General features: G+C 51.0%; 59 protein-coding genes and 1 tRNA gene (1 of these 60 cut by a window edge). 32 read left to right on the forward strand and 28 right to left on the reverse strand.

Annotated features, from left to right (window positions below):
- The 5 genes from O0S10_RS07020 to O0S10_RS07040 form a co-directional block, all read left to right on the forward strand.
- On the forward strand, nt 1-505 hold a 505-nt coding region (locus O0S10_RS07020), incomplete at its 5' end, for an HNH endonuclease (protein WP_268925175.1).
- Nucleotides 498-737 carry a hypothetical protein gene (locus tag O0S10_RS07025; RefSeq protein WP_268925176.1) on the forward strand — a complete coding sequence of 80 codons (240 nt, stop codon included), beginning with the start codon at nt 498-500 and terminating at the stop codon, nt 735-737. The genes O0S10_RS07020 and O0S10_RS07025, both read left to right, overlap by 8 nt.
- Nucleotides 734-1237 (forward strand): hypothetical protein, encoded by a 504-nt coding sequence (locus O0S10_RS07030; protein ID WP_268925177.1) that lies wholly within the window; start codon nt 734-736, stop codon nt 1235-1237. Before O0S10_RS07025 ends, O0S10_RS07030 begins: the two co-directional genes overlap by 4 nt.
- Nucleotides 1234-1419: a helix-turn-helix domain-containing protein gene (locus O0S10_RS07035; protein ID WP_268925178.1), complete on the forward strand. Its 186-nt coding sequence runs from the start codon at nt 1234-1236 to the stop codon at nt 1417-1419. Before O0S10_RS07030 ends, O0S10_RS07035 begins: the two co-directional genes overlap by 4 nt.
- A 222-nt stretch (nt 1420-1641) precedes the next feature.
- Entirely contained in the window at nt 1642-1959 is a 318-nt protein-coding gene (locus tag O0S10_RS07040; protein WP_268925179.1) for a hypothetical protein, read from the forward strand.
- A gap of 698 nt (nt 1960-2657) precedes the next feature.
- Here O0S10_RS07040 and O0S10_RS07045 read toward each other — a convergent pair.
- Complete coding sequence (locus tag O0S10_RS07045; RefSeq protein ID WP_277612752.1) at nt 2658-3683, reverse strand: Fic family protein; 1026 nt, start codon at nt 3681-3683, stop codon at nt 2658-2660.
- A gap of 261 nt (nt 3684-3944) precedes the next feature.
- On the reverse strand, nt 3945-5696 hold the full coding sequence (locus O0S10_RS07050) for a dicarboxylate/amino acid:cation symporter (protein ID WP_268925180.1): 1752 nt from the start codon (nt 5694-5696) through the stop codon (nt 3945-3947).
- Nucleotides 5697-5916: 220 nt separating this feature from the next.
- Here O0S10_RS07050 and O0S10_RS07055 point away from each other — a divergent pair, with 220 nt between their 5' ends.
- Nucleotides 5917-6123, forward strand: coding sequence for a hypothetical protein (locus O0S10_RS07055; RefSeq protein WP_268925181.1), 207 nt, complete (start codon nt 5917-5919; stop codon nt 6121-6123).
- On the forward strand, nt 6123-7070 hold the full coding sequence (locus tag O0S10_RS07060; protein ID WP_268925182.1) for an asparagine synthase C-terminal domain-containing protein: 948 nt from the start codon (nt 6123-6125) through the stop codon (nt 7068-7070). Before O0S10_RS07055 ends, O0S10_RS07060 begins: the two co-directional genes overlap by 1 nt.
- A 1-nt stretch (nt 7071) precedes the next feature.
- Here O0S10_RS07060 and O0S10_RS07065 read toward each other — a convergent pair whose 3' ends face one another.
- Both O0S10_RS07065 and O0S10_RS07070 read right to left on the reverse strand, forming a co-directional pair.
- Nucleotides 7072-7440: a hypothetical protein gene (locus O0S10_RS07065; RefSeq protein ID WP_268925183.1), complete on the reverse strand. Its 369-nt coding sequence runs from the start codon at nt 7438-7440 to the stop codon at nt 7072-7074.
- Nucleotides 7412-8581 (reverse strand): aminotransferase class V-fold PLP-dependent enzyme, encoded by a 1170-nt coding sequence (locus O0S10_RS07070; RefSeq protein WP_268925184.1) that lies wholly within the window; start codon nt 8579-8581, stop codon nt 7412-7414. Before O0S10_RS07070 ends, O0S10_RS07065 begins: the two co-directional genes overlap by 29 nt.
- 148 nt (nt 8582-8729) lie before the next feature.
- On the opposite strand from O0S10_RS07070, the gene hxlB reads away from it, so the two are divergent.
- From hxlB to O0S10_RS07095, 5 genes are all read left to right on the forward strand, one after another.
- Complete coding sequence (gene hxlB / locus O0S10_RS07075) at nt 8730-9332, forward strand: 6-phospho-3-hexuloisomerase (RefSeq protein ID WP_268925235.1); 603 nt, start codon at nt 8730-8732, stop codon at nt 9330-9332.
- Between the two features lies 1 nt (nt 9333).
- Entirely contained in the window at nt 9334-10443 is a 1110-nt protein-coding gene (locus O0S10_RS07080) for a pyridoxal phosphate-dependent aminotransferase (RefSeq protein ID WP_268925185.1), read from the forward strand.
- 6 nt (nt 10444-10449) lie between these two features.
- Nucleotides 10450-11502 (forward strand): M42 family metallopeptidase, encoded by a 1053-nt coding sequence (locus O0S10_RS07085; protein ID WP_268925186.1) that lies wholly within the window; start codon nt 10450-10452, stop codon nt 11500-11502.
- Between the two features lie 171 nt (nt 11503-11673).
- Nucleotides 11674-12762, forward strand: coding sequence for a hypothetical protein (locus O0S10_RS07090; RefSeq protein ID WP_268925187.1), 1089 nt, complete (start codon nt 11674-11676; stop codon nt 12760-12762).
- Between the two features lie 65 nt (nt 12763-12827).
- Nucleotides 12828-12986 (forward strand): rubredoxin, encoded by a 159-nt coding sequence (locus O0S10_RS07095; RefSeq protein ID WP_268925188.1) that lies wholly within the window; start codon nt 12828-12830, stop codon nt 12984-12986.
- A gap of 110 nt (nt 12987-13096) precedes the next feature.
- Here O0S10_RS07095 and O0S10_RS07100 read toward each other — a convergent pair whose 3' ends face one another.
- From O0S10_RS07100 to O0S10_RS07115, 4 genes are all read right to left on the reverse strand, one after another.
- Nucleotides 13097-13735, reverse strand: a complete 639-nt coding sequence (locus O0S10_RS07100) for an SdpI family protein (RefSeq protein ID WP_268925189.1) — start codon at nt 13733-13735, stop codon at nt 13097-13099.
- Complete coding sequence (locus O0S10_RS07105; RefSeq protein WP_268925190.1) at nt 13732-14004, reverse strand: autorepressor SdpR family transcription factor; 273 nt, start codon at nt 14002-14004, stop codon at nt 13732-13734. Before O0S10_RS07105 ends, O0S10_RS07100 begins: the two co-directional genes overlap by 4 nt.
- 175 nt (nt 14005-14179) lie before the next feature.
- Nucleotides 14180-15046, reverse strand: a complete 867-nt coding sequence (locus O0S10_RS07110) for a winged helix-turn-helix transcriptional regulator (protein ID WP_268925191.1) — start codon at nt 15044-15046, stop codon at nt 14180-14182.
- Between the two features lie 2 nt (nt 15047-15048).
- Nucleotides 15049-15498: a hypothetical protein gene (locus tag O0S10_RS07115; protein ID WP_268925192.1), complete on the reverse strand. Its 450-nt coding sequence runs from the start codon at nt 15496-15498 to the stop codon at nt 15049-15051.
- 172 nt (nt 15499-15670) lie between these two features.
- Here O0S10_RS07115 and O0S10_RS07120 point away from each other — a divergent pair, with 172 nt between their 5' ends.
- The 4 genes from O0S10_RS07120 (at nt 15671) to O0S10_RS07135 (ending at nt 18545) form a co-directional block, all read left to right on the forward strand.
- A complete protein-coding gene (locus tag O0S10_RS07120; RefSeq protein ID WP_268925193.1) occupies nt 15671-15886 on the forward strand; it encodes a hypothetical protein in 216 nt (71 codons plus the stop codon).
- Between the two features lie 421 nt (nt 15887-16307).
- Complete coding sequence (locus tag O0S10_RS07125; RefSeq protein ID WP_268925194.1) at nt 16308-17672, forward strand: zinc metalloprotease; 1365 nt, start codon at nt 16308-16310, stop codon at nt 17670-17672.
- An 88-nt stretch (nt 17673-17760) separates the two neighbouring features.
- Entirely contained in the window at nt 17761-18159 is a 399-nt protein-coding gene (locus O0S10_RS07130; RefSeq protein WP_268925195.1) for a hypothetical protein, read from the forward strand.
- Nucleotides 18156-18545, forward strand: a complete 390-nt coding sequence (locus O0S10_RS07135; RefSeq protein WP_268925196.1) for a hypothetical protein — start codon at nt 18156-18158, stop codon at nt 18543-18545. The genes O0S10_RS07130 and O0S10_RS07135 overlap by 4 nt, the downstream gene beginning before the upstream one ends.
- 186 nt (nt 18546-18731) lie before the next feature.
- Here O0S10_RS07135 and truD read toward each other — a convergent pair whose 3' ends face one another.
- Together truD and pth2 are read right to left on the reverse strand one after the other, a co-directional pair.
- Nucleotides 18732-20003 (reverse strand): tRNA pseudouridine(13) synthase TruD, encoded by a 1272-nt coding sequence (truD, locus tag O0S10_RS07140; RefSeq protein WP_268925197.1) that lies wholly within the window; start codon nt 20001-20003, stop codon nt 18732-18734.
- Nucleotides 20004-20006: 3 nt separating this feature from the next.
- Complete coding sequence (pth2, locus tag O0S10_RS07145; RefSeq protein ID WP_268925198.1) at nt 20007-20372, reverse strand: peptidyl-tRNA hydrolase Pth2; 366 nt, start codon at nt 20370-20372, stop codon at nt 20007-20009.
- Nucleotides 20373-20588: 216 nt separating this feature from the next.
- Here pth2 and O0S10_RS07150 point away from each other — a divergent pair, with 216 nt between their 5' ends.
- The 5 genes from O0S10_RS07150 to O0S10_RS07170 all read left to right on the forward strand — a co-directional run bounded on the left by O0S10_RS07150 (nt 20589) and on the right by O0S10_RS07170 (nt 23227).
- Nucleotides 20589-20975: a hypothetical protein gene (locus tag O0S10_RS07150; protein WP_268925199.1), complete on the forward strand. Its 387-nt coding sequence runs from the start codon at nt 20589-20591 to the stop codon at nt 20973-20975.
- 11 nt (nt 20976-20986) lie between these two features.
- Nucleotides 20987-21580, forward strand: a complete 594-nt coding sequence (locus tag O0S10_RS07155; protein ID WP_268925200.1) for a hypothetical protein — start codon at nt 20987-20989, stop codon at nt 21578-21580.
- A gap of 163 nt (nt 21581-21743) precedes the next feature.
- On the forward strand, nt 21744-22040 hold the full coding sequence (locus tag O0S10_RS07160; RefSeq protein WP_268925201.1) for a hypothetical protein: 297 nt from the start codon (nt 21744-21746) through the stop codon (nt 22038-22040).
- Between the two features lie 29 nt (nt 22041-22069).
- Entirely contained in the window at nt 22070-22576 is a 507-nt protein-coding gene (locus tag O0S10_RS07165) for a hypothetical protein (protein WP_268925202.1), read from the forward strand.
- 123 nt (nt 22577-22699) lie between these two features.
- Complete coding sequence (locus O0S10_RS07170; RefSeq protein ID WP_268925203.1) at nt 22700-23227, forward strand: hypothetical protein; 528 nt, start codon at nt 22700-22702, stop codon at nt 23225-23227.
- Nucleotides 23228-23265: 38 nt separating this feature from the next.
- On the opposite strand, the gene O0S10_RS07175 is transcribed toward O0S10_RS07170, so the two are convergent.
- The 5 genes from O0S10_RS07175 to O0S10_RS07195 all read right to left on the reverse strand — a co-directional run bounded on the left by O0S10_RS07175 (nt 23266) and on the right by O0S10_RS07195 (nt 28664).
- Entirely contained in the window at nt 23266-23493 is a 228-nt protein-coding gene (locus O0S10_RS07175) for a hypothetical protein (protein ID WP_268925204.1), read from the reverse strand.
- 416 nt (nt 23494-23909) lie between these two features.
- Nucleotides 23910-26930, reverse strand: a complete 3021-nt coding sequence (locus O0S10_RS07180; RefSeq protein ID WP_268925205.1) for a type I restriction endonuclease subunit R — start codon at nt 26928-26930, stop codon at nt 23910-23912.
- A gap of 28 nt (nt 26931-26958) precedes the next feature.
- Entirely contained in the window at nt 26959-27726 is a 768-nt protein-coding gene (locus tag O0S10_RS07185) for a DUF1828 domain-containing protein (RefSeq protein WP_268925206.1), read from the reverse strand.
- Nucleotides 27711-28247 (reverse strand): DUF6978 family protein, encoded by a 537-nt coding sequence (locus O0S10_RS07190; RefSeq protein WP_268925207.1) that lies wholly within the window; start codon nt 28245-28247, stop codon nt 27711-27713. Before O0S10_RS07190 ends, O0S10_RS07185 begins: the two co-directional genes overlap by 16 nt.
- An 84-nt stretch (nt 28248-28331) precedes the next feature.
- The gene (locus O0S10_RS07195) at nt 28332-28664 is read right to left on the reverse strand and encodes a nucleotidyltransferase family protein (RefSeq protein ID WP_268925208.1); all 333 of its coding nucleotides are present in this window, start codon (nt 28662-28664) and stop codon (nt 28332-28334) included.
- 153 nt (nt 28665-28817) lie between these two features.
- Between O0S10_RS07195 and O0S10_RS07200 the strand changes: the two genes are divergently transcribed.
- Nucleotides 28818-30095 carry an AAA family ATPase gene (locus tag O0S10_RS07200; protein ID WP_268925209.1) on the forward strand — a complete coding sequence of 426 codons (1278 nt, stop codon included), beginning with the start codon at nt 28818-28820 and terminating at the stop codon, nt 30093-30095.
- Nucleotides 30092-30676: a hypothetical protein gene (locus O0S10_RS07205; RefSeq protein WP_268925210.1), complete on the forward strand. Its 585-nt coding sequence runs from the start codon at nt 30092-30094 to the stop codon at nt 30674-30676. Before O0S10_RS07200 ends, O0S10_RS07205 begins: the two co-directional genes overlap by 4 nt.
- A gap of 238 nt (nt 30677-30914) precedes the next feature.
- Here the strand turns inward: O0S10_RS07205 and O0S10_RS07210 are convergent, their stop codons facing one another.
- From O0S10_RS07210 to O0S10_RS07230, 5 genes are all read right to left on the reverse strand, one after another.
- A complete protein-coding gene (locus tag O0S10_RS07210; protein ID WP_268925211.1) occupies nt 30915-31760 on the reverse strand; it encodes a Swt1 family HEPN domain-containing protein in 846 nt (281 codons plus the stop codon).
- Complete coding sequence (locus O0S10_RS07215) at nt 31757-32941, reverse strand: restriction endonuclease subunit S (protein WP_268925212.1); 1185 nt, start codon at nt 32939-32941, stop codon at nt 31757-31759. Before O0S10_RS07215 ends, O0S10_RS07210 begins: the two co-directional genes overlap by 4 nt.
- A complete protein-coding gene (locus O0S10_RS07220; protein ID WP_268925213.1) occupies nt 32934-33518 on the reverse strand; it encodes a hypothetical protein in 585 nt (194 codons plus the stop codon). Before O0S10_RS07220 ends, O0S10_RS07215 begins: the two co-directional genes overlap by 8 nt.
- A gap of 97 nt (nt 33519-33615) precedes the next feature.
- Nucleotides 33616-34776, reverse strand: coding sequence for a PDDEXK nuclease domain-containing protein (locus O0S10_RS07225; protein ID WP_268925214.1), 1161 nt, complete (start codon nt 34774-34776; stop codon nt 33616-33618).
- The gene (locus O0S10_RS07230; RefSeq protein WP_268925215.1) at nt 34777-36282 is read right to left on the reverse strand and encodes a type I restriction-modification system subunit M; all 1506 of its coding nucleotides are present in this window, start codon (nt 36280-36282) and stop codon (nt 34777-34779) included.
- 389 nt (nt 36283-36671) lie between these two features.
- Here O0S10_RS07230 and O0S10_RS07235 point away from each other — a divergent pair, with 389 nt between their 5' ends.
- Nucleotides 36672-37139, forward strand: coding sequence for a hypothetical protein (locus O0S10_RS07235; RefSeq protein ID WP_268925216.1), 468 nt, complete (start codon nt 36672-36674; stop codon nt 37137-37139).
- On the opposite strand, the gene O0S10_RS07240 is transcribed toward O0S10_RS07235, so the two are convergent.
- Complete coding sequence (locus tag O0S10_RS07240; protein ID WP_268925217.1) at nt 37136-38044, reverse strand: TIGR00269 family protein; 909 nt, start codon at nt 38042-38044, stop codon at nt 37136-37138. The genes O0S10_RS07235 and O0S10_RS07240 overlap by 4 nt on opposite strands.
- A 4-nt stretch (nt 38045-38048) precedes the next feature.
- Complete coding sequence (locus O0S10_RS07245; RefSeq protein ID WP_268925218.1) at nt 38049-38240, reverse strand: hypothetical protein; 192 nt, start codon at nt 38238-38240, stop codon at nt 38049-38051.
- A gap of 95 nt (nt 38241-38335) precedes the next feature.
- On the opposite strand from O0S10_RS07245, the gene uvrA reads away from it, so the two are divergent.
- Complete coding sequence (gene uvrA / locus O0S10_RS07250; protein WP_268925219.1) at nt 38336-41137, forward strand: excinuclease ABC subunit UvrA; 2802 nt, start codon at nt 38336-38338, stop codon at nt 41135-41137.
- Between the two features lie 44 nt (nt 41138-41181).
- On the opposite strand, the gene O0S10_RS07255 is transcribed toward uvrA, so the two are convergent.
- From O0S10_RS07255 to O0S10_RS07265, 3 genes are all read right to left on the reverse strand, one after another.
- Nucleotides 41182-42369 (reverse strand): lysophospholipid acyltransferase family protein, encoded by a 1188-nt coding sequence (locus O0S10_RS07255; protein WP_268925220.1) that lies wholly within the window; start codon nt 42367-42369, stop codon nt 41182-41184.
- A gap of 97 nt (nt 42370-42466) precedes the next feature.
- Nucleotides 42467-43765 carry an amidohydrolase gene (locus tag O0S10_RS07260; RefSeq protein WP_268925221.1) on the reverse strand — a complete coding sequence of 433 codons (1299 nt, stop codon included), beginning with the start codon at nt 43763-43765 and terminating at the stop codon, nt 42467-42469.
- Complete coding sequence (locus O0S10_RS07265) at nt 43762-44433, reverse strand: MTAP family purine nucleoside phosphorylase (protein ID WP_268925222.1); 672 nt, start codon at nt 44431-44433, stop codon at nt 43762-43764. Before O0S10_RS07265 ends, O0S10_RS07260 begins: the two co-directional genes overlap by 4 nt.
- A gap of 112 nt (nt 44434-44545) precedes the next feature.
- Here O0S10_RS07265 and O0S10_RS07270 point away from each other — a divergent pair.
- Nucleotides 44546-44617: transfer RNA gene (locus tag O0S10_RS07270), tRNA-Ala, on the forward strand.
- Nucleotides 44618-45256: 639 nt separating this feature from the next.
- On the forward strand, nt 45257-46243 hold the full coding sequence (locus tag O0S10_RS07275) for a beta-ribofuranosylaminobenzene 5'-phosphate synthase (RefSeq protein ID WP_268925223.1): 987 nt from the start codon (nt 45257-45259) through the stop codon (nt 46241-46243).
- A 41-nt stretch (nt 46244-46284) separates the two neighbouring features.
- Here the strand turns inward: O0S10_RS07275 and O0S10_RS07280 are convergent, their stop codons facing one another.
- Nucleotides 46285-47589: an aspartate aminotransferase family protein gene (locus O0S10_RS07280; protein WP_268925224.1), complete on the reverse strand. Its 1305-nt coding sequence runs from the start codon at nt 47587-47589 to the stop codon at nt 46285-46287.
- A 376-nt stretch (nt 47590-47965) separates the two neighbouring features.
- The gene (locus O0S10_RS07285; RefSeq protein WP_268925225.1) at nt 47966-49405 is read right to left on the reverse strand and encodes an aminotransferase class I/II-fold pyridoxal phosphate-dependent enzyme; all 1440 of its coding nucleotides are present in this window, start codon (nt 49403-49405) and stop codon (nt 47966-47968) included.
- Between the two features lie 223 nt (nt 49406-49628).
- On the opposite strand from O0S10_RS07285, the gene O0S10_RS07290 reads away from it, so the two are divergent.
- The 5 genes from O0S10_RS07290 to O0S10_RS07310 all read left to right on the forward strand — a co-directional run bounded on the left by O0S10_RS07290 (nt 49629) and on the right by O0S10_RS07310 (nt 55600).
- The gene (locus tag O0S10_RS07290) at nt 49629-51191 is read left to right on the forward strand and encodes a 2-isopropylmalate synthase (protein ID WP_268925226.1); all 1563 of its coding nucleotides are present in this window, start codon (nt 49629-49631) and stop codon (nt 51189-51191) included.
- Nucleotides 51184-52440 (forward strand): 3-isopropylmalate dehydratase large subunit, encoded by a 1257-nt coding sequence (gene leuC, locus O0S10_RS07295; protein WP_268925227.1) that lies wholly within the window; start codon nt 51184-51186, stop codon nt 52438-52440. The genes O0S10_RS07290 and leuC overlap by 8 nt, the downstream gene beginning before the upstream one ends.
- 2 nt (nt 52441-52442) lie before the next feature.
- Nucleotides 52443-52937: a 3-isopropylmalate dehydratase small subunit gene (locus O0S10_RS07300; RefSeq protein WP_268925228.1), complete on the forward strand. Its 495-nt coding sequence runs from the start codon at nt 52443-52445 to the stop codon at nt 52935-52937.
- 1 nt (nt 52938) lies between these two features.
- The gene (gene leuB, locus O0S10_RS07305; RefSeq protein WP_268925229.1) at nt 52939-54018 is read left to right on the forward strand and encodes a 3-isopropylmalate dehydrogenase; all 1080 of its coding nucleotides are present in this window, start codon (nt 52939-52941) and stop codon (nt 54016-54018) included.
- Between the two features lie 1027 nt (nt 54019-55045).
- Nucleotides 55046-55600, forward strand: a complete 555-nt coding sequence (locus O0S10_RS07310) for a hypothetical protein (protein WP_268925230.1) — start codon at nt 55046-55048, stop codon at nt 55598-55600.
- 95 nt (nt 55601-55695) lie between these two features.
- Here the strand turns inward: O0S10_RS07310 and O0S10_RS07315 are convergent, their stop codons facing one another.
- A protein-coding gene (locus tag O0S10_RS07315; RefSeq protein WP_268925231.1) for a winged helix-turn-helix transcriptional regulator crosses the window boundary here: on the reverse strand, nt 55696-56323 show its 3' portion. Its footprint extends 218 nt past the window's final position; 628 of the gene's 846 nt are visible here — the last part of the coding sequence; its start codon lies beyond the right edge, outside the window; the stop codon is at nt 55696-55698.

The following is a 56323-nucleotide window of genomic DNA, read 5'->3' on the forward strand; positions in this document are numbered from 1 at the left end:
CCCCCGTCCCTCCCCCATCCTCCACGCTGGCGACTACGCCGCATGGTACAAACACGCAACCGGCGACTGGATCTACGACTTCGCCGGCGGTCAGATCACCAGCCGCCGCACCGGACGCCTCGTCCCCTTCCGCGTAACCCCCGACGGCTACCTCGAAGCAAGCGTCATCATCAAAGGCATCCGCATCCATATCCGCAAACACCGTGCCATCTGGATCGCCGCCCACGGCATCCTCGCCCTCCCCATCGACTACGCCCTGGAAATCGACCACATCAACCACAACCGGACGGACTGCCGTCTGGAAAACCTCCGGCTCGTCCGGCCTGAAGTAAACCGCCGCAACCGCCCGGGCCTGCTCAGCGACGACACCGTCAGAACCATCCGCAGACGATACCGCGAAGAAATCATCAGCATGGCCGAACTCGCCCGCGAATTCGGCCTCTGCCGCAAAACCATCTCCCGCATCATCCACCACAAAACCTACCGGAGCATCCCCGATGAATAACTACCGCGAAACAACCTACACCTGCCCCGACTGCGGAACCGCCTTCACCATTCCCGAAATCGGCGACGACCTCCCCGCAGTCGTCCCCGTTCTCTGCTGCCCCCGCTGCCGCTTGCCCGCCTACCGCACCAGCACAGACGAACAGTACACCCTCCAGACCTACTGCCGCTACCGCGACCAGACCCGGGACATCATCGCCCGCCGGAACACCGAACAGGAGGCCGGACCATGAACCTCACCCCGGAAACCCTCATCGCCGAACTCAGCGAAACCCACCCCTGCCCCTCCGCAGATGCGGACGCCTACGCAGCCGCATACTGGCATCAGGAGATGCAGTATCTCCTCACCGAAGCAGCCGCCCATCTCACCAACCGGCACCGCGAACTCCTCGACCTCATCCGAACAGAAAACCTCCGGTCCGCGGAGTACCGGCTCGAAACTCCCGTCATCCCCATCCGGCACGTCGACCTCCCCCGGCTTCGGCAGGACCTCCCCGCCGTATTCGATGCTATCGTCTACCTCAAAGCAACCGACGCCGAACGGCTTCTCAGCCGCCGCAGACTCTACGAGTCTGCGGTGGCTGTCGCGGGCATCGACCGCGTCCGCCCGCTCGAACACGTCAACCTCGGCGACCTCGCCAAAGTACTCCCCGCAGATGAATTCAGCCGGTTTGTGCTCGTCACCCCAAAACCTCTCCCGGCCAGAATCGTCCGCATCACGGAGGATGCATGAACCCCGAACTCGCCGACCGGGCGGTTCTTGCGGCGTATGTGGATGCAGGACTCTCCATCCGCAAAATTGCAAAACGGACCGGCTGTTCCAAATCCGCAGTTGCCTGTGCCCTCCGGCAGCATGGCCTCTCCCGCAGACGGGTCCGCGTACCCGACGAAATGAAAAAGAAACTGAGGATGTAACGCATCCCCTGTTTTTTTCCTTTCGCATGTTAGTCTGTGTTCAACACGATTATGATTGGAAAGTTCCTAAAAAATAAATGGAAATCTCAGGGTAACAATGATATTTTCCATATCCAATGATAAGGATATGAAGTAATTTGAAAAACGTGTTTCATTGTTAGTTAACGAAGATCGAAAAACCGCATCGGAGTGTGTTAAGAAAGTACTATAAGTGATTATATTATGATTGTATTGCTGAAACTCCTCCTATTTTCCCTAATAATACTAGCATTCTGCGTATTGAGCTGGCGCATTCTTTCGGGGAGAAAAAAACCTCACGAATCAAAAACCCCGCTTCCCAATTGGTGGCTGGGGTCGAGAGTGGTAATTTTCAATGGAGTCTGCGCATTTACCGCGCTGATACTGTTCCTCCTCGTGTATCCAAACGAACTGTTGCCTCTAACTCCACTGCTGATATTTCCAGCTTACATAATGACATATCTCACCGTAGAATGGGGAATAGACCTGATTATTGAACATTGGAGAAATCATGAAATTTAAACAAGTATTTGTATTATGTATGGTTTTCCTGCTTCTTTCCTCGATGGCTTACCCAAGTCTGGCAGTAGAGGCAGAAAAATCAGCAGAACAGTCTCTATCTTGCTGGTCAACACACGCCGAAATATGGGCGTCATACAATTAGTGGAGGTACAAAACATCTTATCGTCATCTTCTGTTGGTACTGGAAGGTTATCCGCTCAGATGTTGAGCAGTATACGTCCTTTGACGAATATGATTGGATGCCGGACTATGCGCCATCACACTCTGTCATGGAAAAATCATTCTAGAAGAGTTCTCAAAACTGAAGTGAATAACCGTGAATCGCATGCAGTCTGCATGCCTTCACCGGTTTTTTCAAGGGCGTCAGTCTGTGTTCGGCGGGATGAGTAGTATTCTCTGATGGCAGATAATCATGAGTCAAAAATTAAGTTTTCTATCACCAAGCCCACGATTATTGGTTCGATTGTGGGGTATGTTATTTTACTTCTTCTGAATATTGACTGGTTGGTAATGAATGAGCTAATAATTGAAATCCTTATTGGGATGATATTTAGTATTGTGCTATATTATGCGATAACATGTAACGAAACTTAATGAAGTTCAACGCAAAAAACCGGAACAGACACGAACGAATCTATTGGAAATTTTCCACTGAAAAGGTGAAACAGATACTGAGGATGTAACCACTTCCTCTTTTTTCAGTCGAGCAGTTCCCAGTGTCCGGTTTTGTCCGATCCGACCCTGCGGAGAACTCGGTGTTTTTTCAGGGAGGAGAGGGCACGGGTGACGGTTGCCCGGGAGAAGCCGGTTTGTACGGTAATGTCCATGATGGTGCTTCGCGGGTTGCGTTGTACAACATCCAAAACCGCACGTTCCTTCCCCGAAAGCAGATCGTCCGCAAACCCTGGCTCATTTACAGTATCATTTACAGTGTCATTTACAGTATCATATCGCACACCCGAAACCGCATTTTTCAACGCAGATTCAATCGTTTCGAGCATAAACTCCACAAATGCGGTATCGTTTCCGTGTTTTCCTGCGTCGCCGAGTGCGGCGTAGTACTGTTCCTGGTGTTGTTCGATGAGGGATTCGATGGGAAGCCAGGCGAAAAGGGACTTCCAGCGGCTGAGGAGAAGGGTCTGCCACATTCTGCCCATGCGTCCGTTGCCGTCCACAAACGGGTGAATGAACTCAAACTCCGCATGAAACACACAGCTGATGATCAGTGGGTGAACGTCTGCTGTTTTGCACCAGGTAAGGAGGTCGGCGATCTGGGTGGGTACGAGTGGGGCTGGAGGCGCCATGTGTACCAGAGTTGTTCCGGCAAAAACCCCGACACCGCCGCTGCGGAACATGCCGGCCTCGGCCACGAGGCCGGCCATGAGAATACGATGGGCACGGAGAAGATCTTCCACGGAGTAGGGATCAAGCAGCAGGAGCTGCTTGTATGCTTCGTAGGCGTTCTGAACTTCGCGGATTTCATCCGGGGGACCGAGAACACGTTTTCCCGCAATGATATTCGTTACCTGTGCAAGGGTCAGCGTATTATTTTCAATCGCAAGCGAGGAGTGAATAGTGCGGATACGATTGTTGCGCCGCAGATGAGGATTTTTTGTGAAACTGCCGGTTGCGTTCAGTTTTCCCACGAGTTCACTAATGGCGGCGATACGGTTGACCATCAGACTGGTGAGAGTAAATGGCGGTACATACGGCACGGCAGGCATGATCCTCTCTCTTTTAATAGGGGAGCTGAAGATAAGATGATTTCGTATCCGGAACTCCGGCGTACTGCTATTTGTTCACGTATACACTTCTCTTCTCCTGCGGGGAGTTCGGGTAAAACCTCTACCGGCAGGAACTCTCCGGATTTATTGATCGGATTTCTCGTACTGGTAGATCAATGCAACAGGGAAAGGCTTTGTTCCTGTGCCGTTGCGTTCATACGTTGTGAAAGGTGTTGACCAGCAGACAGATGCTCTGCAACCTTATGTATCGGACTTCAGTTTCTCCTCGTCCAGCATATCCAGTTTCGCTGCCGACTGGATCATATCGATCGGTACAGCAACCATGTTTACCGCCGTATTCATATAATCCAGTACCACGGCAATCACAATCGCAAAAGCCATGGCATCCAGGGAAATTCCCAGCTGGGCGAACACAATCGGATAATTGATCAGATTTCCGCACGGAACCGGGACACCCGCCACCGAAACGAGAAACACGACAATTACCGCAATAATCAACCAGGACAAGGAGATAGGCACGCCGAAATGTGCTGCCATAAACAGACTCACGCAGAAATATTCTGTAGCAATACCGGCTCGAGAAAATGCCGTGCCAAGTGGTACGCCAAACTCTGCCAGTTTTTTTGAAATCCCGCACTGGTCGCGGCACACACTCATATTTGTTGGAAATGTGGCGGCGGAAGATGCGGTTGTTACGGAAATCAGAAATGACGGCAAAAGTTTTCGGATCAGTGTCAGAGGGGAGAGTTTTCTGGCGATTGAAACTTCGGCTCCCATGATTAGCAGATGAATCAGATGACATACCAGAATAACGGCAAACAGGATGCCAAGTTGTCCGAAATCCTGATCGGTCAGCATGAGCCGGAACATACTCAGGAAGATAAATACCGGCAGGAACAGGATGATTTTTTCCATTACCTGTTGTATCAGATAATCCGTCTGTTCCAGAAGGGTGATGACTGCAGGAATTGATTTGTGGATCAGCAGAATCACAAACCCGAACAGTACTGCGAGAAAGATGATCTGGAGCGGATGCCGTTCCGTGAAGGGGGTAAACAGGCTTGAGGGGATGATCGAGAGAAGCAGATCAAAAATGGACTGAAACTCTCCTCCTCCCTGAATTCCGCTCCCGAGGGAGAGAGGGATAAACGGCAGGCAGACAACCAGCGCGATTCCGAGCGCAAGGAATATTCGCCGGAGATACCGGGTAAGTACGGTGGTGCCGATGGCGCGAAATGTTTCGATGTTGCCAAATCCGGCAAGACTTGCAACAAGGGAGAGGAAGATCATCGGCAGGGCGATCGCGATCAGAATTTCGAGAAATGTGTCAAACAGTGGTGTGAGGATGACACTCCGGAGTTCGAGGGCGGTTTCGACGGGGAGCCCGTACCGGCAGATCAGTCCGACAGATATGCCGGCAATGGCAGCGCAGAGGAGCGGTACGTAGGATGCGTGTTTTTTTCGTGCCTGCCGGAGTGTCAGGCGGTTTTCTCCGTTGTGATACTGGTAGGATGCGGTGAGGGAGGCGTTTCTGAAGAGGGTTTTGCCTGAGGTTTCCTCTGATTCTACTGTGATGAGGGGATTGGTTTTTCTGCCGGATATGGCGAAGGTGATCTGCGGCTGCCGCAGATGTCTGCTGATTTGGCAGGTGAGGGGATGTTCTTCTCCGATCAGGGTATTCCAGGTTTGCAGTACTGCTTTGACGGCGATATCCAGTTTTTCTTCCGGTATTATGGCGGTTTTTCCGGTGTTCAGGGTTTGGAGGATAGTTCGGCGAAGTTCGACAGGGTCGGCGGGAATGGTGTGCCGGGGAGATGCCGGGGAGTGTTTGTTCAGCAGGAGGATGAGTACCAACAGGGACAGACCGCAGACGATCGCGAGAAGAGTGTGTTTCAGGAAGGGGTCTTCCCGGAGTCCCGGGTGGAACAGGAGTATGCCGGCGGCAATCAGTCCGGAGAGGAGCAAGAGTGATAGCGGGAGATGTCGGTTCATGTGTTCAGCTCTATGCCTGTAACGCTGCGGGTTGCGTTACAGATCAGCCTAAGTACTATTGTTGGACAATGAATGAAGATGTTGAACACAGAGTGACATCCGGGGATGTTACAATCTGTAACAGCAACTTTTGCCTCTGTTACAATTTGTAACAGGTGCTGTCTTTCCTGTTACAATCTGTAACATATATCCCTTCCGACCGCCGAAAGAAAGTACAATCATGCCCTCCAAAGTCATCCGCCTGGATGAGGACGCGATCGCCCTCTGTCTGAAATACGGAAAAACGGTGAGCGAAGGTATCCGTGCGATGGATGCCCGGATTACCGCACAGCAGAATACGGAGAAGCCGTTTGATCCGAAAGCTCTTGAGATGATGATCCGCAGTTGTATCCGTGACGAGCTGGAAGTACTGTCTCGGGGGTACTGATGCAGTTTCGCGGCTGGATTGAGGAAGGGGGACGGGTTCTTGCACCGTCCGAGGTTGCGGAACTCACTCCCGAACGGCTCTGCTGCTGCGGGGGTGAGTTTGTTCTTGCAACCGATCGGTTTACTGCCCGCGATCGGTACGGTATCATGCCGGGACCAATCCCGCCGGGGGTAATCCGTTCTTCCGGAAGGGAGTGGCGGATTGTGCCGGATGTGCCGGACCTTTCTCTTGAAGACGCAATCCGGGAGGCGGTTCGTCTCCGGTGCGACGACCGAAGCACAGCTTCGGTCGTCACTCTTTCCGGCGGGGTGGATTCAACGCTCATTGCAGTTCTTGCGGATCTTCCCTGTATTGCGGTGGGGTTTGCCGGTTCGCAGGATCTCTGCGCTGCTACGGATGCAGCTGACCGGCTTGGTCTTTCGCTTACGGTCGGTGAGATCACGGATGAGGATCTGGAAGAGGCGCTGCCCCGGGTGCGTGCGGCACTGCCCGCTGCGTCCCGGATGGATCTGGAGCTTGCGCTGACCGGTTATTTCATTGGGAAAACAGCTGCGGCCTGCGGGGCGGAGAAGGTTCTGACCGGCCAGGCGGCGGATGAGCTGTTCGGCGGCTACGCCCGGTACGGCAGGAGTGTGCATCTCCGGGCAGATCTGGATGCGGATTTTGCGGGGCTGGCGGTACAGCGGGTCCGCGATGCCACCGCTGCCGGGCTTTCCGGTGTGTGGTACTCGATGCCCTATATGGATGAACGGGTGGTTCGGGCGTCGCGGAATCTTGCGGATGCGGAACTTGTCGCCAGTGATCTGCGCAAAATTGCGCTTCGGAAAGTTGCAGCGAAGTATCTTCCGGAGGATCTGGCGTGGAAGCCGAAAAAAGCGATGCAGTACGGCAGCGGGATGACGGCGGCGCTGCGGAGGATGGAGAAGAGGATGCGGGAGTTTGTTTGAGTTACTTCCCGTACAAATGTACCCGCACCCGTTCCGCAAGCGACTTTTCCCGCCGTTTGAGAACCGTCAGATCCACTTCGCCTTCATGATACGAGGAGAAGAGAAAGAACAGAAAGTCGCTCGTCAGATCCATAGACTGGGCTTTGAACCGGACTTCAACGGTGGTGTCTCCGGCAAACCCCTTAATCGAGAACCAGTCGGGTTTGGTGAACGAATAAAATCCTTCGCCGAGATTCGGCATCGCTTCAACACTGCCGAAGTTGCCCAAATACCGGAAAAATTCCGCGGTTACCGGTTCGCTGAGCTGATACTCCTTCATGAACGAGCCGTCCGCACAGTATTTATGCTGAATGGATCGCAGTATTCGCATTTTCCGCTATCTCCCGGAGTGCGTGGATGGTGGTCTGACATTCTTCGTCGGTGGTGAAACTGGAGAGACTCAGGCGGATGCATCCTTCGCCGCCGTCGATTGTTTTGTGTACGAGCGGGGCGCAGTGGAGGCCGGTTCGCACTAATATATTATAGGCCCGGGCGAGGATGAATCCTGCTGAGTCATTGTCCAGTCCCTGGATGTTGAGGGCGATTACGGGGAGGTCGGGGGTTTTGTTGTAGATGGTGATGGTTTCTTCGTCGGCGAGGCCGGAGATGATGGCAGCTGTCCGGCGTCCGGTTTGTTCGGCGAGGGTGGAGATTCCCTGCTGGTCCAGATATGCAATGCCTGCGGCGAGTGCGGCAAGGCCGGGGTAATTGTGTGTTCCTGTTTCAAACCGGTCCGGCATTTCCCGGGGCTGGAAGAGGGAGATGGAGTTGGTTCCGGTTCCGCCGAATCGTACGGGTTCGATTGTTTCGGGGTCCCGCAGGTAGAATCCTCCGGTGCCGGGGATGCCGAGGAGGCCTTTGTGGCCGGTAAAGACGAAGGCGTCGACCGGCAGATCTGGCAGTGTTATGGGTATGTGGCCTGCGGTCTGGGCGCCGTCCACGATGAAGTAGATGCCGTGATCGTGCAGAATTTCACCGATTGCCCGGATGTTTTGTACGGAACCAAGTACGTTACTTGCGTGAGTCATTACCATGAGTTTTGTGTCGGGCTGTATGGCGGCCTCGACGGTTTCGGGCGTGACGTAGGCGTTGGTGAAGGGGAGGATGCCGAGCCGGATGCGGCCGGTTCGCTGGTATTCGTGGAGGGGACGAAGGACGGAGTTGTGGTCAAGGGCGGTGGTGAGGACGTGGGGGGTGTCGGTGCGGTCGGCAAGAAATCCCGATATGAGTATGTTTAACGAGTCGGTTGCGTTGTGGGTGAAGCTGAGGTGGTCGGGTTCCGGGACGCCGAGGAGACGGGCGAGGCGTTCGCGGGCGAGCAGGATGTAGTCTTCTCCCTGGGTTCCGGTCGTCCGACCGGAGCCGAACGGCGGGAGGGCAAGAGCGGCGGCGACCGCTTCGGTGACTTCGGGGGGTTTGGGCCAGCTGGTGGCGGCGTTGTTGAGGTAGATGAGGGAGGGTGCGGGAGGCATTTTTCTCGGGAGAGTATCGGCTATGCAGATCGATAAGGGTTTCGTCCCCGGGTCGCATCCGGTCAGACATCAGACGATGTTTGAACTTTTGGAGAAAGCCGGACAAACGCCAACCCTCATGTATCTGCGCAACCCATATAGTAGCAGTATGACGCACGGAGCCTCCGTCAAAAATATGATGAGTTTAATGGCATCCCGCATTGATGCCATCGCCCAGATGATCGCAAGCGGCGAGATTGATGCATTCCTCGCAGCAATCCTGGATGCAAAACGCATCTACGTGATGGGTGCGGGACGTTCCGGTCTTGTTGCCAAGTCCTTTGCCATGCGGCTGATGCATATGGGCATGACCTCCTATGTGGTCGGGGAGACGATCACGCCCGCAATCGGTGAAGGCGATCTGATCGTTGCCTTCTCCGGTTCGGGTAACACAAAGACCATCGGGGATATTGCCGAGACGGCAAAAGGCCTCGGCGTCAAAGTTGCGCTGATCTCGTCAAACCCTGACTCCCGCATCGGAAAGATTGCCGACTACATCATCCGGATTGAGACGCAGCGTGACCCTGTCAGCTGTGATGCCCACGAGTATGAAATCCGCCAGATGCTGGGCGAGCACCGTTCGTTTGCACCGCTCGGCACCATCTTTGAGACGACGTCCCTTATCTTCGGTGATGCGGTCATCTCCACCTTAATGGATATGACCAAGACCGAAGAGAGCGACCTGAAGCGCCGCCACACTAACATTGAGTAACATGACACAGTTTGCAAAACGTGTTCAGGCCATTGACATCTCAGGCATCCGAAAGATGTTTGAGGGAGCCGGACCGGACGCGATCAATATGGGCCTCGGCCAGCCGGACTTTGACACGCCGGAGAACATCAAGGCCGCAGCCGTTGCAGCCCTCGCCGCAGGAAAAACGGGCTACACCAACAACGCCGGAATCGATGAACTGCGGGAAGCGGTCGCGGCGAAACTTTCCCGCGAAAACAACGTTCCCTGCGAAGCGAAGAATGTGATCATCACCGCCGGAGGGTCCGGAGCGCTGAACATTGCGATTCAGTCCCTGATTGAGGACGGAGAAAAGGTTGTCTTCAATGATCCGGGATTCGTCTCCTACGGAGCACTGACAACGCTTGCGGGAGGAATGCCCTGCCCGGTCCGGCTCGGGTCTGATCTGCATCTGGATGTTGAGGCACTCAAAGAGCAGTTCTCGGATCCGAAGACGAAAGTCTTCGTCCTGAACAATCCGGCAAACCCGACCGGTATGGTTGAGTCGCCGGAGACGGTCCGAGCAGTTGTTGAGTCCGCCGCGGATTCAGGGGTGACCGTTATCAGTGATGAGGTGTACGAGAAGTTCTGCTACGGTGACGCGAAGTTCGTGAGTGCGGCTGTCTTCGGCGACAACGTGATTACGATTAATGCAACGAGCAAAACGTATGCGATGACCGGATGGCGGATTGGATTCCTTGCGGCGAGTGAGGAGATCATTCACGAAGTGGTCAAAGTCCAGCAGTACACGCTCGCCTGCCCGACCTCGATTGCCCAGTATGCAGCGCTTGCGGCGTACACAGGGCCGCAGGACTCGGTTGCGGCGATGAAGGCGGAGTACGAGGAACGCCGCGATCTGCTGATCGCCGGACTTTCGGCGATGGGAATCCCGGTGAACCGCCCGGACGGTGCGTTTTATGCGTTCCCGCAGATCCCTGCGGATACGGTTCAGAAAATCGTGGATGCGGGCGTTATCATCACGCCCGGCACTGCCTTCGGCAGTGCGGGCGCGGGTTACGCCCGTATGAGTTACGCAACCTCACAGGAAAATATCAAGGAAGCTCTTGCCCGGATGGCAAAAGTTGTCAGGTGAATTAGTATGGAACTAACAGAAATCAGTGCATTATTACAGAAGCTTTCCAATGCCCACGGCATTTCCGGCTTTGAGTCGCCGGTCGCAAAGATCATCAGAGAAGAGGTCGCTCCCTATGTGGATGAGATAAAGACCGATAAGATGGGAAATCTTGTTGCGGTAAAGAAGGGCGATGATTTTTCGATCATGCTTGCAGCCCACATGGATGAGATCGGCCTGATGGTCCAGTACGTGGATGAGCACGGATTTATCCGGTTTATTGCGGTCGGCGGCTGGTTCAATCCTGTTCTGGTTTCCCAGCGGGTTCTTCTGCACGGCGAAATGGGCATTGTTCCGGGAGTTCTCGGTATGAAACCCCCGCACGTGATGAGCGACGAGGATCGCAAGAAACCGGTAAGTCTTGCGGATATGTTCATCGATGTCGGGGCGACGAGTCCCGAAGAGGTGGAAGCGCTCGGTATTACGATCGGAACTCCGATTACGATCGATCGGGAGTTTGTGCCGCTTGCGGGAACCTGTGTTACCGGCAAGGCGTTTGACAACCGTGCGGGCTGTGCGATGCTGATCGGTGCTCTCCGCGAGATGCAGACGAAACATACGGTGTATGCGGTATTCACGGTGCAGGAGGAGGTCGGGCTGAAGGGTGCAAAGACGAGTTCGTTTGCGCTGAACCCGGATGTGGCGATTGCAACTGACGTGACGATCCCCGGAGATTCTCCGGGGATTGAACGCCGCAAGGCGCCGGTTTTTATGGGCAAGGGTCCTGTGGTGGTGGCGGTGTCCGCTTCAGGCCGCGGTCATATTGCGGATCCGCGTATCGTTTCCTGGCTGACGAAGACGGCGAAGAAGTTCGATATTCCGGTACAGGTGGAGATCGGCGACGGCGGGAATACGGATGCGTCTGCGATCAACTTTGAACGCGGCGGTATTCCCAGCGTCCCGGTCTCGGTTCCGGCACGGTATATTCACTCGCCGGTCGAGGTTATCGATCTGAAAGATTTGCAGGCAGGAATCTCCCTGCTTGCAAAAGCTGTCGGCACGAAACCGAAGCTGAACTAATTTTTTTCTTTTTTGGCAGGAACGGAATCTGATCCGATTTTCGTGATCCGTCAAACGAACTCCCTGAAAAGCAAACCCCGGTCCTCTTCACATCAGATGCTTCATGAAGAACGGGACAGGTATATTTTCAGCACAAACAATTATCTGTTCTTTTGTCGTAATATGTGTATCATGGAAAATTGTTGGGATGGAACAGGTACTGTTGAAACACCTTATTTGATTCAGTCGGCGGAAGATCTGCTGAAATTTGCAGAAGCGGTAAACTCCGGCATCTCGTATGCGGGAACTCATTTTCTCCTGACCGCGGATTTGGATCTTGACGGGACTGCCTGGCAGCCGATCGGGGATCATGACCGGGAGTTTTCGTTCTCCGGCAGGTTTGACGGCGGAGGACATACAATTCGCGGAGTATCCGTATCCACCGAGAAAACGGACTGCGGATTCTTCGGCCAGGTGACTGGTGTTTCCCGTACCGAGCGGGCTGAAGTTGCCAATCTTACCGTGTCCGGTACCATCCGCGGGAAAAAAGTGGTTGGCGGGATTGTCGGATTTCTGCGGGGGGCAGATGTATTCGGTTGTGCCTTTTCGGGTACGGTTACGGGAGACACAGTTGTCGGAGGGATAGTCGGGGCTGTGATTGGCGGGATAGTGAGCAGATGCCGGGTGCAGGGGGATATTTCAGGAAGATATGCCGGCGGTATCGGGGGACAGGGAAAGTACAGTACGATATCCAACAGTTATTTTCTGGGGAATGTGGCAACCCCGCAAACGTATGCCGGAGGCATTGGCGGAAACCTGACCGGTATGACGCTTGAGTACTGCTATGCAGCAGGAACTGTTTCCGGAGATAATTATGTTGGCGGGATTGCCGGGTTTACGGAACAGGGACGCTGGAAAGGCATCCTGTCCCTGATGCAGTCAGTGAGCTGTCCGTATCCGATGTGCGGCAGAATTGCCGGGATGATTCGCCGAGTAACGACACTGGGCTGTCTGGCGTGGATGGGGATGAAAAATCCGGAAGGGAGGTTTGCACAGTACGTTACGAATAATGGCGGGGACATTTCCTATTACCTGTTGTGGAACGGGTTTGAAAAGAAAGTGGGACCCTGGAAGGGATGGGATCCGGCGATATGGAAGATCGATCCGGCATTTTCGTCCTACCGGCTTCCGGTACTGACGTGGCAGAAGCAGGAACCGGAAGGGGACTTTTCCTATCTTGCAGTGGATCTCCATAAGATGGACGCGAAAAAAACTCTGTGACCTGGGTTTTTTTGGCAGTGCCGCAATCCAAACCCTTACCATTTTCCAGCAACAACTATTTTTCTATGGCAAAGTATCAGTGCATGACCTGCGGGTATATGTATGACGAAGAAAAGGGTGCAGCCCCCGAAATTTTGGCAGGAACACCGTTTGACAAAATTCCTGACACCTGGGTCTGTCCTATGTGCGGCGCATCGAAAAAATTCTTTGTAAAAAGAGGATAAAATTCTCTTTACTCTTTTACAGCAGCATCCAGAAGATCAGGATGCGCAGCAGTTTCAGCAGCAGAAGACAGAGACCGAACAACCCGGCTCCGAGGATCGAAAAAAGGAGATCACACCCCTTTCCGATACAGATGGTAAGAGTAGGCGAACGGGATTCCCGCGACAAGGATCATGATGATCACCAGTACCGGCAGGAACCAGATCGCGGGAAGAAATGCACAGAGAAGCAGCAGTACGCCTCCACCTATCCAGAGATATCCTGCCAGATGATGGGTTCTGTTCCAGTTTTCCTCGCTGTTGAGCGTCCAGGGAAGGCGGATGCCCACTGTGTAACTCTGTTTTGACTTCGGCAGATAGTTTCCAATTGCAATCAGCATCACCCCAATCAGTAGGGGAACGATGACCTGAATCGGAATTTCTGCGCCCATGCTGGCAAACAGCGTGACCGGCACAAGGATCAGGGTCAGTACCGGGATAAACCATTTGGCAAGAAGTACCAGGGTTTTCGAAGCGTTTTCAATCTTCGGGTCAGTCCGGAGACCAAACTGCAGAAACAGGTTTAAGCCGCACATCAGAAGCGGGATGCCGAAAACACCGAGGGCTTTCGGGGCGTAGCCGTCCGGTTCGCCCGCGCCATTCCAGTGAATTATCAGCTGGTCGGGCAGTTGATCCCAGAGTAGAATGCCGGGAATGATCGGCAGCAGGCAGACGATTGAGGTGGCGAGGGCAGTAGCATTGTTTGGTTTCATTTGGGTTGTTCCTCCCGGAACTGAGCGAACCAGCACATCACCTCTTCGAAGACGGATATGTTGAGTTCGTAGTAGATGAAATTTTTTTCTTTGTGTTCCCGTACGAGGTCGGCTTTCTTTAGCTGTGCAAGATGGTAGGAGATGGTGGCGTTCGTCATCGCAAAGTGGCCGGCAATTTCTCCTGCGGAGAGTCTGCCGCCTTTGAGCATAACGAGAATCTCCCGCCGCACGGGATCGGCGAGGGCTTTGAAGGTTTCCGGAAATCCCATTCCTCACCCATATATTCTGTTGTCCGATCTATTTAGATGTTTTTCTAAATAGATTGCGGGGAGGTACCTGGCTGAAATGCGAGTCGTCTTTCTTGTTGTTCGTACGAAACATATGAAGTGTTGGACTGTACAGATTTTTCCGAAAAATACGCGAAATTTTTTCGCGTCCATGGGTCTACTGCCCGGAATCTGCGGTCTTTTTTTGTTCGGCAACTATTTTCCTGCATGCGTCTGCTGCTTCATCTGTGAGACGGTAGGAGTTGCGGGAGCCGTCAGATACGATCATGATCAGGCCGTCTTCAAGGAATCGCCGGAGATACCAGTCGATATCATTTGGCGTAAGATGGAGGAGTTCTGCGAGTTCCTGTTTGGTGCAGCCGGAATGGTTCCAAAGGGCAACAACTGCTAATTTTTCTTTCTCCCGCGAAAAAACGGAGTACATCAACTTCTCAGTGTCAGTGTAGAGTTTTCCCCCAGCAAAGTAATGTAAATGTCCCTGATAATCGGTCGCAGAGATCATGTCTTTCTTTTTCATATTCCTGAGATAGTAGCGGAGCGTACTGCGGTGTATGCCGAGATTGTCGGCAATCATTTGCAGGGAGTAACCGGGATATTCTTTGATGAAGGTGAGAATCTGTTCCGGTCTGTTGCCTTCCTGCCAACTCTCCCAGCTGTCTTTGCGGCGGTAGAGTACGATGAAGGTAAGGCCGAGCGCGGAGATGAAGAGCGTGGTGAGGTGTGCGGTGATGGGCGGAATGTAGGCCATGGGTTCAGTTATAAGTTGCCGGAGAATTTCCTTTGGCGGCAGCTCCCATAGTTCGACGGTTTTGATCTCAGTGCCGTCATAAATGGGAACAATCTCTTCATCAACTATCTCAAATTCATATTTGTTGTGTTCCAGACTAACGGTGGGATTATCCGGATCATGATTGAAACCGTAAATTTCTCCCCCTTCTGCAAAAAAGAGTACAACTGCTGCACTGAACAAAACAAGTATCACGAGTAAGACAATACCGATCTCATGCAGCAGTTCTCTTTCCATACTTAGTAACTATTAATGATCAAGGTATATGATTGTGTTCCTGAAACTCGCGCACCAGTCACATCAAATATCCAAAGTCGATTGAGATCCGCAGCGGCTAAAGACGTTCTGAGAGATATCTTTCCATCCGTTCTTCCATCAATTTCATCCTGCATTTTGATAGGGTCACTGTTCGGAGGGTAAATGTACAAATCCAGATCACTTCCGGATGATGTCCGATCCCAGGTAAGTGAGACTTCAAGTTTCTGGCCGCTTACCGGCGTGTAGGTATGGCGATTTGTTTCTCCCTGAGAAATAGTATCGGTTATCGGAGGGGCACGTGACGGACCTGTAATCTGTTCAGCCGTTAAAATCTCAAAGGATACCTGCTGGTCAGCAACAGCGGCATTTGCTGAGCCGACAAAGGCAAGCAGAATTATTGCCGCAATCAGTATCTTTATCAGATGCTTCATGAACAATAGTTTTCACGTGATTTGTTATAAGATCATTGACCAAAGTGTCATACCCCTATTTTTTTGATGATCGTTTTTGTTCCATGCTTGCTGCGAAAATTGGGGGTGATGACACTCTGGTCAGTGAAATTATATAGTATTGACAAAAAAGAATATTCTATGAGATGATTATATGCATCAAAAAATCCCGTATATCTTCCTTGCGATAGGAATTGTTCTTGTCTTATCAACCACTGGCTGTGTTCAACTGGATGAACCGAGCGATGCTTTCCTTCTCATGGAGTTCTCGGATCAGGGAAACATTCAGGTGGAGAACATCACCTCCTATGCAGTATCCGAAGCACATCGACTTGGCGTCAACTTCCCGGAAACAGAGCGGATGGTATGAGATCAACTGGAATGCACTCCATCTCTCCATTGGGCGGGCATACGATCTGACTGACGACGAAATCAGTCGGTATATAAGTGCCGCCACCTCCAAAAAAAACCTACGGTATGCATAATCTCCCGCTCCCGAACGGCATCTACAAAGATGTCCTCGATCCTGAACACACAGCAGCAACCTGAAAAAATCCAACAATATTTTTTCAAAACGAGAGTTTGACCAATTTCTTTGTCGTCCCTGCTGAAAACCATCCTCTATTCTATTTTGTTCATTGTCCGACACCAGATAGTCAGGGGGTATGACACTTTGGTCAATGTATTCATAAGAGATGTTCACTCAAGTTTAGATTGTAATCCTGTGTCTGATTTCATCACTCACTTTGATGTGACAGATTAGAGCAGGTTTGCAGTGAGATGCTTTGAAAATGAAACATAGACTAAAAAATAAATTTTGGATTCTGCCCATGACAGTAATCCTGTTGCTTTCGGTGGTGTTCATCCTGCCTGTAAGTGCTGAATCGTCTGGAACATCTGACTCACTGATTTTCAGTGTTTCTGGAAAAACGAACGTGGTTGATCCACAAACAGCTACAATGCGAAATTCTGGCTCTGTCATTGACTATGGGCCGCTGCACATTCCTAAAATTGTTATTGCATCATCTGACGCTATGAAAGCCTCAGGAACAAGAGCAGCAAATACAGAAATTTATGATCTGGTTACTTTTAACAGTCTGATACCTGTTCGTTCAGATACTGTGACTATGCCGATCACTTTGTACGGTCAAACATATACCATCAATCTGAAAAAGTCCAACTATGATGATCTTGGAGCTGATGGTCGTGATTCTTACCAAGGTACAATTTCAGGAATGTCTGACTCTGTCGTTCTGTTTACCGTGACAGACCAAAACCTCTTGTATGGTACGGTGAGGTTTGGAAATCAGAGTATCGTAATTTATCCTGTTCAAAACAGAGAATACACTGCCCGAACAGTAATGCCATTGCATGTTGTTTATTCTGAAAAAGATCTTTTGCAACCCTCTGAGCCTGTTCCATTTTGTGGTAATACTGATAATATGACATCGCCCCCACTTATTACTGCCAATTCCGAATTGAGCGCAACTAGAGGAGGAGAATACGATTGGGCATATGTTGATCTACTTATCGTTACCGACAAAAATTTTTATGATTTAGAGGCAGATTGGATAGCATGTGCCAAGGATTATCTTAGTGAAGCAAATTACCAATTTCAGAGACCAGATATCAAGGTTGTTCTCAGGGGATCATATTTAGTATCTGTCCAGTCCATGATAGAGATGAGTAATGATCCTCGGTCGGTTACTGATCCTTACCAATTGGTTATGGATAAGTTTCCGAAAGAATATCTTATCATGGCACAAAAAGATGTTTGTGTCTATTTAGGCGGAAAAGATGCGAGTCCGACATCACCTGGATATGAGTATGCTCAAGGAATGGGTGCTAACAGACACACCTGGTCACAAATGGTTGAAGATAATTCTCCAGGTATGTATGATGGTAATCGTCATTCCCGAGTTTATAATTTTATTCATGAAATCGGGCATACATTACATGCGTATCACGAATTGGCGTATGAGTGGTGGGATCTTGTACCCCCATTTAGGCATATAACTGTCATGTGTGGTATGTATATCGGTGATTCAATTCAGTGGGATTTCTCGTCATCTGTCCCTGAATACAATGGAGATGCAACACATGATAACGCGTTTGTAATCCGCGTTTACAAACATGAGGTTGCCGCTCTGGCATGAAAAACAATTTTTGTAAGATACATACATATCTTACAAACCATTTACTAATCAACCATCATAGAATTAAAAATAGTGACTCTGAACTATCATGAAAAAGAAAATTCTTATCTGTATTGGTATTCTTATCTTTGTTGTATTCGCTACTGTTATCGGAGGTTTCACTCTTGCATATGCGGATGCGGGGATTAGAGTTCAGTCTCTCAGCCACATTCCAGGGAGTAATTCCATCATTGTATCTGTTACCGATGATGATCTTGCCCGCTATCCAGCATTGCAGAATTCTCTGGAAACATCTGAGTCAATCATTGTCACTGAAAATCCATTTACTCGTATGAAATATGGTAAGCGATGTGTAAATAAATCGGAGGCAATACGTATTGAAAATGAATTTGGAGAAATGTATCGAGAAAACGGATCCATTGTATCAAAATCACGCTATCTCAAATGGGACGATGCGTACTATCGGGTTTATCCTGTCTACTCATGAATAATTCCGCTCATGTCCAGAGCGAAACCGCACTTATCGAAAAGCTGGAGCAGTTCACCGAAGAGGATCCCATGTGCTACGTCGCCACATCAGTTGGTTACCAAAAGTACTGGGATACCGGAACCGTCATAACCATGAAGTACCAGACACCCGTGAACATTACTTGGGTTATTACTATAGAGGGACTGAGCCCGGAGATTCATCATATCAATGTCAAGCAGATCACCGCTGCACTCTCCCATGATCGCGAATCTTACTCCGCAAACTGGCTCCTCGTCTATCCGGATCAGAAAACTCCTTTTCAGTATCCACTGGAAATCCCTCGCGAGCAGGCAAATGAACTGCTGGACATGATCGGAGTGAATCCGATTCCAGAGTCATCGTGACCAGTTCTTCGGGACATCCGGTATCCATTTTTTTTGTAAAACGTGTCAGCAGTTGGTGGAAACGCATCTCTCACACTTTGGTCAATCTCTTTATCATCCTTCGTGGAAAAAATAGCATAAAGATAACCATGTCCCACAGCACTCCTGAGGAACTGTTTTAAAAAAAGAGCGGGAAAGCCCCGCCGGTCAGACCATCTGTTCAGGCGAGCCCTGCATGTACTCGCGGCAGACGGTTGTCGCGTAATGGCCGGGCGGGAGGACGAACCGGAGTGTGACGTCCGTTCCCGAGATTTCAGAGGCAACCTCCGTCCGGAGCACAATCTTCCGGTGAGCTCCATCAAAGTTCGTGCCGGTAAACGCGGACGCATCCGCAAAACTCTGCATCGAAACACTATCCTTCTCCATCAGGGCAAACATTTCCTTTTCCATAGGCCCCGGCGTTACGGGAAGCGTTGCACCCGGCATCCATGCGGCGACCGCACACCGCCCGCGTTTCATGTGCTGGCGGGCGGTGGGAAGGTTCTTTTCGGTGACGGTATCGATACGGTCGTTGGTGAAGATGAGATGCTCCCCTTCTGCTGCGTCCGCAAGCGGAACTCCCGCGGCACAGCGGGCGGAAAGCGCCATGTTAAAGAGCCAGGACTGGTATGCCGAGACGAACATTGAGAGAAGTTTCGGCGGCATTGCCTGAAGTGCCGCCCCGTACTCTCCGGGATGTTTTGCAAGGGAGTCGAGCATGATGCGTTCGTAGGAGAGTTTTGCCGGCAGGTCGTGCAGAGCGGCTTTGGCGTCGCCGGTCTCGGCGAACGCCGTCCGGGCGGCTTTGACCTCGTCGGATTCGTGGGGGAAGGCGTCGCCGACATAGATCTTCACGGCGTCCTCATACTCGCCGCGAAGAATGTGGAGGCCGACGCGGTGGGTGACCGGTTTTAATGCGCCGAACCGCTGGATTCCGTAATAGTTGGGGATGCCGGAGGAGAGAATGTCGGCGGTGATTGCAGCTGTCCGTTCGGCGAGTCCTTCGGATTCGCAGTTGCGCAGGGTGATTGCAAACCGGTTTCCTTCGAGGCTGCCGAGGCCGAGATTGAACTGGTGGTGCGTGACCGGTTCGAGGACGATGTCTTTGAGGGAGACTTTTGCCAGGTCGTCTTCGGTGATGTCGTAGAGGGAGATGTACTGGGTTGTTACGGCATTGCGGTCCTTGGTTCCTCCCCATCCGAGCCGTTTTGGGCTGATGGCGAGCCGTTTTGCGATCTCCCGCATGGCGTGCTGGTGTTCCCAGGAGGTTTTGGTGAGCTTTGCGATGAGGTACGGGCCGGTTCCGGTAAAGGTGACCGGCAGTTCTTCGACGATGAAGTCCTGCGGTGTACTGCGGAGAACGCCGCCGATTCCCTGTGTGTCGGTTGCGTAGTAGTTCATTCCGAGGGATTGTTCGAGGGGATGGGTGGAGGGTTTCATGGTTCAGAGGAGCGGGAGGTTTCCGGTGACTTTGTCGATGAGTTCGGCTTTGGCAGGACCGATACCAAGGGCGGTGACGGTTCCGGGCGGGATTTCGGTGTAGCCGGCGTCGATGATTAAGGAGACGGGGAGTCCCTGGATTTCTGCGGTCGCTTTGAGTTCGTAGAGTGCACGTTCGCCCTGGGCTTTGAGGGCAACCTTTTTCTGGCCTTCCCGCATCCAGGCTTTTTTGTCGAGGAGTGAGGCTTTTTCAAAGGCGCCAATAGAGGCATGGGCTGCCTGGGCGCACATTTTGCCGCAGCTGAGTTTGAGGTCGGTTCGCAGGATGAGGCATTGTTTGTATTTGAAGACGTCTTCGCCGCCGGTCATGTGTGGGGAATGTATTGGGCGGGAGGGAGGATAAAGAGCACGGGAGGGATGGAGGTACACGCAGCCTATTACACTTTGGTCAATTTCTTTATCATGTACGAGGAACATAGTATCTTTCAACCGAGGTTTACTCAGATACTGTATCAAAAATGCTCATGCCGGTCAGGTTGAGAGAGTATTTACTCCATAGATCTGTCCGGCATGAGGAGATTAACTATGAAAAAAACGCGAAAAATCTGGCGTATTGGCAAGACAGCAGTCGTCGCTTATTGGGAAGAAGCACCATCTTCTGGTGGTAGTATCCAGGCTAAGGATACTACGTATCAACATGAAGTACTCCATTTATTCGGGGCTCTTGATGAATATCAGGGATCCAATTCTGCATACCTTGATTACAGCTATCGTGCTGTGAGTCCAATGAATCGATGGTATAAAAACACGAATTTTCATACGATCAATGAACAGCATGATCACAACAGTGTAATGTGTAATCACAGACACTCCGGTGCTATCAGCAACTCAACAAGAAAATTTATTGGTTGGGGAGATCACGATGGAAACGGTGCAATCGATCTGTTTGATCCTTTTGATCAAAATAATTGAGGTGATGCAATATGCTAAAAAAATGTATTGGTTGTGGAAAAACACACTCATTTTTAGTGATTATCCTTATTGCTGCCATTATGATTGGGGTATGCGTCTTTTTTATATTTGGGGTAACATTTCCATATGGTCAAAATGTATCATCTGTAGTTCCAGTGAATGTTTCATCTTCCGGAAATAACTCCAGTTCCCTATTCTGTCATTGGCAGGATCTCACTATGGAGAAAGTAGGTATAAGAACTGTGACTGAACAGGACATGATCGCTTTCATTGTAAAATGGAATGAATTACGAAATTGGGGTGCATCTGATGCAGAAATTCTCTCTGCTGTCCAGACTCTGAAAGGTGCAGCTATTAAGGCAAATGTCTCCAGTGAAACTATACCTTTTATCCGGTTAGGAAAACCAGAGTGGGATGAATATGAGTACGTGATCGATCATATGCCAAGATTCTGTGCGGAAGTTGCCAGATTACTTGGGCAATCGGAAACAGAGATTGTGGAGTTCCCTGATGCAGTGCTCATCGATGAATGGGAAGAGCGGTTCGGATGTAGAAATAGTAATAGTCCGAATTGTTTATCCTTTATCCCTATTTTCCTGAAATGATTTTCTTTAACCTTTCCACCGAAACAAAGCTCGTTCCCGCTTTTTACGCATTACCAGATATAGCCAATGTGCATATTTTCTCCCTAAAACTGTGGCAGTGAACAGATAAGTGAACTGTCGACACTGTTCGATAGGGATTATCTACCAAAAAACCTGCCGTCTGATGCTATTTCAGCTGGGTATTTGCAAGGGCTTCGGTGAGAATGGAAATGATGATTATGCATTTGCCTATGCGTTCAATCAGAGAGGGGCAAGCACAGTAACTGGCTATAACGGAGAGGTAAATAGCTGGTATGATCATGCCATGATAAAAAAGATCGCAGATCTTCTTGTTAATGGTTATAACATACAAACTGCAATTTCGCAAGCAAAGTTCGATCCTGGAGATACTGATGCTGAAAACTATCCTGGTAGTGGTACATACATTCTGCTCTATGGATATACCGGGTGGCAACTATAATATAATGAGGCTCTAAGTTAGTAACTACCATGTCCCGCAGTACCCTTACCGCAATCGTTGTTACCACGTTCTGCTTCGCTGTCGCAATATTTGGCCTCAGTTATGCCTGCGTGTTCACCGAGGTGGACGGCCTTTCCATCATCTCCCACGGCATCCATGTCATTCCGCCCAACGAAACCGCACTCATTGAAAAGATGGAACAGTACGCCGAAGAGGATGGCTTTCGGAATTTTGTCGGAAGTGACGGAGCCAACGTGGCAGACTGCAAACGCGAAGGAGTCGTTATCACCATGCGGTACACCACACCGCACCTGTTGAACTGGACCGAACAGGATGGATCAAAAATTCAGATATTCGCAGAACGAATTACCGTAACCATCCCGGATCAACCTGACTCCGGCAGGAAAATGTCCTACTACATCATCGTGGATAAACCTGAAAAACGACTCGGTATGGTGACTCTTCAGATGCCTCGCGAACAGGCAAACGAACTGCTGAAGCTCGCTGGGCTGAACCCAATTGAAAAGAAACCTTGAGAGCGGCATACTGCCGGAACATCCCCACTTTTTTCAAAACGAAACTTCGGCCACTCTCTCTTTATACTTTCATTGCGATACAGCAAGATCATCAGAAATTCCCGTTCGCTTCAGGTGATAATTATGGCAAAAAACTATTTCTTCTGTTTGTTCGTCCTTTCCATCCTTTTGACCTCATCAATACTCACCGCAGGCTGTATCCAGCCGTCAACTGATCTGATAGAAAACGAATCCGAACCGGTTGATCCACTGCTTGCAAATTTTTCGAGTGACGATTTGATTTATATCAATAACATAACAACCGTCATGGACTACGTTGTTATTCAGGGAAAAAGACTTGGTGTCAACCTCACGGAAGAGGAGATGACGGTCCGTGCCGTGAAAGTTGCGGCAAAGTACGCTGATGCTCCTAATCCGTCTGAGCGGTCGATACCGCCCGGCTATTATGCCCTCAACTGGGGGGAATTCCACATCTCCATAGGGCGGGCATACAATCTGACGGATGAGGAAATTCTGCGGTATGTCCCCCTCACGTTCACGAGCAGAATCTACGGACATCATCATCAGCCAATTCCGGAGAACTATTACGACAGCGTCCTTGAACCGGAACACAAAGCGGTTACAGGACATCCATCCGGCTTCATCACCTAAACGACTTTATCATCATTTTTGGTAATACCCCTTTTTTCTCATAATCGTTCCAGCTTTGCCAAAAGCGTACACGCCGCACACAACCGGTTCTCTGTCGGCTCACCGCATCGCTCGCACACGCCCATCCTCCGTACCTCCCCGACCGCGGGGCCAAGTTTAGCCAGCAGTTCCTCCTGCCCCTCCACAATCGCGAGCATCGTACCCGGATACGTATACTCCAGCAGCCCCAGCTCGCTCCGCACGCCCGCCCGCAGCGCATACCGCAAGGAACAGTGATCTGCGTCCCGTCAGGAAGATGCACCAGAACCATTATAGATGTATTGGCGTTTTTGGAATAAAGCAATCTCCCCCGTACGGAGTTGCACCTTTATTCCTGAACATCCTATGGAAAACACAGAGTACACAGAAATGTTCACCCGCATGCCGCTTCGCGTCCTGCTTCGTTCGCCACTTCGTGGCTCACAACATCACGGAATAAACAAGAAAACCATGGAAACAGATTAATTTAGGATTCCATGATGTCCACCAACTGCTTCGTGATGTTTTTTTCTTCCGTGTACGTCGTGTCTTTCCGCGGAGCGGCGAGCACGGCTCTGCCGTGCGAATCGTGGGCTGGAATTCGATCGATGACGATCCTGTATAGGCAATCAACGAATTTAGGTGCAACGCCGGGAAGGGGAGGTCAGAGAGCTGCGTCCGTCCAGAGTTCACACTGCCGGATAACCGTATTTACTGCATCCTCCATTCCTTCCGGCGGGTAACGATGTTCTTTGAGCAGACGTTTTACCAACCGCCGCATGCCTGCCCGTGCCGTTTCCTTTTTCTGCCAGTCAATGGTTTTGTTTTTCCTCAGGAGATCGGTTAGTTCACGGGTAATTGCAATCAGTTCCTCATTTTCGTAAAAGTCTTTGACTGCCGCAGGTTTTGTCAGGGCATCATAAAACGCGGTCTCCTCAACCGTCAGGCCGAGTTTTTCTCCTGCGGCATGGGCTGAGGCCATATCCTTTGCCATGCCGAGAAGTTCTTCGATGACCTGTTCGTTGGTAAGCATTCCTTTCAGATACGAACTCATCGAACGGGAGAGAAGGTCGGAGAATCGTTCTGACTGCACAAGATTTGTCCGCTGATATACGGAGATCTGATCCGCCAGCAGTCTCTTCAGCAGTTCTACCGCGAGGTTCTTCTCCTTCATCTTCGCAATGTCTGCGAGAAATTTTGGATCGAAGAGGGAGAACTCCTGCTTGATATCCGAGAAGAGGTTGATGACTCCTTCGCTCTGGATGCTCTGCTTCAGAAGTTCATTGATACGGTCATTGAGTTCCCGAAGTGAAAGCTGTCCTTTGCTTTCAACGCGGGTTAGCAGTGTTCTGACTGCTTCGAAGTAGGCGGCAAGGAGCCGTTCATCCTGATTCAGCAGGCTCCGGCAGAGTGAAAGCGCCTGACGGAGAGCGAGGGATTCTTTGATGAAGATCTTTTTTGTTTCCTCCCGGTTCGGTGCGGAGAGAAAGTCCACACCTCCGCTGATAGCCCGTGCCCGATCGAGATCGGTTCCTTCAGAAAAACAGGAGTAGTCGTATCCATGCAGGAGGTCACGGCAAACTTCGAGTTTTTCATCGAACCTGGGTTTGGCGACTTTACTGATGTCGGTGTCGCCGTAGTTGTGCCGGTCGCGGCGGGTGTAGTCGTGCATCGCCTGACGGAGGTCGCGTGCGATTCCTACATAGTCGACTACGAGTCCTCCTTCTTTGTCGCCGAAGACGCGGTTTACCCGGGCGATTGCCTGCATGAGGTTGTGGCCGCTCATGGGTTTGTAGACGTACATGGTGGCAAGTGAAGGGACGTCAAAGCCGGTGAGCCACATGTCGACAACGATTGCGATCTTCAGGGGGTCGGTGTCGTCCTTGAACTTTTTTGCCATCTCGTCACGATGGGCTTTGGTGCCGATAATCTGCCGCCACTCTTCGGGGTCGTTGTTTGCGGAGGTCATGACAACGCCGATCTTTTCCTGCCAGGCGGGACGGAGGTCAAGGATCTTGCGGTAGATTTTCATGGCGATGTCGCGGGAGTAGGCGACGATCATTGCTTTGCCGGTGAGTTCGTACTGCCGGTTTGTTTCGTAGTGGGATACAATGTCCAAACAGAGGGCTTCGATGGTCTGGGGGGCGGCGAGGATGCTTTCAAGTCTGCTGAGTTCGCGTTTGCTTTTCTCAATGACGTATTCGGGGGCTTCTTCTGCGACGATATCATACTCCTGATCAATCTGATGAAGGATACTTTCGTTGAGATGGAGGTTGATGACACGGCTTTCGTAGTAGACGGGGCGGGTTGCGCCGTCTTCGACTGACTGGGTCATGTCGTAGATGTCGATGTAGTCACCGAAGATTTCCCGGGTATCTTTGTCTTTGGAGGAGATGGGGGTTCCGGTAAAGCCGATATAGGTTGCATTGGGGAGGCTGTCGCGGATCTTTCGTGCGGTACCGACTGAGATTTTTCCGGTTGTTGCGTTGATTTTTTCTTCGAGTCCGTACTGGCTGCGGTGGGCTTCGTCGGCGATGACGATGATGTTCCGCCGCAGGGAGAGCGGGTCGTCAGACTCCTCAAACTTCTGCATGGTGGTGAAGATGATGCCGTTTGCGCATCTTCCGGCAAGGAGTTGTCTGAGGTCGGTGCGGCTTTCGGCCTGGACGGGAGTCTGCCAGAGGAAGTCTTTGCAGTTGGCGAACTGGCCGAAGAGTTGGTTGTCGAGGTCGTTTCGGTCGGTGATGACAACGATGGTGGGATTTTCGAGGGCGATCTGGAGAAGTTTTGCGTAGAAGACCATGGAGAGGGATTTGCCGCTGCCCTGTGTGTGCCAGAAGACGCCGCCTTTTCCGTCGGTTTCTGTGGCGGTTTTGGTGGATTCAACGGCTTTTCTGACGGCGAAGTACTGGTGGTAGGCTGCGAGTATTTTGGTGTCGCTGTCTTCGGTCCGGGAGTAGCAGATGAAGTTTTTGAGGATGTCGATGAGCCGGGTTTTTTCCAGGATTCCTTCGAAGAGTATGTCGAATGCGGCGAATGAGGTGTTTTCGTAGTTGCCGTCGGTGGTTTTCCATTCCATGTACCGGTCTTCTTTGGCGGTGATGGTTCCGGCTTTGGAGGTTGCCTGATCGCTCATGATGCAGAAAGCGTTGTAGATGAAGAGGGAGGGGATGTCATGGAGGTAGTTGCGGAGCTGGCGGTAGGCTTCGGAGACGTCGGTGTTTTCGCGGGACGGGGATTTGAGTTCGATGACGATTACGGGGATGCCGTTTACGAAGATGACGATGTCAGGGCGTTTTTCTGCGTTGTCGATGACTGTCCACTGGTTTATGACGGTGAAGGTGTTGTTTTCCGGGTTGTGGTAGTCGATGAGCCGGATGAGGTCGGCTCGCTCTTCTCGACCGTCGAAGTATTTTACAGGGATGCCGTTCTGGAGGTAGTCGGTTGCGATGATGTTTTTGCGGGTGAGGGTTGGGGCGTCGATGGTTTTGAGTTTGCTGATGGCTTCGGTGATTGCGGCGGCGGGTTTGTGGGGGTTGATTTTCTGGAGGGCGGGGAGGAGGTCGTCTTCGTAGAGAGGGTTGTGATAGTCGCGGGGGATGTCCGGGCCGTAGCGGCGGGTGTAGCCGAGGCTCTGGATGAGTTCGAGGACGGCGTTTTCGAAGTTTGCTTCGGTGAAGGACATGGATTGCTTTTATTTTTTGTTCCAGATTTTATGCGGCAAGTTGCGGTACGATTGTTTCGAGGTTCTCATATGATATGGGCAGGATATCACAGGTGTTACATACATCCTCGACGCTTCTGCTGAGTGGTTTGCTTGAGCTGATGATTACATAGAGTCTGGAGTTTCTTACCTCCCGGATGTCATTCCATCTGAATGCCAGTGCTTCTATCTGTTGCAACGTGAGGTTGTTGTATGTCTGTATGAGTCTTTCTGGGGTTGTTTCATCAGGTGAAGGTGGGATCACCATTTCAAAGGAGTGTGTCATCCCTGATTTACCTGTGAGGGAGACTTTTGTGTTGAATCTGATTTTGTGTCTGGTGAGCCAGAGCTTGACATCCTCGGTGAACATCTGCCCGACATTTTGTTTGGAGGTATAGGAAAGATCGTTTACGGCAAGGATTGCCTGTATGAGGTTGTGTTTTTTCTGGGGAAATGTTTGTTTGGAGGTGATTACCTGTAGTTCATTTTCTTCACTGAGGTCGACACCAAGTCCTGAGAGTATTTCTTCAAGGAGTTCCTGACGTTTGTCTGTGTCCAGTCTGCATCCACATGATTCAAGGTCGTTGATGGTATATCCCCCATCACTGAGAATGTATCCCTGTTCACTGAGTTTTTTGAGATAAATCTGGATGCAGTCGTTGTTCCGGTCAAGGAAAGGTGTAGTAATTTCCTGATAGTCTCCGACATCCCTGATTGTAATCTGCTCACCAAACCAAGTGGTGTAGGATTGCAACAATGTATCTATGTCTGCTGCCATTGGTCTGCTCCGCGTTGGATTTCCGGTTTTTTCATGATCGTACAGAAGTTCATGAATTCGTCCAGCGTTTTCCAGGGGTCTTCAGGAGAAGTGAATGGGGTGTTTTCGAGAGTTTGTGCAAACCTTAGACTGTATCCTTCGCGATAGGTATGAAGATGCGGTCCAACGATGCGTTCTCCATCCGGATTTATGTGGACAAGGCTGGACCCTATATCAATACGTGCAAGGAGGATGTTGGTACTTTTGACCCGCAGTTGATCGGATACTTTGTAGAAGTCGTATTTACCGGGGGTGACAGTGAGATAAAACAGTTCTGATCTGTCAATGGCGATTATGGGGACTTCGAGACGACATCCGGCATCCGGGTATGTGTGGAGGTGATCATTAACACGTTGTTTGGGCAGGTAAAGGAGGGTGTCTGCGTTGCTTTGTGATACCAGCTGTTCATATGGTGGTTCAGGTTCACTTACACAGAGTGTCTGCCCGGAGTCAATCTGATAGAGAGTATCCTCATGCTGCATTGTACCTATTTTCCTCCGGAACCCAAGTCTGTTTAATTATGTTCTGAGTGATAATAAGTGTTTCTTTGGTTGTGTGATTCGATTTTATGTGCCGAGTGCTGGATTTTCACATATGATGGCGTCCTGTTCGATGATGGGGCGGAGAATAGGACTGATCCATTTTCTGCTGACGAGATCAATTTTTCTGCCGAATATCTGTTCGAGGTGATCATGCAGGCCGGTAAGGTTGGCAAGGGTTGCTTTTCCGGGCTGAAAGGTGTAGAGGATGTCGATGTCCGATTCAGGTGTGTCTTCACCCCGGCTGACGGATCCGAAGATGCCAATCTCGGCGATGCCGTAGGCTTCGCGGAGGCAGAGGAGTTCCTGCTCCAGCGTGGCGAGGACTGCGGATCGGATGGTGGCGTAGGGTTCGGGCATGGGGATTCCTCTGAATAGTATATATGTGAGGTATTTGTGCTGGGATGGTATTAGAGTTTCTCCTGTGGTGAAGGAAGCTTCTTCTCTGGATCTCTCTTGTCCGTAAGGGTAGAGTTATTTATGATGAACGGGTAAAGATTATATCATTACAATATGACCAAATTAGAATGGATCGAGATTGAAAATTTTCGGGGGATCTCTCATCTGAAATATGGACCGAAGCAGATCAATCTTTTAATTGGAAGGAATAATTCTGGAAAAACAAGTGTTCTTGATGCAATTTACACAAATCTTACTGGTAAGTATGATCCTAGGAAAGAACACGAAAAATCTTATCGAGCATATGATATAAAAATAGGAGCTGATTTTGCCAAAATATCATCTGATATCCATGAAGACATACTCTATAAAATGGATAAAACACTCCCATATGAGATCCAGAAAGAAGTAGATTCGAGATTATATTCTGCACTTCAAGTATTATATATGCAGATGAAACTCCCAAATAACACATTTGAAGAGGTATATTCCTTCCTATTGGACAAACTCAATATCTCAGTATCACTTCACGATGGTGAAATGTATATTTTTTTTGATCCACGAGAACTAAGATATAGTAAAGTGGATAACGCGACATACACTGATCTCCTCCAAAACATATTTGACTCAGCTGATTCATCCGTAAATAAAAGAAAAACTGCACAAATAACCCTCTCTAGTGATGATTTTCACCAAGGGATGGATGTGGAAAAATCAGATAATCGGCAAAATCCGACTAAACAAACAATACTATTTGATGAATCCCACTATAGATATAGAAGAACAACATATGAACTTCCATTCTTTCTTGCAGATATAATTAATCAGAATTATGATACTGGTCATGAAATAGTTGTTCGTGTAGATGATCTTAGTAGGGTGGCAAGCCGCAAATATTTCGAGAATGATGTTAGAATCTTAGAACTGGAAACTATAATAAAAGATTATAATATAATTCCAAACTTAGAACGCTTAACTGGAAAAGGAGTTGTTTATAAATCTGGAAATGGAGAGTTAACCAGTCTTCCATACATGATGCATGGTGCAGGATTTTTTTCATTATTAAAATTGATCGATAACATGAAAGACGCAGCTGGTGGTGTCCTTCTGATTGAGGAGCCGGAAAATAATCTGCATCCTGGATATCTGAGTGTGTTTGTTGAGCAGATGATGGTGCTTGCAAAGAAACTGAATGTGCAAGTATTTATGACAACCCACAGTTATGATCTGATTGAGGAACTGGCAGGGTATCCTGAGAGTGAGGAGGATCAGGAGATGATTCAGATATCAAGGATCGTGAACCGGAAAGGGACGCATGAGCTGTATAACTATTCTCCTCAGCGAGCCTTTGAGGAAATGGTGGAGTTGAAGATGGATCTTCGGGGGACATGATGGCAGGGAAGACGGTTGTTCTTTGTGAGGGAAGGCATGATCTGATCTTTTTATCTCTTCTTCTGAAACGTGCGAGACGGAAGTTTCTGCCAATGGATTGGGATAATATCTGCAGGCAGTCGGAGGTGTCCGGAGAGCGACGAGTGATTCAGGATTTTCTGCGGCATCAGGAACGGAGTTCTTTTTTGATTAAGCAGGACAATAACCGGAATACCTGCATTACTCATTTCTGGATAATTTATGGGTATGCGGATGAAAAGTATTCGTTAAAGATGGTTCTGGATTCAGATAATGGGCTTACGCTGCGAGGGTTGAAAGCTGAGATGTTGCGTGCGACTCAGAAAGATTTGCTGAATCAGTGTTCGGATTGCAGTTTTTCTCTGAAGACAGAGGAGAAGTCGGGATTTTTTTTGTATCCAACGACACTTACAGAATCTGTTCTTGCGGTAACCGGGAAAAATCTGAATAATTTTCATGATGGTGATTCGCAAAGGAAAGTGCTTGAGGAGTTTTTGGAGGAAGAGGTTAAGTGGGTGGGAGAGTTAGAGAGGTTTTTATTGCAGTCTCAGACATCTACTTGAAAAATATTAGACTATCTTCCTCTGTTATTTTTCCAGATAATCCATAGAGATAGAAGACATTTGAACGAAAAGAAAAGGAAATGCAAGGGATGGCTGTTCAAAATTTATTCCTGCAATTAACGGATAAAGCTATTGAAAACCCTGTATTTCAAACAAAAATGAACGAGGCACTTGAGAATGGCGTAAAACAAAATCAGGGGATGAATAACTCCTCCTTAAAATAATTTACTGGAGTTAGTTACTTATTGTTTATTACTCCTGAGATTTGATTCATAATATTTTCACAGTTAGTTAATACAACTCTCTTTCCAGATTGGCTAACATGACTATTATGGGCCATAAGATTCCTAACGAGAGCTATTTCCTCAATTTTTACTTTAATCCAATTTTGATCCGGGAAGTAACTACTAAAAATATTCCAATTTAATGTAATTACCGTGGATATGTCCTTAAAATCAAGATAATAAATTTCCGAATCTCCACGTGAATTTAGCCATCTATTCTGTTCATCCTTCGCTTTTCTTTTTGTAATTTCATTCATGATTTGTGATGACACATAATCTGATAGATGATATCCGTCACCATAATTTTTGAGAAATATTTGGTTAATAAAATGGCGAAATGTGTTCTCAATATAGTATATTGCCAAGTATATCTCTGCCATATCTGCCCCCATTATTTTGAGATCTGCATGTATTTCATTTAGGAAAGGGAAGGCAGTAATGATCTCTGAAACTTCATCTGAAAGTGACACTCTGTCCATTGAGGGTGCTATCTCGACAACTAGGAAATACCCAGTCTCGTAGGGCAATAGTTTATTTGCAATTTTTTCGATCCGATCCGAATATGTCTTATCGTCTGTAAAATAAACATAACCGTCAAAAGGAACTGAGATCCTTAGTATACAATCTATCTGATTCCAGACCCTTCGATTATAATATCCATCTGAATGAAAACTACACTTTGAACCTCTCAATACTTTGGCGATGTTGGCGTCCAATGGCTCCCTTTCAAGTTGAAGGCAACGAATTATCATATTTAAAAAGTCTACTTCGTTTGGTAACGCATAGGTAAACTCACTCATGCTATTATCTCTCCATCAAGCAGTTCTTGCAATAATCTATCTCTGATCGTTCTTAAATCTCTCTTTTCCTCGTCTTGTGTTTTTACCAGCGAATAAAGAATATCTGCTATCATCTCGAATATCTTCACCACATTTTTTTGCGGAATGATAATCTGTTCACTCATAGCCGCCTCACGATTTAACCCCGGAACCGCAGAGTCTGCACTTAAATGCGACAGCTGAAGTTTTTCCAGCATAGAATAAAGATAATGTAATCCATAATCTTTGCTAAGAGGAACGACATAGAACGTTGTGTCAATTGGATAGAAATTATATGGAGACCATGTAATGATGCCAGGATTTCCTTTTCTACCTACGATTATCCCCGGTCCTTCCACGAGCCATTCGTTATGCCATCCAACAATCCCATTAGAACCAAAGACAGGATAGGGACCACCAAGTCGATCGTTCTCTTTCAATGGTTTTCCATAAGAGAAGGTGACAAGGTCACGTAGATTCCCAACTCTCCACCCCTCCGGTATCTCCCCCATCTCGCTTGCGATCATCCGCCCCCCGGAGCTTTTGTAGGGCTTTCCTTCGTCATTCGGGAACTCGAACTCCACGAACCACCGATGGAACAACGCCCGGGCGATCTCCTCCAGCACCTTGTTCATGCGGGTGTTGATCTCGATCTTGTCATCAAGCGAGGAAAGAATGGCGGCGATCTTCTGTTGAATTTTCATTGGAGGAATCGGAATCTCAAATAGAGGAATTTCACGACAGTTTAAACTATCAAATACTGCACCTCTATTCAGATATTTTTCAACCTGAACCCAATACTGCGGACTGCGAAGTACCCATCGAAGATATTTTTGTGACAATTGTTTTCCATCTGAACGCAGAAGAACTAAGTTCTGGCCAATCGCGCATTCAAGTCCTTCTGGGACAACAGCAGTATCACCAACTCTAGCACGACGAGTTAATATGATATCACCTGCTTGAGGTTTTATTTTTTTAGTCCATTTTAGATAATCTTCTTTTGAAATTCGTCGCACATTCGTCAGATCTAATCTACCGTTCTGAATATCTGGTATTGCAATATAGGGGTAACCAGATACATTAGGTTTAGGGGTTTTATGTTCGCAATCTAAGAGAGAAACACCAACATCACAAAGGCGCTTTAATGGATAATTATTACTCAATGATTTCCCTCCTCTTTAATTCACTGAGGTATATTCCCAGCTCCTCTGAAAGTGAGTTGTATTTTGATCGAATTGTACTGGTAGTATTATAGCACTCCATTTCTTTAACCGGAAGATCCATTTTCATGATGTAAATATGCCTGTATGAGCTGAGTTGTTTTTTGCACATCGCAAGATATTCAAAATATGAATTCACAACATTCTCATTTAGGAATGGCCGAGATTTGTGGATTAACTCAGTGAGTTTTTTGAGATTATCCTCTGCATCTTTTAGAAGAATCTGGGGTTCGGGCTGAGTGTAAATAAGACCATCCGGAAATAACCACTCAATTGCAGAAAAACAATCAACGAGTGTGGATTGAAGTTCTACATATAGTCCAAATTCGTAATTGAACTCAGTTTTAGTAATATAGTTTGTTCTTTCGAGACTACTTTTGTACGTTTCTAATCTCGCATCCAAACTATGTTGAAATTTGGAGTTTGAATGGTGTACATAAATCCCAATTAAACTTGGTAATATAATTGATATTCCGATAGCAGCCCAAGACATGACATCTGATTGAAATAAACCCTCCATTACCGCACCTCAAACCCGATACTCCCCAGTTGCCTCTTGATCTCTTCCTCAGCCTTCCGGCTTTCCGCAAACACATCCGAAAGCTCACGCATCAACCTCATCTTCTCCCCCTCCAGTACTCCGGCTCCATCTCCCGTAGCACCTGCATCTCTCCCGCAAGAAACTCCTCCACATCCTCCACCTTCGGCAGCACCACCTCGTACTTCGACACAAACACCTCATGAGAAAGCCCTGCCGTCGCATACTCCGCGATACCGTCGTCCTTTCCCGGACACAACACCAGCCCAACCGGAGGATTATCTCCCTCCGTCTTCACATTCGCCGCAAACCAGTTCAGATACATATTCATCTGCCCAGCATGGGCATAACTCAGCCGCTCCCGCTTCAGATCCACCAGCACATGACACTTCAGCACGCGGTGATAAAACACCAGATCCACAAAGAAATACTCATCCCCGATCAGGATCCGCTTCTGCCGTGCCTCAAAACAAAACCCGTGTCCCAGCTCCAGCAAAAACGCCTCCAGCTTATCCAGAAGCGCTGACTCAAACGCCGACTCCTCCATAACCTCACACGGCTTGAGCCCCAGAAACTCAAACACATACGGATCCCGGATCGCAAGAGAAGGACGCACCATCTCCGCACCGGAATTTGCCAGCACCGACAGAGCCGCCTTATCCTTTGACACCCCCGACCGCTCAAAATACATCGAATCGATCTGCCGTTTCAGCTCCCGGACCGACCAGCATCCTCTGATACATTCTGTTTCATAGAATAATCGTTTTACCGGAGGTTCTAACTGCATAATTTCACAAATATGTGAGTATGACAATGATGAAACAAGTTTTTCAGCAGGTGTTTTGAATTTGGGAGACGGTGTCTCCCAAATTCCTTCTATTAAAGCATGTCGCTGTTTTTCTCCTTCGGGGCAGATCAGAAGATACTGTTCGCGAACACTGCCGGAAAGAAGATCACCAATCTGGGGATACACTTTATAGAACAACACATACCGCTTCAACTCCCGGACATCACACCGCCGCAGCCCCGCCTCCCGGAGTGCCGCCGCAATCCGCTCAAACAATCTCTCCCCATACACCGCACGATCCGCACCACACAGCTCAAACTCCGCAATATACGCACCAACACACCAGTTCCGCATCGTCAGACTCACGTTCACCGCCTTTGCCGCAGACGACACAAACTGCGAATCAACATCCCGAATAGATCCAATCAGCGAATCAAACGAAAACTCCTCCATTCACCGCACCTCAAACCCGATACTCGCCAGCTGTTTCTTAATCTCCTCCTCAGCTTTCCGGCTCTCCGCAAACAACTCTGACAACTCCCCCGTCAGCCGTGCCATCTTCTCCTCAAACGGCTCCCCATCCTCCTCTGCATCCGCAACCCCCACATACCTCCCGGGCGTCAGAACAAAATCCTGCTTCGCAATATCCTCAGTGGATACCACCGCACAGAACCCCTTCTCATCCGCAAGCGTCCCGTCCTCGAACGCCGAAAACGCACCCGCAATTCTCCTGACATCCTCATCCGTCAGCTCGCGGAGCTTCCGGGACACCATCGTCCCAAGACCCCGGGCATCCACAAACAGCGTCTTCCCCTTCTGCCGCTTGTCCCGCTCAATAAACCACAGAGAAACCTGAATCGGTGTCGTATAAAACAACTGCGGCGGCATCGCAACAACCGCCGCCACCAGATCCGCCTCAACAATCCTTCTCCGGATCTCACCTTCCCCTCCCGACTGCGAAGAAAGCGACCCGTTCGCAAGAACCAGCCCCATCCTTCCCTTCGGCGCAAGATGATGAATCATATGCTGCATCCACGCAAAGTTCGCATTCCCCGCCGGAGGCAGACCAAACTTCCACCGCACATCATCCTTCAGCTTATCCGCACCCCAGTTCGACAGATTAAACGGCGGATTCGCCAGAATAAAATCCGCCCGGAGTGACGGATGCAGATCATTGAAAAACGTATCCGCCGCAAACCCTCCGAGATCCGCCTCAATCCCCCGGATAGCCAGATTCATCTGCGCCATCTTCCACGTCGTCGGATTCGCATCCTGCCCGTACACCGAAATATCATTAATCCGTCCCTGATGCTCCTCCACAAACCTCGCTGACTGCACAAACATTCCTCCGCTCCCGCAGCAGGGATCATATACCCGTCCCCTGAACGGCTCGAGAACTGCCACAAGCGTCCGCACCACCGACGCAGGCGTATAAAACTCCCCGGCAAGCTTCCCCTCCTGCTCCGCGAAATTCTTCAGGCAGTACTCATACGTCCGCCCCAGAATATCCTTACTTGCCCCGTGCTCAGCCATCGAAATATTCGTAAACAGATCCACCACCTCGCCAAGCCGCCGCTTATCCAGCTCCGGTCTCGCAAAATTTTTCGGCAGCACATCCTTCAGCCGCTTGTTTTCCCGCTCAATTGCCCGCATCGCCGCATCAATCACCACACCAATCTCCTCAGTATGCGCAGCTGCCGCAATCACCTCCCATCGTGCCTCCGCAGGAACATAAAAAATTCCCTCGGACAGATACTCATCATGATCCTCTTCAAACCCGTCACCCTCCGCAACCAGCTCCTGATACTTTACCGAAAACGTATCAGAAATATACTTCAGAAAAATCAAACCCAGGATAACATGCTTATACTCCGCAGCATCCATATTCCCGCGAAGAATACACGCCGCATTCCATATCTTCTGCTCAAAACCAATATCCGCAGTATTTTTTTCGGCCATTCCTTTCACTCCGTCGCAAATTCTGCGAACAATAAATCAATTATAGACTACTCCTCCACATAAAATCATCGTTTCTCTCTCCTTGCAGTGCCATCGTTACAGAGAAGAAAAAAAAACATCACAAAGAATAGCGGCAATCTGTTTATAGAAAACAAAAATATCCGATATAGACTGCCAAAAACAATCCCGGATAATACAAACGTCATCACAGGGATAGCACGATCAGAATCATGACTTCGAACCAAAAGAAAAAAACAGCTGCCGGAGCATCTGCCGCCTTGATACCGCAAAAATACCAGCATCCCGGAAACACCTCGCCCGCCCAAAAGCGTACATCATACATTTTATCAATACAATCAACCTACCCTATCACAAAAGAGGGAACCTGCATGGGAAAAGCTGAAATATTCGTCTGTCCTCACTGCGGCAGGGAAATCTGGATTTCTGAAGGACTTGGTTTCGCGGACTGTCCCGAAATCGTGTTCACCTGCCGGACCGGGGAATATCCGCATCTCAGAGAACGCATGGAACCCCCCGCCTATCAGCAGACACGGGATCTCCTCAACGCAGGAGCAGCCCCGTTCGATATCGATGGACTCCCCCAGCAAAACCGGTATGGGCGTAACTGCTACATCTGCCCGGACTGTCACATACTCCAAAGCCGCTTCACCATAACTCTGCAACTCCCCGACGGAACACTATTCATCCCGGAATATCGCTGTGAAACCTGTAACGCACCGCTTCGTCCCTACCCAAAACGCAGCAAAAAACCAGCCCTCCTTCACTGCAAAAACTGCAACACCACCTTTGACATGCACGCAGAAAACATCACCCGCATGATGGCATGGATTGACTAACCTCTCTCCTCCAGCTTTGCCAAAAGCGTACACGCCGCACACAACCGGTTCTCTGTCGGCTCGCCGCATCGCTCGCACACGCCCATCCTCCGTACCTCCCCGACCGCGGGGCCAAGTTTAGCCAGCAGTTCCTCCTGCCCCTCCACAATCGCGAGCATCGTACCCGGATACGTATACTCCAGCAGCCCCAGCTCGCTCCGCACGCCCGCCCGCAGCGCATACCGCGTATACGGACACTCCGGCAGACTCGTCAGCAGATGATTCACCATCCCGTATGCAACCGTCGCCCGCTCCGTACACCGGCAGAGCGGCTTAATCCGGGGAATGAACAGATCGCCCGCATTTGTTTTGTAGTTCTCTGCAACCCGGGTAATATCCCCCCGAAGATAATTCATCAGAACAGACTGCGCCTCATCATCCATACAATGCCCGGTCGCAATCCGATCTGCCTCCGCCTCCCGTGCCGCCAGATTCAGCGCACGTCTCCGCAGCGTCCCGCACACCGAACACGCCCGCTCCGGAGCAGCCGCAAGCAGCTCATCCAGCGTCTTCCCGCACACATCCGCAAACGAAAGAATACGGTGCTCCACCCCAAGACGTTTCACCAGCGTCTCTGCCGCACGAATCGTCTCGTCCCGATAATCGGCAATGCCCTCATCTACCGTAACTGCCACAAACTCCGTATCCGGATACAACTTCACCAGAACCGACAGAAGAACCGTACTATCCTTCCCGCCCGAAAGCCCGACCGCAACCCGCGAACCTGCGGGGATCATCCCGTAACGGCAAACCGTTTCTGCGACGAGATGCTCATACCACGCCGAAAAATGCTCACCGCACAGAGCCTCACCGCTTTCTGTATCACGCCAGACCGCACGCTTCCCGCACCGATCACAAACCGCCATCCGCTTACCCGCCGTGGACAATAGATGTTGTCACAAGAACCTGCTCATCGGTGACAACATCATCCGCAAGCAACAGCTCACCCCCGCAGGTCACCAGAATCTCATACGGATTCAGCGAAAGACCCGCCAGAATCTCCTCAACCGTCCCGGCAGGAGCCGACGCCGTTGTCCCGTCCGGAAGATGCACAAGAACCATCACTCACTTATTGGTGCTTTGAAAATAAAACAGATCACCCCTACGCTGCAGTATCCCGCAACTCTTTATCACCAGCCGTAAAAGAAGTACCCGCAATGAAAAACCTGGTCATTAAGGGTGCCCGCCAGCACAACCTGCAAAATATCACTCTGGAACTCCCGCGTGACAAATTAATCGTCGTCACCGGCGTCTCCGGATCCGGCAAATCCACCCTTGCCTTCGATACCATCTACGCCGAAGGCCAGCGGCGGTATGTGGAATCCCTCTCCTCATACGCCCGCCAGTTCCTTGGCATCATGAACAAACCGGATGTTGACAGCATCGAAGGACTCTCCCCCGCAATATCCATTGAACAGAAAACCACCTCCAAAAATCCCCGGTCCACGGTCGGAACCGTCACCGAGATCTACGACTACCTGCGTCTCCTCTACGCCCGTATCGGGGTCCCCTACTGCCCCAAACACCATGTCAGAATCGAATCCCGGACGCCGGAACAGATAGCTGATGCAATCCAGACGGAATTTCCCGCAGGTGAGATGATTACCATCTTCGCTCCCGTCATCCGCAAGAAAAAGGGAACCTACGAACAGCTGTTCCGCGACCTCAACGCTGACGGTTTCACCCGGGTACGGGTGGACGGCGAGATTCACCGAACCGACGACGAGATCAAACTCGCCCGCTACGTCATGCACAACATCGACATTGTCATTGACCGTCTCGACCCTGCCGACCGCACCCGTCTCGTCGAAGCAATCGAAGCAGCACTCAAACGTGCTGAAGACGGCCTCGTCTATGCCGCAGCCGCAGGTCCGGACACCGTGTACTCCGCACGGATGGCATGTCCGGTCTGCGGCCTCTCGTTTGAAGAACTTCAGCCGAGAATGTTCTCCTTCAACAGCCCGTTCGGTGCGTGCCCGACCTGTAACGGCCTTGGCATTCAGATGAAGTTCGACCCGGACTTAATCATCCCCGACAAAACCAAGTCCATCGCGGACGGGGCGGTTGCCATCTACCGGAACTTCCTCGACGGCTACCGCGTCCAGTATCTCGACGCCGTCGCCAAACATCTCGGCTTTACCATGATGACGCCGATTGAGGAACTCACCGAAGAGCAGTACAACGGCCTCATGTACGGAACGGACGACACACTCAAGTTCACCATGGCCTCAAAGAATGCCGAATGGTCACACCACGGCCAGTGGGAAGGTCTGCTGCCGCAGACCGAACGGCTCTACCGTGAAACCAAATCCGAGTACCGCAAAGAGGAACTCGAAAAGTTCATGCGGGTACTTCCCTGTCCCGAATGCCACGGGAAACGGCTCAAGGATCACGTGCTCGCCGTGAAGATCAACGAGAAGTCCATCGCAGACGTCGCGGATCTCTCCATCGACGACCTCATTGAGTTCTTCAACACCCTGCCGCTCTCAGAAAAGGAAACCGAGATTGCAAAACTCATCCTCCGCGAAATTCACTCACGGCTTGCCTTCCTGCAGCAGGTGGGTCTCGGCTACCTCACGCTCTCCCGAAACGCCGGCAGTCTCTCCGGCGGCGAGGCGCAGCGTATCCGGCTTGCAACACAGATCGGATCGAATCTGATGGGCGTGTTGTACATTCTCGATGAACCGTCAATCGGGCTGCATCAGCGTGACAACCAGAAACTGATCGCAACGCTCAAGCATCTCCGTGATATCGGCAACACGCTGATTGTGGTGGAGCATGACGAGGACACAATCCGTGCTGCCGATTACGTCGTCGATATCGGTCCCGGAGCAGGAGTGCACGGCGGTCATGTGGTTGCCGAAGGAACGCCTGACGAAGTCGCGGCAACGCCTGAGTCGATTACAGGACAGTATCTCTCGGGAGTTCAGACGATCCCTGTTCCGGCAGAACGGCGGCCTGCGAATAAGTTCATCAGAATCAACGGATGCCGTGAAAACAATCTGAAGAACATCAACGCAAAAATTCCGATGCAGACCTTGACCGTCGTGACCGGCGTCTCCGGTTCGGGCAAGTCCACGCTGATCTACGACACGCTCTATCAGGCGCTGATGAAAGAGATCAACAACTCCCGCGTAACGCCGGGGGCATACAAGGAACTGATCTTTGAGTCGGAGATCGACAAAGTGATCGTGATCGATCAGTCACCGATCGGCAGAACACCGCGGTCGAACCCGGCCACGTACACAAAAGTCTTCGACGACATCCGCAGACTGTTCGCCGAGACAAAGGAGGCGAAACTTCGCGGCTATGATCCGGGACGGTTCTCATTCAATCTGAAGGGCGGCCGCTGCGAAGCATGCTCGGGCGACGGGGTGATCAAGATTGAGATGAACTTCCTGCCGGACGTGTACATTGAGTGCGAGGAGTGTAAGGGAACGCGGTATAACGCGGAGACGCTGGAGGTGAAGTACAAGGGCAAGTCGATCGCAGATGTACTGAACATGAGTGTGGACGAGGCACTTGAGTTGTTTGAACATGTACCGAACATCCGTGCAAAACTCCAGACGCTGGCGGATGTGGGTCTCGGCTACATCAAGCTCGGCCAGAGTTCGACGACGCTTTCCGGAGGCGAAGCACAGCGGATTAAACTGACCCGCGAACTTGCGAAACGGGCAACGGGAAAGACGGTATATCTTCTGGATGAGCCGACAACCGGTCTGCACTTCCATGATGTGAAGAAGCTGATAGGCGTTCTGGACAATCTTGTTGCGAAGGGCAACACGGTTGTGGTGATCGAGCACAATCTGGATGTGATCAAGTGTGCGGATTATCTCGTTGATCTGGGACCGGAAGGCGGCAAGGCGGGCGGAAAGATCATCGCGGAAGGAACGCCGGAAGAGGTGGCGAAGGTGAAGAAAAGTTACACAGGACAGTTCCTGAAAAAGATGCTGAAATGAAAAAAATCAATGGCACCAGACCCTGAATCCGGTCTCCTTCTTTTTTAGTAATACGGTTTTCCGGTCAGATACCGGTAGAGCACCATGTACTTTATTGCGGAACGCGGGTAATCGGACTGGACTTCATAGTACGTTCCGTTTTTGCAGGAGAAGAGAATCTTCATCTGTAAGGAAAAGGCAAATCCCGCCATGTCCGCGAAGGGGAACACCCGGGATTCTTCTCCTTCGCCGAACTCAAACCGGTCGGTGAAGATTGCAAACCGTCCGGTTGCCAGATGTTCCGCCGCCCCGTCTTTGATCCGGTACAGCCGCTGAGCGTCGTCTGCGACGATCGGGGTATTCGCCGGAGTTTGCAAAAGGTTCGGAATCTGTTCTGCGAGATATCCCCGCTGCCATTTATCCCAGTCGGCAATGTTGTCGAACGGGGCATGGTGATCACCGACGCCTTCAAAGAGGCCGTACGCATTGTACCGGACGGAAAACCCGCAGTCGCAGAAGAAACGGTCGTCTTTGCTGTGCAGTTTTGCGATCCCGCGACAATGCGGGCAGACATAGAGTACCGTCTCCAGATCCTCGGCAAGCCGGGTTCCCGGATACTTGGCGGGCCGGACTTTCTGATCATTGAACGCGTTCACATAAAGATCGCGGCGTATTGCCTCGTTGACTTCATCAACACTCATCTCCGCCAGCTGCTCGCGGGTGTACTCGGCGACGAACTCTCCGTACATGGGGCCTTTCCGTTTCACTACCGCCCAGCGGGGACTGCGGAGATACCCGCCGTGAATCCGGTAGGTGACAAGACCTGCCCCGCTTTCCTTCACAAGTTTACCGGTTGCAGGCGAGATGAACGCGGTCTCTCCGTTGATGGATCGTACCCCTTCGGGAGACATCCAGACATTTGCGCCTTCGGCAAGTATCTGTTTGATGACCCCGACCACTTCCATCGCCGGAACACCTTTCCGGCGGATGATGGGTTTTACGAAAAAGTTTGCAATCATTCTCAGCCAGCGTTTGCGGAACAGATGTTCTCCGGCGACGAAGAACATATGACGCGGGCAGGGAACACCGATCAGCAGATGATCCCAGAGGGTTGTATGGTTGCAGAAGATAAGATAGGTCGGACTTTTGGGGGTGCATATCTCGTAGCGGTACGAAAGACCATACCGGACGAAGGGAGTTACACAAAATCTTGCAAATTTATAGACTGTCCTATACCAAAGCAGATGTTTCATGTACGCGAATACTCTCCCCTATTGCCCCCCGAAAAGGGATTTTCTCATTTATTTGCCGTAATAGATAATTATATTACCGTTTTTGAAAAAAGAAAGGTCAGGCGGTTGCCCGTCTGACCAGGTCGAAGGCAACTTCTTCGGATTTTTTGAGAATTTCTTCTGCTCCCGGGATGATTCCTTCGTGCATGAGGACAGCGCCGTTACAGATGGTGGTGTCAACGGCAAGGCCGCTCGTTGCATAAACCGCGTTGGAGGTGGTATTGAATGCCGGGACGTTTGCCGGGTTTCTGCCGACAAGGATGATGTCGGCAAGGTATCCGGGTGCGATAATTCCGGCGTTGAGACCGAGGGCTTTGGCACCGTTCCGGGAGGCAACAGCAAGGGCTTCGTCTGCCGGCATGACGGTTGGGTCGTTCCAGAAGAACTTTTGCAGGATTGCTGCGGTTTTCATCTCGGCGAACATGTCGAGGTCGTTGTTGGAGGAGGCACCGTCCGTTCCGAGAGCAACGTTGACGCCGGCGGCTTTCATCTCCGGGTAGGGAAGTGCCCGGCCGACGGTGAGTTTCATGTTGCTTACGGGGTTGTGGACTGCGGTGACGTTTCGCTGTGCGAAAAGAGCGATGTCATCCGCATCGAGCCAGCAGCAGTGGGCGGCAATGCAGCGTTCGGAAAGTACGCCACAGTGATCCAGCCAGGGAACGACCCGCATGCCGTGGGCTTTGATGCAGTCCGGGTTTTCGTCGGTTTCGTCGACGTGAATATGCAGGGGAATGTTTTCTGTTCGGGAGAACTCGGCACACCAGCGGAGTCCTTCTTCGGAGACGGTGTAGATGGCGTGGGGGGAGACGCCCGGCATGATGCGGGGATTATTCCGGGCTTTGAGTGCGGCGACGGTTTTTTCCATGACGGAACATTCGGATTCGAATTTGGCGTGGTCACCGCCGTCGATCATGCAGTAGGAGAGGCAGGCACGAATGCCTGCCTCGTCCACGGCGCGGGCGACGTTGTCCATCATGAAGTACATGTCGTTGAAGGTGGTGGTGCCGGTACGGATCATTTCGAGGCAGGCGAGTTTTGCACCCCAGTAGATGTCGTTTTCGGTGAGGTGGGCTTCGGTCGGCCAGATTTTGGTGGAGAGCCATTCAAAGAGCGGCATGTCATCGGAGTAACCGCGGAGGAGTCCCATGGGGGAGTGGGTGTGCATGTTGACCATGCCGGGAAGAGCAGTTGCGCCGTTTCCGTCGATGATGAACTCTGCGTCGTGGTCGGTGATTTTTTCGGCAACTGCGCTGATGTTTCCGGTGCCGTCGAGGTAAATTTCGGCGGGTTTGTTGTTGAGGGTTACGTTTCTGATGAGGATGGGTACGGTTTTTCCAAAGATGTCGGGTTCTGTCATGCGAGGTTCTCCACGATTTCTGTTACGAGTCTGCTGATACGGTCGCCGTTTTGTTTGGCGACGGCGATGATTTCGTTGTAGTCAGGGGCGTCGGCCCCGCCAACGCCGTTTGCGTAGTTGTCTACGGTGCAGAGGGCGGCGACAGGGATGCCGAGTTCGTTTGCAAGCGTGAGTTCGCTTGCAATGGTCATGCCGACGATGTCGGTGTGTTCTGCGAAGGACGCGATCTCGGCACGGGTTTCAAACCGGGGACCGTGTGCCTGAAGGTAGGTTCCGGATACGGCGTCGGGGACGAGTTCCTGGAGTGTCTGCCGGAGACGGGCATCCACTGCCGGCGGGACGTGACGGATGTCGTTGTCATGCAGGGTGGGGATGTCCCAGGGGCAGGAGTAGTCGTCCGGGATGACGATTGTTCCGGGCCGGTACGGTTCTTTCATGCCGCCGGTGCTGCCGATGAGGATGAGCCGGTCAACGCCGAGAATTTTACAGGCGGCGAGGTGCGCTTTGTGGTTGACGTTGTGCGGCGGGGTGTTGTTCTGGTGGCGGGGGATGAAGATGAATTTCCCGGTGTACACGTCGGTTTTTCCGAAGGGTGTGGCTACCGTTTTCTTTTCGAGGGGCGGAAGTTTTGCTGCGAGGAGTGCGGTTCCGCCGATTATTCCTAACATTTCCGGTGTACTGTTTTTCGGGAGGGGATATAAAGAGGCGGGTCTGTCCGTGAAGGTTGAATCAATATCTATTTATTGGTGCTGTGCGAATTTATTAGAGCACAATTCATTTGGGCCGGTAGATCAGTGGTAGATCGCGTCCTTGGCATGGACGAGGCCGCGGGTTCAATTCCCGCCCGGTCCATACATCTGTTTTTTTGTTTCTTACTCTATGCAAGAACTGATGAGGCAATACAGCCGAACCATTCCTTTCACATGAGCGGTAACACTATCTGCGTGAAAACTCTGGATTTGAGGAGTGAGTTTTCAGAAATCTCCGCTCAGTTAAACGCTATTGCCGACGATTTTCTGGGAGTACAATCCTGCCCGTCTGCCAACCCTATGCTAACCTGAGTGCCAACATTTTAACCTTCTTTCGTGTTGAATTTGAAATCCAAGTTGATAAATTTGGTTGTGCCAGGTTGCCAGGTGAACGTGGAATCCACACTTACTTGGAGACATCTCTGTTTTTACCCAAAGAGATCCCGGCAAAATACATCATAACCTGGCAACCTGGCAGAATCTTTGAATATGCGTTAAATTAGAAAACCACTCGCATATGTTGAGAATAAATATTTTTGAAGCTGGCAAAAAGGCTGGCATGCCTGGCAGAGGACTGCGATTTTTCTGATCTCTGTCTCTCTGGTCTATACATTCGTGATCCAGAGGTGTATCTTTGCCGTTCGCAAAATACTCTGATGAAGTTACCCGACAACATCGCCCAAAACCCGCAACCTTCATTACCTCTCCCCAACCACACAACACAGACAAAAGGAAGCCACCCATGAAAATACAAACCCCCTCACGGCTCCACATCACCTTAATTGATCTCAACGGATCCTACGGCCGCATCGACGGCGGCATCGGCTTAACCCTCGCCGACCCGCACTTCATCCTCGAAGCGGTCCCCGCCGACAAAGAGATCACCATTGAGTTCACCGAAACCGCAGCAGGCAGTCCCGCAGAACGCAGCGCCTGCCGCAGCAAAGTAACCGCAGCCGCAGAAAAAGCGGCCGCCCGGTACGCACCCGGAACCGGATACCACTTCACCGTTCACCAGCTCTATCCCGCCCACTCCGGCCTCGGCTCCGGCACCCAGATGTCTTTGGCCGCCGCAAAACTCATCGCCGAACTGTCCGGTCACCACCCGGCAAGCACCGAGCTTGCGGAACTCGTCGGACGCGGCGGAACCTCCGGAATCGGTGTGCACGCCTTTGACCTCGGCGGATTCATCGCCGACGGCGGCCACAGCAAAAAGGAAAAAAGCAGCTTCATGCCAAGCTCCGTCTCCACCGCAAAACCCGCCTGCCTTCTCGGACGCTACCCCTTCCCCGAAGACTGGGGCGTCCTCCTCGCCGTCCCCGCATTCGGCAACCGGTACAACGGGGCCGCCGAGACAAACATCTTCCAGACGCACTGCCCGGTACCCAAAACCGACGTCGAACAGGTCTCCCACCTCGTCTTCATGAACCTCATCCCGTTTTTGATCGAACACGACATCGAAGCATTCGGCCATGCCCTCGATCAGATTCAGGCCGTCGGTTTCAACAAAATCGAGATGACCCTCCAGCCGCCGGAATTGACGGACCTCATGCACAACATGCGGGACGCAGGCGCCTACGGCGTCGGTTTAAGCTCATTCGGGCCGACACTCTTTACCGTCTATGACCGGGCGAACCGTGATATTGTGGATGCAACCAAGGAACTCCTCGGAGAAAACGGACGCGTAATTGCCACCCGCGGCCAGAACCACGGTGCAGAACTGTTCTGAAAAAGAAAAAAACTGCGGGAAAAAACCCGCACACGATATTTTTACACTGCCTGTCTCAGCATATCCTGCTGCTTCACCGGCGACATGCCCATCGGCTGAATCGTCTCCGCAAGCACCTTCATCAGAATACCAAGACCTGCAAGCAGCTGCTCGTCATCGATCACCAGCGGCGGCATAATCTTCACCACGGTATCCTCGCGTCCCGACAACTCAAGGATCAGACCCTGCTCAAAGCAGGCTTTCCGGATTCTCTGCGTCGTTCCGCAGGGGTACGACCCCATATCAATACCCCACATCAGGCCGATACCCCGGAAGGTCAGTGACGGATCGATCAGCCGCAGACGTGATGCAAGGAACTCCTCAACGATCTTTCCCTTGCGCATCGTCTCCGCCTCCAGATCCTGGGCAAGCATGTACTCAATCGCCGCCTTTCCGGCAACAAACGCCAGCTGGAACCCGCGGAACGTTCCGTTGTGCTCGCCGGGCAGGAGAACATCATACTCAGGTTTGACCAGTGCAATCGAACACGGCATACCAATACCGCCGATCGACTTTGCCATCACCACAATATCCGGCACAATACCGGCACGCTCGAACGAGAAGAACGAACCCGTTCTGCCGCAGCCCGTCTGGATATCGTCCAGGATCAGCAGCATATCATGCTTGTCGCACAACGCCCGGGCGTCCCGCAGCCACTCGTTTGACAGTACATTAATACCGCCTTCTCCCTGCACCGCCTCAACAATCAGTGCCGCAGGCTTGTCAACACCGCTGTGATCGTCCGTCAGCAGCATATCGATATAGGCGATCGTATCAAGACCCGGCATCATGGACGGATGCGGGACATGGGTCACGTTCCCGAGAGCCACGCCGCAGGCGTCACGGGCACTGCGTTCGGTCGTCAGAGCGAGCGACCCGAGCGACATCCCGTGGAACGCACCCATCAGGGCAAGCACATTCGATCTGCCCTTCACCTTCCGGGCGATCTTGAGGGCAACCTCAACCGCATTCGTACCGGTCGGTCCCGGAAACAGTACTTTGTAGTCGTATCCCCGCGGGATCAGAACTTTGTTCTCCAGACACTCGATGAACTCGCCCTTTGCAACTGAGTACATATCCAGCCCGTGCAGAAGGCCGTCGCCCATCAGATATTCAACCACTTTTCCCTTGATATAGTCATTATTATGACCATAGTTGCAGCTTCCTGCTCCACAGAGGAAATCGATGTATTCTTTCCCATCCTGATCGATCAGTACTGATCCTTTCGCTTGCGAAAAGACTACCGGATATTTTCTGCAGTACGATCTTACGTTGCTTTCGAATGTTTCGAATACCGTGGATTCCATTAAGACTTCATTTGTGTTTCTTAAACCCATAGACCACACCCCCACTTGACTAGGATAGTATGAATTTACAGGCAATCTTACTCTGCAGATTTCGCTGCGCCGAGATTACAGGATCATGTTGCCCCCCTCAGTTCTTAAAGTTGTCCCTTGAAAAAAATGGATCATGGCCTGCCGTCTGGACTTTCGGCGCATATTCTTGGACTTCAAAAAAGCCGGCCACCCCCCCGATTCCCCATCCCTGACACGAGGGGGGTTAAATGGTTTTCGGATGGAAAATAGTTTCATCAACATGTCCGGGAACGTCCGGAACGGGACGCGCACAAGTGCGGAAATACAGAACAGGCAAAGTGAAACGGACGTTTGCCAAAAAAAGGTATTACTGTTTTCCGACCGTGATCTCACCCTGGTCGTTAACCCCGATAACCTTCTCGCCTGCGGTACGGAGATTGCGGATGTATTGGATAACATCTTCCGTCAGCATCTCTCCCGGACAGACGAAAGGAATTCCCGGCGGATAGGGAATAATCGCCGAGGCACAGATTCTGCCGGCACCTGCGGCGAGCGGAATGCGTTCTTTGTCCTGGGGGACAGGACAGAGTTTCAGTTTTGTTTCAAACACGGTGCTGACCGGTTTTTTCCTGCTCTGCACCGCAGTCCATCCCCCGCTGATTTCCCGCAGTGCGGCAAGCAGCCGCTCCATATCGGCTTTCGTGTTGCCGATACCGGTCATACACATGAGAATGTTGCCGGTCGTAAGCTCGGCGAAGATGCCGCGTTCCATCAGCTGGTGTTCAAGCTCTGCTGCATCAAGTCCTGCGGCACTCATGTCCAGATTGATCTTGGTGAGGTCAAGGCTGATGCTGCCTGCATCATCAAACGGATTGCCGATAACGACAAGTCCCGGAATCGTTTTTGCTTCACGGTAGAAGAAGAGGAGAGCATCATACCATTCGGTCATGACCTCGCGGCCGTGCTGTTTCAGAATATCTGCGTTGATGTCAAGCGACGCCATCAGAAGATACGAGGGGCTGGTTGACTGAATCATCTGGAGTTTGTCCTCCAGAATATACGGGTCAACGCGGTCGGTGTTCAGGTTGAGCAGGGCACTCTGGGTGAACGAGGCGAGGGTTTTGTGAATCGAGTTGACGGTGATATCAGCTCCCTGTTCTTCGGCGGACTGCGGCATTCCGGCACAGCCTGCATCCGAGAAGAATTTGAGATGCGCCCCGTGCGCCTGATCGACAATGAGAATTTTTCCGCGGGCATGGACGACATCAGCGATTGTCCTGATGTCGGAGCAGATGCCGTAGTAGTTCGGCGAGGGAAGGATGACCGCTTCGGCATCAGGGTTTTCGGCAAGGCAGCGTTCGATCTCTTCGGGCGTGATGACGCCCGAAATCCCGTACGCATGAATCATCTCGGGATATGCATAAACCGGTTCAATTCCGGCAAGCACCAGGGCGTTGAAGATTGCCTTGTGGGAGTTCCGCGCCATGATCAGTTTTTTTCCTTTCGGAACAGCTGCCATGATTGCCGCGATTACGCCGCCGCTCGTTCCGTTGATGAGAAGGTACGATCGCCTGGCACTGTAGAGTTTTGCGTACTCCTCCTGAGCAGTTTTCAGGATTCCTTCGGTCTGGAACAGATTATCGGCTCCGGGAATTTCGGTGATGTCGCAGTCCATGATACTGTTCAGGAATGGTTCATAGCCGAACCTCCGGTAGATTGCCGGGCCTTTGTGGCCCGGCATGTGGAAGGATACGGTATGTTTGTCTGCGTGCCGGAGAAGAAAATTCAGGATAGGAAGCGTGGTCACGGACGTTACCTCTGGTTGGTAGACACGTTGACGCGGGAACGAGATGAGGATTGCGGTGCCCGCTCTGTGTCGGGAAAAATATCCAAATTGTTCCCGTAAAATCCCGGAGAGGAAACTTGATATGCGGTTTTTCCCCTATTCCACACCTATAAATCCCCACAACTCAAAGATAGTACCTGCAAATTGAGACGGGATTTTTCTCCCGTCTCCGGTGAAAAAAACCATGACAAACGATGACTCTACCGTGTCCTTCGGGCACCAGTCGGATCGTGTCTACATCTTTGACACAACGCTCCGTGACGGCGAACAATCTCCCGGCGCAACTATGACTCTACAGGAGAAGGTGCGTCTCGCCCGCCAGCTTGAGCTACTCGGCGTAGATATCATCGAAGCAGGATTTCCTGCCGCAAGTCCGGGCGATTTTGAAGCGGTGCGTGTGGTTGCGCAGACTGTACGAAACTGCCAGGTTGCAGGGCTCTGCCGCTGTGTCACTGCAGATATTGACCGGGCATGGGAAGCCCTGACGGAGGCCGCAAACCCGAGAATTCATGTGTTTCTCGCAACCAGTCCGATTCATATGGAGCACAAGCTCCGCAAAACCCCGGAACAGGTTCTGGAGATGGCGGTTGCCGGTGTCCGGCACGCGGCATCTCTGACGAAGAACGTTGAGTTCTCCGCCGAGGATGCTTCGCGAAGCGATCCGGAGTTTCTGGCAAAGGTTGTTGCGGCGGTCATCGATGCCGGTGCAACGACCGTGAATATTCCCGACACCGTGGGCTACAGCCAGCCTGCCGAGTACGGATCCCTCATCCGTTATCTCAGAGACCATGTCAGCAATATCGATAAAGCCGTAATCTCCGTTCACTGCCATGACGATCTCGGTCTTGCGGTTGCCAACTCCCTTGCCGCAGTTGAGGCGGGAGCCCGGCAGATCGAGTGTACCATTAACGGTATCGGGGAACGTGCCGGCAACACGGCGATGGACGAAGTGGTGATGAATCTTAACGTCCGCCGCGACTACTATAAGTGTACCTGCGGGATTGTCACCGAACAGATTTATCCGACTGCCCGCACGCTGTCCCACATTGTCGGCATGCCTATTCCTGCAAACAAGGCGATTGTCGGGGCAAACGCGTTTGCCCACGAGTCCGGCATCCATCAGGACGGTGTCCTCAAATGCCGTGAGACCTATGAGATCATGGACGCGGCAGCGATCGGAAAAACCGGAAATGATATGGTGCTTGGCAAACATTCAGGCCGCCATGCAATCAAAGCAAAGGTCGAGGAACTCGGCTACAAATTATCGGACGAGCAGATCACGGTCGTCTCGGACGCTGTGAAAAAACTCGCCGACATCAAAAAGGAGATCTTCGCAGAGGATGTTGAGGCAATCATCCTTGAAGAGATCTTCCGGATGCCGGACAAGTTTAAACTCAAATATCTTCAGGTCCATGCCGGTAACGGCCCGATTCCGCCGAACGCCGTCGTCATCATGGATGTGAACGGTGAGGAGAAACAGCTGCACAACTTCGGTGTCGGCCCGATAGATGCAGTTTTCAACACGATTGGAACGATTGCCGGATGCAAACCTGATCTCGAACAGTTCGCGGTCAATGCGATTACGGGCGGGACGGATGCTCAGGGCGAAGTAACCGTCAGACTTCGGCGGAACAGCTACTCGGCCATCGGCAGAGGATCCGATCCTGACATTCTGGTTGCTTCGGGCAAAGCCTACGTGAACGCACTCAACCGTCTTGCCAAGAAAGTGGAGGAAAACCATGCATAGAACCATCGCCGAAAAAATTCTGCAGGCACATACGGATCAGAAGATTACCGGTCCCGGCCAGATCGTCAGATGCAAACTCTCGCTCGTGCTCGCAAACGATATTACCGCACCACTCGCGATCAAATCCTTCCGCGAGATGGGGGCAGCGAAGGTCTTTGACAAAGACCGGGTTGTCTTTGTCTGCGACCATTTCACTCCGAATAAGGACATTGATTCCGCAGAACAGGTTGCGGTTACCCGCAGGTTTGCCGAGGAGATGGGTATCACCCACTATTATGAAGGCGGCAACTGCGGTATTGAACACGCTCTTCTCCCGGAGGAGGGACTTGTCGGCCCCGGCGATCTGGTGATCGGCGCAGACAGCCATACCTGTACCTACGGAGGACTCGGGGCGTTTTCGACCGGTATGGGTTCGACCGATATTGCTGCAGGTATGGTTCTTGGCGAGAACTGGTTTAAGGTTCCGCCAAGTATCCGCGTCGATGTGCACGGCAAGATGGGAACATTTGTGCAGGGCAAGGATGTTATTCTGAAACTGATCGGTACAATCGGTGTTTCCGGAGCACTGTACAAGGCACTGGAGTTCGGCGGTTCCGGCGTGGAGAAGATGTCGGTTGAAAGCCGGTTAACGATTGCCAACATGGCAATCGAGGCGGGCGGCAAGGCAGGCCTGTTCCCGGCGGACAAAAAGACGCTGAAGTATACCCGCAAAACGGGACGCGAAGATGAGGAGATCAGGCCCGATAAGTTTGCGGTCTATGAGTCCGAGGTGGAGATGGAGCTGAAGGGCATGGCACCGCAGGTTGCGCTTCCCCATCTGCCGGAGAATGTGAAAGGCGTGGATGAGGTCGGCGAGATCAAAATCGATCAGGCGGTTATCGGCAGTTGTACGAACGGAAGAATCGAGGATATGCGGGAAGCCGCGGAGATTCTGCGGGGCAGAAAGGTGGACCGGCATGTCCGCTGTATTATTATTCCGGCAACGCCCCGTGTCTGGCGGGACTGTGTCCGTGAGGGTCTGATGCAGGTGTTTATCGATGCCGGTGCGATTATTTCGCCGCCGACCTGCGGGCCGTGTCTGGGCGGCCATATGGGTATTCTTGCAAAAGGCGAGCGGGCAATTTCCACGACGAACCGGAACTTCCGGGGTCGGATGGGAGCGCTTGAGTCTGAGGTTATTCTGTCGAATCCCGCGGTTGCGGCAGCGTCTGCGGTGACGGGTCAGGTTACTGACCCGAGGAGTCTGTGAAAATGGAGTATACAGGAAAAGCCCATGTTGTCGGGGCAAATATTGATACGGATGCAATTATTCCGGCACGGTTTCTGGTGACGACCGATGAGGCCGAGCTTGGGAGGAACTGTATGTCGGGTCTTGAGGAGAACTGGATCTCCCGTGTTGCCAGAGGAGATGTTCTGGTGGCGGGCGAGAACTTCGGCTGCGGGTCGTCCCGCGAACATGCTCCGGTTGCGATCAGGGGTGCTGGTATTCCGGTGGTGATCGCTCACAGTTTTGCGCGGATTTTCTATCGCAATGCGTTCAATACAGGTTTGATCCTGCTGGAGGTCGGTAATGATTATACGAAGATTGCGAACGGGGAGAAGCTGACGATCGATACGGAGAAAGGGACGATTACAACTGATGCCGGTATTGTGATCACTTGTCCTCCGGTTCCTGCGTTTATGCAGGAGATTTTAGATGCGGGCGGTCTGGTGGGGTACGTGAGAAAGCAGATCGGGGCTGAGTAAGATGGGCGGGTACAAGATTGCGGTGCTGCCGGGAGATGGTATCGGCCCGGAGGTGGTTGCAGAGGCGGTGAAGGTTCTGGGCGTTGTCGGGAAAAAGTTCGGGCACACGTTTGATCTGCGGTATGCGGATTTCGGCGGGGCGGCGATTGATTCGTCCGGGTCGCCGTTCCCGCCGGAGACGGAGATAACGTGCATGAATGCAGATGCGGTTCTGTTCGGTGCGGTCGGGGGTCCGAAGTGGGATTCTTTGGATCCTGCGATCCGTCCGGAGAAGGGGCTGCTTGCTCTGCGGAAGGCTGCCGGGGCGTTTGCGAATCTCCGGCCTGCGAAGCTGTTTCCGGAGCTTGCGGATGCGTGTTATCTGCGGCCTGATATTGTGGCGAACGGGATTGATATTATGGTTGTCCGTGAGCTGATTGGGGATGTGTACTTTGGTGAGCCGTCGGGGATTGAGGTGCGGGACGGGGAGCGGGTGGGTTTTTCGAATATGATTTACCGGGAGCATGAGATCCGCCGCGTGGCAAGGGTTGCGTTTGAGACGGCGATGAAGCGGAACAAAAAGCTTTGTTCGGTGGATAAGGCGAATGTTCTTGCGGTGTCGCGGTTGTGGCGCGAGGTGGTGACGGAGGTGTCGAAGGAGTATCCGGAGGTTGAGCTGTCGTATATGTATGTGGATAATGCGGCGATGCAGCTTGTCCGCAATCCTGCGGCGTTTGATGTGATTGTGACGGGAAATCTGTTCGGGGATATTTTGTCGGATGAGGCGGCGGCGATTACGGGTTCGATCGGGATGCTGCCGTCCGCGTCGGTGGGCGGACCGGATACTCCGGGGCTGTATGAGCCGGTTCACGGTTCTGCTCCGGATATTGCGGGACAGAATCTGGCAAATCCGGTTGCAACGATTTTGTCGCTTGCGATGCTTCTGCGGTATTCGCTGGGTCTTGCGGCAGAGGCGGATGCGGTGGAGGCTGCGGTTGCGGATGTGCTTGCGGCAGGTTACCGGACGGGAGATATTTTCCGCGAAGGGATGAAAAGAGTCGGCTGTTCGGAGATGGGACAGCTGATTGCGGACCGGGTGTGACCGATCCGGGATTCTTTTTTTCGAAAGTTTTTGTTTGCATCCCGGTATGTCTTCGGTCTTTCCCGCGTCACGGGAATGCAGGAAAGTATTTTTCCATCAGTGCATTCCTGAGAGAATGGTTCATTGGAAATCTTCAGCGTATTCCGAACGCCACATAGATGCGTCGCACAGGTGGTTTGTGTATAAATCGGCGACGCCGCAGACGCGAAAAATATTTTTTGTCGTACGCGGTGAAATTTTTTGCCGTATGGAAAATATTCTGTGAAAAAAATGCTTCAGATGTTTGCCTGTGATTCAGAGTCTTCAAAGTGTCCCTGCGTGAGGCGTTCGTAGATCTGTTTTGCGTATGAAAACATGAAGATGTGCCTGCTTGGATTAGATGTCCATGCGTACATTTCTGCAGGTATCGGCGATTTCGCCCACCGGTATTTTGAATTGAGGATTAATTGCGATAAGGATGGTCATATTACCAATTAATCATTTTTTTATTTTCATTGGATCAGTACAGATTAATCTGCAATACCTACTTATAACAGAAACACCTGATACTTACAATGATTGGAGTTTATCATGATTACGTATTCTTCAAAAAAAGAAAGAAATTTACTTTATTTAGGAGTCACCCTTCTCCTTATCGGCCTGATTGTACTTTCGTGTCTTCTCTTATTGGACTCGTTATTTACATTTGGAACTATTCTTCTTGCATGTTCTCTTCTCATCGTTCCATTTGCAGGACTGATTATTCTCTTCTACCTCATATTATCAGCGTTTCAAATGGCAGAGAACAAACCATAAATTATTTTTTAATGGGTTTGGGTTTATAAAACGTGAATAAAGTGAGGGTATAGTTTCATTATGAAAAAGCGTTCAATCAATCTGCGAAACACTATAAGTGGAGAGATGATCTTCGTCTGACTTCCGTATTCCTGCATGACAAAAATTTCACCTTTTTTTTCTTCTTGGTAGTGTTTGTCCACAATCTTTATCCTTCTTCCTCCCCCATACACCAGTTACCGAGACATTCGCCATGCCTGAGTACACCCGCATCAAAACTGCATATCTCCTTCTCGCAGCAGTTATCATCATCGCAATCGCCGTAATTCTGGCAGTCACCCTTCTTGCAGGACCATCAGATCCTCTGCAGCCACCCGAGCCGCCGGAAAACACCACCAAAGTAACCGCCGCTCCGGGAACCGTCATCCTCGTCCGACCTGGAGCTGACGGAGTGAACTACAGTGCAACACTCAATGGCTCCGGTTACTCCATCAGTGATACGGATATTGCAAATCACCTCTGGAACAAAGTAACAGAGTACAACCGGAGTATCTGCGATTATGGCGTCAACGAAACCGGTTACCTCACCATCTTCCTCGAAACATACTACTCACCGGAAGAACCCGAAAAAACCCTCGCTGAAATCGATAAAATTTCAGCCGCCAAAAAAATTCCTCTCCTCCCGGTCCGGTTCATCATAGCCGAACTTGACTATCAGGTTAAGCTCGCGGACGAACTCTGGCACAACGCAAGTGTAACGGAAGAAAGACTGGCAGAAATTCTCCGGAACATCACCGCAACAACGTGACCGGAATAAAAAAAATTCTCCACGCCCCAAAAAATATTTTTCGTACGCGGTGAAATTTTTTGCCGTATGGAAAATATTCTATGAAAAAAAATGCTTCAGATGTTTGCCTGTGATTCAGAGTCTTCAAAGTGTCCCTGCGTGAGGCGTTCGTAGATCTGTTTTGCTTCGGCGGTGAGTGCATAGTGGAACTCGTGTCCGTCCCGCTCCATAGAAACAATGCATTCGTTTGCATGCGTGTGAAGGTACCAGTGAATCGTTGTCGGCAGTACACCAAGAAGTTCTGCCAGCTCTTTTCGGGTGATGCCCGGGTGTTCGTGGAGTGTCCGGAGGAATATTCCGGATTTTTTTCGTGATACAAGTTGTCGGAGTGCGTGCTCAAGGGGATCTTCCGTGAAGGTCTGCTCAGTTGCCGGATAGTACCGGGGTACGTTTCCGGAGTACACTTTTTGCAGTTTTTTTGCATTCCCGAGTTTGTCCAGATGGTAGCAGACCGAGCCGCGGGAGGTTTTCATTGCGGCGAGGAGCTGTTTCTGGGTACTGCCGGGATGGGTTTTGATATAGGCAAGAAGTTTTTTCGGGATTGGAGATCTTTCACGTTTTTTGGTTGAGGTAAACCTCAGGATACAGAATAGTCCAAGCAGTACAAAGAGGACGGGTGCTGCAAAGAGGTACGGACGATGAAGGATTGTCCCTTCAAAACAGGCGGATACATCAGTAATAATT

The organism is Methanocorpusculum petauri (genome assembly GCF_026891975.1).
GTDB classification, from domain to species: Archaea; Halobacteriota; Methanomicrobia; order Methanomicrobiales; family Methanocorpusculaceae; genus Methanocorpusculum; species Methanocorpusculum petauri.

Coding starts and splice junctions, on each gene's coding strand:
- O0S10_RS07115 (WP_268925192.1), bottom strand. CDS start 15,498: ATGAAGCATCTGATAAAGATACTGATTGCGGCAATAATTCTGCTTGCC.
- O0S10_RS07190 (WP_268925207.1), bottom strand. CDS start 28,247: ATGCAGCATGAGGATACTCTCTATCAGATTGACTCCGGGCAGACACTC.
- O0S10_RS07070 (WP_268925184.1), bottom strand. CDS start 8,581: ATGCCTCCCGCACCCTCCCTCATCTACCTCAACAACGCCGCCACCAGC.
- O0S10_RS07205 (WP_268925210.1), top strand. CDS start 30,092: ATGATGGCAGGGAAGACGGTTGTTCTTTGTGAGGGAAGGCATGATCTG.
- O0S10_RS07255 (WP_268925220.1), bottom strand. CDS start 42,369: ATGAAACATCTGCTTTGGTATAGGACAGTCTATAAATTTGCAAGATTT.
- O0S10_RS07310 (WP_268925230.1), top strand. CDS start 55,046: ATGCCTGAGTACACCCGCATCAAAACTGCATATCTCCTTCTCGCAGCA.
- O0S10_RS07200 (WP_268925209.1), top strand. CDS start 28,818: ATGACCAAATTAGAATGGATCGAGATTGAAAATTTTCGGGGGATCTCT.
- O0S10_RS07050 (WP_268925180.1), bottom strand. CDS start 5,696: ATGAACCGACATCTCCCGCTATCACTCTTGCTCCTCTCCGGACTGATT.
- O0S10_RS07300 (WP_268925228.1), top strand. CDS start 52,443: ATGGAGTATACAGGAAAAGCCCATGTTGTCGGGGCAAATATTGATACG.
- O0S10_RS07260 (WP_268925221.1), bottom strand. CDS start 43,765: ATGACAGAACCCGACATCTTTGGAAAAACCGTACCCATCCTCATCAGA.
- O0S10_RS07060 (WP_268925182.1), top strand. CDS start 6,123: ATGCAGTTTCGCGGCTGGATTGAGGAAGGGGGACGGGTTCTTGCACCG.
- O0S10_RS07120 (WP_268925193.1), top strand. CDS start 15,671: ATGCATCAAAAAATCCCGTATATCTTCCTTGCGATAGGAATTGTTCTT.
- O0S10_RS07045 (WP_277612752.1), bottom strand. CDS start 3,683: ATGCCTGCCGTGCCGTATGTACCGCCATTTACTCTCACCAGTCTGATG.
- O0S10_RS07135 (WP_268925196.1), top strand. CDS start 18,156: ATGAATAATTCCGCTCATGTCCAGAGCGAAACCGCACTTATCGAAAAG.
- O0S10_RS07130 (WP_268925195.1), top strand. CDS start 17,761: ATGAAAAAGAAAATTCTTATCTGTATTGGTATTCTTATCTTTGTTGTA.
- O0S10_RS07235 (WP_268925216.1), top strand. CDS start 36,672: ATGGGAAAAGCTGAAATATTCGTCTGTCCTCACTGCGGCAGGGAAATC.
- O0S10_RS07085 (WP_268925186.1), top strand. CDS start 10,450: ATGGAACTAACAGAAATCAGTGCATTATTACAGAAGCTTTCCAATGCC.
- O0S10_RS07170 (WP_268925203.1), top strand. CDS start 22,700: ATGGCAAAAAACTATTTCTTCTGTTTGTTCGTCCTTTCCATCCTTTTG.
- uvrA (WP_268925219.1), top strand. CDS start 38,336: ATGAAAAACCTGGTCATTAAGGGTGCCCGCCAGCACAACCTGCAAAAT.
- O0S10_RS07065 (WP_268925183.1), bottom strand. CDS start 7,440: ATGCGAATACTGCGATCCATTCAGCATAAATACTGTGCGGACGGCTCG.
- O0S10_RS07155 (WP_268925200.1), top strand. CDS start 20,987: ATGCTAAAAAAATGTATTGGTTGTGGAAAAACACACTCATTTTTAGTG.
- O0S10_RS07225 (WP_268925214.1), bottom strand. CDS start 34,776: ATGGAGGAGTTTTCGTTTGATTCGCTGATTGGATCTATTCGGGATGTT.
- O0S10_RS07080 (WP_268925185.1), top strand. CDS start 9,334: ATGACACAGTTTGCAAAACGTGTTCAGGCCATTGACATCTCAGGCATC.
- O0S10_RS07230 (WP_268925215.1), bottom strand. CDS start 36,282: ATGGCCGAAAAAAATACTGCGGATATTGGTTTTGAGCAGAAGATATGG.
- O0S10_RS07195 (WP_268925208.1), bottom strand. CDS start 28,664: ATGCCCGAACCCTACGCCACCATCCGATCCGCAGTCCTCGCCACGCTG.
- O0S10_RS07100 (WP_268925189.1), bottom strand. CDS start 13,735: ATGAAACCAAACAATGCTACTGCCCTCGCCACCTCAATCGTCTGCCTG.
- O0S10_RS07025 (WP_268925176.1), top strand. CDS start 498: ATGAATAACTACCGCGAAACAACCTACACCTGCCCCGACTGCGGAACC.
- hxlB (WP_268925235.1), top strand. CDS start 8,730: ATGACGCACGGAGCCTCCGTCAAAAATATGATGAGTTTAATGGCATCC.
- O0S10_RS07030 (WP_268925177.1), top strand. CDS start 734: ATGAACCTCACCCCGGAAACCCTCATCGCCGAACTCAGCGAAACCCAC.
- O0S10_RS07125 (WP_268925194.1), top strand. CDS start 16,308: ATGAAACATAGACTAAAAAATAAATTTTGGATTCTGCCCATGACAGTA.
- O0S10_RS07150 (WP_268925199.1), top strand. CDS start 20,589: ATGAAAAAAACGCGAAAAATCTGGCGTATTGGCAAGACAGCAGTCGTC.
- O0S10_RS07105 (WP_268925190.1), bottom strand. CDS start 14,004: ATGGGATTTCCGGAAACCTTCAAAGCCCTCGCCGATCCCGTGCGGCGG.
- O0S10_RS07110 (WP_268925191.1), bottom strand. CDS start 15,046: ATGGAAAGAGAACTGCTGCATGAGATCGGTATTGTCTTACTCGTGATA.
- O0S10_RS07220 (WP_268925213.1), bottom strand. CDS start 33,518: ATGGAGGGTTTATTTCAATCAGATGTCATGTCTTGGGCTGCTATCGGA.
- O0S10_RS07265 (WP_268925222.1), bottom strand. CDS start 44,433: ATGTTAGGAATAATCGGCGGAACCGCACTCCTCGCAGCAAAACTTCCG.
- O0S10_RS07240 (WP_268925217.1), bottom strand. CDS start 38,044: ATGGCGGTTTGTGATCGGTGCGGGAAGCGTGCGGTCTGGCGTGATACA.
- O0S10_RS07245 (WP_268925218.1), bottom strand. CDS start 38,240: ATGGTTCTTGTGCATCTTCCGGACGGGACAACGGCGTCGGCTCCTGCC.
- leuC (WP_268925227.1), top strand. CDS start 51,184: ATGCATAGAACCATCGCCGAAAAAATTCTGCAGGCACATACGGATCAG.
- O0S10_RS07275 (WP_268925223.1), top strand. CDS start 45,257: ATGAAAATACAAACCCCCTCACGGCTCCACATCACCTTAATTGATCTC.
- O0S10_RS07165 (WP_268925202.1), top strand. CDS start 22,070: ATGTCCCGCAGTACCCTTACCGCAATCGTTGTTACCACGTTCTGCTTC.
- O0S10_RS07055 (WP_268925181.1), top strand. CDS start 5,917: ATGCCCTCCAAAGTCATCCGCCTGGATGAGGACGCGATCGCCCTCTGT.
- leuB (WP_268925229.1), top strand. CDS start 52,939: ATGGGCGGGTACAAGATTGCGGTGCTGCCGGGAGATGGTATCGGCCCG.
- O0S10_RS07160 (WP_268925201.1), top strand. CDS start 21,744: ATGCTATTTCAGCTGGGTATTTGCAAGGGCTTCGGTGAGAATGGAAAT.
- O0S10_RS07185 (WP_268925206.1), bottom strand. CDS start 27,726: ATGGCAGCAGACATAGATACATTGTTGCAATCCTACACCACTTGGTTT.
- O0S10_RS07290 (WP_268925226.1), top strand. CDS start 49,629: ATGACAAACGATGACTCTACCGTGTCCTTCGGGCACCAGTCGGATCGT.
- pth2 (WP_268925198.1), bottom strand. CDS start 20,372: ATGACCGGCGGCGAAGACGTCTTCAAATACAAACAATGCCTCATCCTG.
- O0S10_RS07090 (WP_268925187.1), top strand. CDS start 11,674: ATGGAAAATTGTTGGGATGGAACAGGTACTGTTGAAACACCTTATTTG.
- O0S10_RS07210 (WP_268925211.1), bottom strand. CDS start 31,760: ATGAGTGAGTTTACCTATGCGTTACCAAACGAAGTAGACTTTTTAAAT.
- O0S10_RS07040 (WP_268925179.1), top strand. CDS start 1,642: ATGATTGTATTGCTGAAACTCCTCCTATTTTCCCTAATAATACTAGCA.
- O0S10_RS07180 (WP_268925205.1), bottom strand. CDS start 26,930: ATGTCCTTCACCGAAGCAAACTTCGAAAACGCCGTCCTCGAACTCATC.
- O0S10_RS07095 (WP_268925188.1), top strand. CDS start 12,828: ATGGCAAAGTATCAGTGCATGACCTGCGGGTATATGTATGACGAAGAA.
- truD (WP_268925197.1), bottom strand. CDS start 20,003: ATGAAACCCTCCACCCATCCCCTCGAACAATCCCTCGGAATGAACTAC.
- O0S10_RS07280 (WP_268925224.1), bottom strand. CDS start 47,589: ATGGAATCCACGGTATTCGAAACATTCGAAAGCAACGTAAGATCGTAC.
- O0S10_RS07035 (WP_268925178.1), top strand. CDS start 1,234: ATGAACCCCGAACTCGCCGACCGGGCGGTTCTTGCGGCGTATGTGGAT.